Genomic DNA, 50,433 nt, shown 5'->3' with positions numbered 1-50,433 from the left:
TCCATCGACTACCTGCGTGCCGGCCATTATCGCGACACCCACGCCCAGTGCCAGCTGTGGCGCCAGGGCCGGCGGGTGACCAATGTGGCGATCACGGCCTGGCAAGGCAACCCGGATGAGCCGATTGCCACGGCGCGAGCACATTTCAAGATCGAAGAAATGACCTCGCCCTTGAAATAGCCCCAGCCACCCCCATCTGTTGTGCATCCCGCCGTGAAAGCAGGCCGCTGGCCTGCCCAACGACAACTGTCATCAGATCGGAGTGTTGAAGACCATGAGTGTGGAAACTCAAAAAGAAACCCTGGGCTTCCAGACCGAGGTGAAGCAACTGCTGCACCTCATGATCCATTCCCTGTATTCGAACAAGGAAATCTTCCTTCGCGAACTGATTTCCAACGCCTCCGACGCCGTCGATAAACTGCGCTTCGAAGCCCTGGCCAAGCCAGAGCTGCTCGAAGGCGGCGCCGAGCTGAAGATCCGCCTGAGCTTCGACAAGGACGCCAACACCGTCGCCCTCGAAGACAACGGCATCGGCATGAGTCGCGAGGACGTGATCGCGCACCTGGGCACCATCGCCAAGTCCGGCACCGCCGACTTCATGAAGAACCTCACCGGTGACCAGAAGAAGGACTCGCACCTGATCGGTCAGTTCGGCGTGGGCTTCTACTCGGCCTTCATCGTCGCCGACAAGGTCGATGTGTTCAGCCGCCGCGCCGGCCTGCCGGCCGCCGAGGGCGTGCACTGGTCGTCCAAGGGCGAGGGCGACTTCGAAGTCGCCACCATCGACAAGGCCGAGCGCGGTACCCGCATCGTCCTGCACCTGAAAAAGGGTGAAGAAGAGTTCGCCGACGGCTGGCGCCTGCGCAACATCGTCAAGAAATACTCCGATCACATCGCCTTGCCGATCGAGCTGCCAAAACAGGTCGAAGCCGCCGAGGGCGAAGACAAGCCGGCCGAAGAATGGGAAACCGTCAACCGCGCCAGCGCCCTGTGGACCCGTCCGCGTACCGAGATCAAGGACGAGGAGTACCAGGAGTTCTACAAGCACATCGGTCACGATTTCGAGAACCCGCTGGCCTGGAGCCACAACAAGGTCGAAGGCAAGCTCGAGTACAACTCGCTGCTCTACGTGCCGGCCCGTGCCCCGTTCGACCTGTACCAGCGTGAAGCGCCGCGCGGCCTGAAGCTGTACGTGCAGCGTGTGTTCATCATGGACCAGGCAGAATCCTTCCTGCCGCTGTACCTGCGCTTCATCAAGGGCGTGGTCGACTCCAACGACCTCTCGCTGAACGTCTCGCGTGAGATCCTGCAGAAAGACCCGATCATCGATTCGATGAAATCGGCACTGACCAAGCGCGTGCTGGACATGCTCGAGAAGCTGGCCAAGAACGAGCCTGAGCAGTACAAGGGCTTCTGGAAGAACTTCGGCCAGGTGATGAAAGAAGGCCCGGCCGAAGACTTCGCCAACAAGGAGAAGATCGCCGGTCTGCTGCGCTTCGCTTCCACACACGACGAAAGCGGTGAGCAGAGCGTTGCCCTGGCCGACTACCTGGCCCGCGCCAAGGAAGGTCAGGACAAGATCTACTTCCTCACCGGTGAGTCCTACGCTCAGGTGAAGAACAGCCCGCACCTGGAAGTCTTCCGCAAGAAAGGCATCGAAGTCCTGCTGCTGACCGACCGTATCGACGAGTGGCTGATGAGCTACCTGAGCGAGTTCGACGGCAAGAGCTTCGTCGACGTCGCCCGGGGCGACCTGGACCTGGGCAAGCTGGATTCCGAAGAGGACAAGAAAGCCCAGGAAGAAGTCGCCAAGGAGAAAGAAGGCCTGGTCGAGCGCCTGAAAGCGGCCCTGGGCGAAAGCGTCAGCGAAGTGCGCGTCTCGCACCGCCTGACCGACTCGCCGGCGATCCTGGCCATCGGTGAGCAGGACCTGGGCCTGCAGATGCGCCAGATCCTCGAGGCCAGCGGGCAGAAGGTGCCGGACTCCAAGCCGATCTTCGAATTCAACCCGGGCCACCCGCTGATCGAGAAGCTGGACAACGAGCAGAGCGAAGACCGTTTCGCCGACTTCTCGCACATCCTCTTCGATCAGGCCGCGCTGGCGGCGGGCGATAGCCTCAAGGACCCGGCGGCGTACGTTCGTCGCCTGAACAAGCTACTGGTCGAATTGTCGGCTTAAGTAGTTGCAGGAAAGCCCGCTTCGGCGGGCTTTTTTCATGGTGCAAGGAGGAGTGCATGAGCAAGGTTACCGTCGAATCGCTGGTCTATCATGTTGCCGGCAAAGCCTATGAGAGCCGCTTGTTCTATACCCAGGGCGCCCGCGAGCAGCCTGGGCTTTTGATGGCGCCAAACTGGATGGGGGTGGGCGAGGGCGCCGAACGTATCGCCCGCGAGGTTGCCGCCCAGGGTTATGTGGTGTTGCTGGCCGACATCTACGGCCAGACCCTGCGTCCGTCGGACATGGATGAAGCCGGTGCGGCGATGACGCCGCTGAAGAATGACCGCGTCGAGCTGCGCAAGCGCTTGAAGGCGGCGCTGGACCAGTTGCTGGGCCAATCCAGGGCGGTACTGGAGCCGGGCAAGCTGGCCACCTTCGGCTTCTGCTTCGGCGGCTGTTGTGCGCTGGAGCTGGCGCGTGAAGATGCGCGCCTGCTGGCCGCTGTATCGTTCCACGGCACCCTGGATACGCCGCTGCCGGCCGAGGAGGGCAAGGTCCGGGCCTCGATGCTGGTGTTGCATGGCGCCGCCGACCCGTTCGTGCCCAAGGAGCAGCTACCGGCTTTCGAAGCCGAGATGGACGCGGCCAAGGTTGATTGGCAACTGATCAGCTATGGCGGCGCGGTGCACTCGTTCACCGATACCGCAGCGAATATCCCCGGCAAGATGAAGTACGACGCACGCACGTCCAAGCGCGCGTTCCGCGCGATGTTCAATTTGCTCGATGAAGTGTTCCAGCGCTGAGTGGGGCGGGGCTGCTGTGCAGCCCATCGCCAGCAAGGCTGGCTCCCACACTGGACCTGCATGCATCCACCCTGTGGGAGCCGGCCTTGCCGGCGATCAATCTCAAGGCAACTCGATCCGTTCACTTTCCCCTGATACCGTCGGCCAGTCTCCGGCCGCCCAGCGTGCCCGCGCTTGTTCGATCAGCGCCGGATCACTGGCAACGAAATTCCAGTTCATTCGCCGCGGCCCGTCCAGTGGCGCCCCGCCAAACAGCACCAGCTGGCTCTGGCTGTCGGCATACAGGCTCATCTCTTCACCGGGCGGCAAGATCACCAGGCTGCACGGTTCGACCGCCTCGTTGTTCAGGCTGACTTCGCCATCCAGCACATACAGCGCACGCTCGACATGCTCGATGGGCACCGTCAGGGTGGTCGCCGCCTGCATCTGCACCAGCGCATACAGGGTCGGTGACAGCACCGGCACCGGCGATTGCAGGCAAAAACCGCTGCCGGCAATCATGCGAATGCTGACCCCCAGGGTGTCACTGACCGGCAAGCTCGCCGCCGGATGATGGCTGTAGTGCCCAGGGCCTTGCTCATGCTCCTTGGGTGACGCCAGCCATACTTGCAAACCGTGCAATCGCGAGTTGCCGGGCAGTAGCTCGGCAGGCGTGCGCTCGACATGGGCAATGGCGCTGCCAGCGGTCATCCAGCTGACTTCACCGGCCTTGACCCGTTGATCCGAGCCCAGGCTGTCCTTGTGCTGGATCTCGCCCTCGAACAGGTAGGTGAGAGTCGACAGGCCGATATGCGGATGCTGGCGGATGTTCATGCCGCGCCCGGCCGGGTACTCGGTTTCGAGCATGTGGTCGAAGAACACGAACGGCCCGACACTGCGGCACTGGGCCGAGGGCAGGGGGCGCAGGATAGGTTGCCCTTCGACCGATTCGGCGCGAGGGCGGATGACCAGGGGAAGGCTCACGGTGTGCTCCAGGCCAAGGGGGAAAGTTCTTGTAGCATAACCTGCTGAACTGGCGCGTGGTCGGCTCGGTCTACCCTGTCTGAATCGGCCAACAAGGAAAGCGTGATGATTGCCAGGTGTCTGGGCTGGGTGCTGTTGCTGGGGGTATCGCTGCAGGCGGCGCAGGCGCGCGAGTATCACTACAGTGATGCGCACCTGCATTACGTCGACTTCTTCCAGGAGACCGCCGGCATGGATGCCTTGCTCAAGGCCATGGATGAGGCCCGAATCGACCAGTCGATGATCTCGGGTATCCCGGTGGCCAAGAAGTGGCACGAGGATGAGCCCAAGCGCCCGCGTTATTACGCTGGCGACGATGCCGATGCCTACTGGTACAGCGCCACCGATATCTATGTAGCGGCAGCACTGGAGAAACTCAGCCCCGAACAACGCCAGCGCTTTCATCCGTTTCTCACCGGCTTCAACCCGGTGGACAAGAATGCCGTGGCCCACATCGAGCGCATGCTCGAGCTGCACCCGGGCCTGTGGCAGGGCATTGGCGAGGTGTTCACCCGCCATGATGACCTCACTGCGCTCACCAGCGGCGACACGCCCAGGGCCAATAACGAGGCCATGACCCGCATCTATCACCTGGCTGCCGAGCAGGACCTGCCGGTGCTGATCCACTCCAACATCACCTCCAAGCGTGAACGCAACCCGCTGTACCTGGCGGAAATCGAAGAGCCACTGCGCAATCACCCGCACACCCGCTTCATCTGGGCTCATGCTGGCACCAGCCTGGAGATTCATCGTCACCAGGCTCAGCTGGATTTTTTGCTGCCGACCCTGACGCGGATGCTCGAGGATTACCCGAACCTGTACATAGACCTCTCCTGGAGCGTGCTGCAGCCTTATCTGCTGGATGAGAAGGGCAACCCCAGGGTTGAGTGGCTGGCGCTGGTCAAGCGCTTCCCTGAGCGCTTCATGCTTGGTTCCGACGTGGTCGGGCGTTTCAACAGCCTGGGCGAGCAGTTGCATGGCTTCGATCCGTTCCTTGATGCCTTGCCTGCCGAGATTGCGCAAAAGGTCGCCCGCGACAACTTCCTTGCCGTACTGCCCAAGGCACGCAAGTGACAGCCCTGTCATCAGCCTGTCATGCCCGTGTCATAGCCTGCCGCCATCAACCTGATGGAGTGCACTATGTTCCCACGTCGTTTCAGCGCCCTGTGCGGGCTCATGCTGGTTAGTGGCCTGGCCGCTGCCGAGGTTCGCGTTGATGGCCCGGTCGAGTACGGCCTGTTCGAAACCCGCCACCAGAATTTCCAGCCGGGTGAGCGGGTGCTGACCCAGAGCAACCAGACCATCCAGCCAACCGATGAGATCCCGGCGCGCCTGGGCAGCAAGTTCGGTATGCGTTACCGGCTGGAGGGCAAGGTCGCCGAAGACACGCCGCTGACCCTGCTGTACCTCACCCCCGGTGTACGCACCCCGGACGGCAAGCGTCACGACAAGTTCGAAGTGGTGCAGAAGCTGGTGCCGGGGGCGGCCCAGGACGTCATGGCCTACGAGTTCACCGAGAACCACGAAGTGGTGCCGGGACAATGGCATTTCATGGTCTTCCAGGGTGATCGTCTGCTTGCCGAGCAGCGCTTTACCGTGCGCTGATCAAGGGTGACCGTGGTGTCGCGATCATAAGGCCTTTTGATATCACGTTTTCGTCTTACGCAAATTTTCCCCAGGCCGATACCGTCTAGAAGCAAGGACTGCTGCACTGTTTTGCAGCGCTTTTGGAGGGAGCCAGAAGATGAGCTTGAGAAGCATGAATATCGCGCCCAGGGCCGGCCTGGGTTTTGGTCTGGTGGCGGCGCTGGTGTTTGCCTTGGGCGCTTTTGCCCTGATGCAGATGACCAGCATGCGCCAGCAGTCCGCGCAGGTCGACAGCAATTGGTTGCCCAGCGTGATTTCGGTCGGGCAGATGACCCAGGATATGCTGCGCATCCGCGCCCTGACCCTGCGCCTGTTGGTCAATCGCGATGCTGCGGCGCTGGAACAGAACAAGTCGCGCATCGAAGAGATCAAGTCCGGCCTGGACAAAGCCCAGCAGAAGTACCAGGCGCTGATCGTGTTGCCCGAAGAACAAACCCTTTTCGATCGTTACCTGGGCCTGGAGCAGCGCTATCTCAAGCTGCAGAACCAGGTGGTGGCCTTGTCCACCGAGCATCGGCTTGAAGAGGCGGTAGCCATGGTCAACGGCGAGATGAACCAGTTGGCCGACCAGATGACCGCCAGTCTCAACGAGCTGATCGCGCTCAATAACCATCATGCCAACACTGCGACCGACCTTGCCGAGGTTGTCTACCAGGAGGCGCGGGTCTGGGTGATCGGCTTGCTGATCGCCGCCGTGGTGCTCACCGTGGTGCTGGCCCTGACCCTGACCCGCAGTATCGTCCGGCCGCTGGCGCAGTCACTGAAGGTTGCCGAGGTAGTGGCCACCGGTGATCTGACCCCGCAGATCTCGGTGCAGGGCAAGGACGAACCGGCGCGCTTGCTCACGGCGTTGAAGCAGATGCAGCAGAGCCTGCGCGATACCATCGGGCGCATCTCCGATTCGTCCAGCCAGTTGGCTTCAGCCTCCGAAGAGCTCAGCGCGGTGACCGAAGATGCCACCCGCGGGCTGCTGCAGCAGAGCCAGGAAATCGAACAGGCGGCGACTGCGGTCAATCAGATGACCACCGCGGTGGAGGAGGTGGCGAGCAATGCCGTGGCCACTTCCGAAGCATCGCGCGAATCGGATCGTATTGCCCGCCAGGGACGTGAGCAGGTGCGCCTGACCGTGACCTCGATCGAAGACCTGGCGGCCGGCGTCACCGCTAATGCCGAAGAGGTCGGGCAGCTGGCGCAACAGGTCCATGGCATTACCAAGGTGCTGGATGTGATCGGTGCGATTGCCGAGCAGACCAACCTGCTGGCGCTCAACGCCGCGATTGAAGCGGCCCGCGCCGGTGATGCCGGGCGCGGCTTTGCCGTGGTGGCGGACGAGGTGCGGGCACTGGCCCATCGCACTCAGCAGTCGACCCGTGAAATCGAGCAGATGATCGATGGCATCCAGCAAGGCACCAATCGTGCGGTCGAGGGTATGCAGCACACCAACGAGCGGGCGCGTGGCACCTTGGAAGGCGCCCATGCCGCAGGGGCGGCGCTGGAAGAGATTGCTGCGGCCATCAGCCTGATCAACGAGCGCAACCTGGTGATTGCCAGCGCCTCCGAGCAGCAGGCGCAGGTGGCGCGGGAGGTGGACCGCAACCTGACCAATATCCGCGACCTGGCCATGCAGACCTCGGCGGGGGCGAATCAGACCAACGCGGCGAGCCAGGCGTTGTCGCAGTTGGCGATTGAGCTGAATGGGTTGGTGGGACGGTTTTCGGTGTAAAGCATCGCGGGTCAAGTCGAGTTGTCGCACCGCCGCTCCCACAAGGTGGGAGTAGGACCCGCGATGGCACAAACAAAAACGCCCCGACGAGTCGGGGCGTTCGAGCATAAGGGGCTGGCCCTTACTTGCCTTCCCAGCGCTTGAGCACCAGGGTGGCGTTGGTGCCGCCGAAACCGAAGCTGTTGCTCATCACGGTATCGATCTTGGCGTTTTCCCGGGTCTTGGTCAGCACCGGCAGGTCGGCCACTTCCGGGTCCAGCTCGTCGATGTTGGCGGAACCGGCAATGAAGTTGCCTTCCATCATCAGCATGCAGTAGATCGCTTCGTGAACGCCGGCGGCGCCCAGGGAGTGACCGGACAGGCTCTTGGTCGAGCTGATGGCCGGAGCCTTGTCGCCGAACACTTCGCGAACGCCCTTCATTTCGGCAACGTCGCCAACCGGCGTCGAGGTGCCGTGGGTGTTCAGGTAGTCGATCGGGGTGTCGACGGTGGACATGGCCATCTGCATGCAGCGGATGGCGCCTTCGCCGCTTGGCGCGACCATGTCGTAGCCATCGGAAGTGGCGCCGTAGCCGACGATTTCCGCGTAGATCTTGGCACCACGGGCCAGAGCGTGTTCCAGCTCTTCAACCACGACCATGCCGCCACCGCCTGCGATGACGAAGCCGTCACGGTCAGCGTCGTAGGCACGGGAAGCTTTTTCCGGGGTGTCATTGCGCTTGCTGGACAGCGCGCCCATGGCGTCGAACAGGAACGACTGGCTCCAGTGCTCTTCTTCACCGCCACCGGCGAAGACTATGTCTTGCTTGCCCATCTGGATCTGTTCCATCGCAGTACCGATGCAGTGAGCACTGGTGGCGCAGGCCGAGGCGATGGAGTAGTTCAGGCCCTTGATCTTGAATGGGGTGGCCAGGCACGCCGAAACGGTGCTGCTCATGGTCCGGGTGACGCGGTACGGGCCAACGCGCTTGACGCCTTTTTCGCGCAGGATGTCCAGCGCTTCCATCTGGTTCAGGGTCGAAGCGCCGCCGCTGCCTGCGATCAGGCCGGTACGCGGGTTGGAGACTTGCTCTTCGGTCAGGCCCGAGTCCTTGATCGCGTCGGCCATTGCCAGATAGGCATAGGCAGCGGCGTGACCAACGAAACGGAAGATTTTACGGTCGATCAGTTCTTCGAGGTTGAGGTCAATGGAGCCGGAAACCTGGCTACGCAGACCCATTTCGGCATATTCCGGGTTGAATCGGATGCCAGGGCGGCTTGCACGCAGGTTGGCGGAGACGGTCTCTTTGTCATTGCCCAGGCACGAAACAATGCCCAGACCAGTGATAACGACGCGGCGCATGCGGATAACCCTTAGAAGTTGTCAGTGGAGGTGAATACGCCGACACGGAGGCCTTCGGCGGTGTAGATCTCGCGACCGTCGACGCTGACCGAACCATCGGCGATGGCCATGTTCAGCTTGCCTTTGAGGACGCGCTTGATATGAATGTTATAGGTGACTTTCTGGGCGGTCGGCAGAACCTGGCCGAAGAATTTCACTTCACCCGAACCCAGTGCCCGGCCACGGCCCGGCAGGCCTTGCCAGCCAAGGAAGAAGCCGACCAATTGCCACATGGCGTCCAGGCCCAGGCAGCCCGGCATCACCGGATCACCTTCGAAGTGGCAGGCGAAGAACCACAGGTCCGGGGTGATATCCAGCTCGGCGACCAATTCACCTTTGCCGTACTTGCCACCCTCCTGGCTGATATGGGTGATGCGATCAACCATCAGCATGTTCGGGGCGGGCAGTTGCGCGTTACCTGGGCCGAACAGCTCACCGCGACTGCAGCGCAGCAGGTCTTCCCGAGTAAAGGCGTTTTGTTTGGTCATGCGAGCTCCTCAATAGTCCCCGTGCGGCAGGGGGCAAATCTTCCCGGCCGTCCCAAAACGCGTACGTTTGAGTCGGCAGCCTACACATAGACTATTGCGTTGTAGTGAAAGTCACAGCGCACGGGGCAAAGAAGTACACTTGTGCACTGAAATTTTATTTTCAAGCCCTTCGCAGCGCTTGTCCAGTCTCTAAGACTGCCGCAATTTAGCATTTATCGCCAGTCGCAGCTGCCTGACCGGGCAACCAGCGTTGCAGAATTTGTTGCAGATCAGTGCGTTTGAACGGCTTGGCCAGGTAGTCGTTCATGCCCGCGTTCAGACAACGCTCGCGATCGCCCTGCAAGGCATTGGCGGTCAGGGCGATGATCGGCATAGCGGCCGCCTGCGGCAGCAGGCGAATGCGCCGGGTGGCCTCGTAGCCGTCGATAATCGGCAGGCGGCAATCCATCAGCGCTGCGGCAAAGCGCTGGCGCCCGGCCTGGGCCACGGCCTGGGCGCCATCGACAGCGATGCACACCTCAAAACCCAGGCTGCGCAGCATGGCTTCGATCACCGTCTGGTTCACCGGATTGTCCTCGACCAGCAGGATGCGCCGGCCCTGGCCGTCGTCTTCGGGGCGGGTCAGGCCGCTGGGCAGGCGCGGCGTTTGCGCCGTCGACAAGGCCAGGGGCATTTCCAGGGTGAAGGTCGAGCCGAGGCCTTCACGGCTTTCGCCGCGCAGGGTGCCGCCCATCCGTTCGGTCAGCGTGCGGGCGATCGACAGGCCCAGGCCGGTACCGCCATAACGGCGGGAGATCGAGCTGTCGGCTTGCTGGAAGGCGATGAACATCATTTCCAGGCGCGTGCTGTCGATGCCGATACCGGTGTCGCGTACCGCGCAGGTGAACCAGATCAGCTGGCGGTCGAGCACCTGCCAGCGCGGTTCGATCTGTACGCTGCCGTGCTCGGTGAACTTCAGCGCGTTGCCGATCAGGTTGAGCAACACCTGGCGGATGCGCGTCGGATCGCCTACCACCTGCAGTTGCTCCATGCCCGGTGGCAGACGCAGTTGCAGGTCCAGCTGGCGCTGCTGGGCCAGGTGCTGGAACGACTGCACGCTGCTGCCGATCAGCTCGCCGAGGTTGAAATCGATGTGCTCCAGCTCCAGGGTGGTGCGCTCGATGCGCGAGAAGTCGAGGATATCGTTGATGACTTTGAGCAGGTGCCCGGTCGACTCACTGGCCACGGCCGTGTACTCGGCCTGTTCTTCGCTGAGGGTGGTGGTTTCCAGCAATTGCAGCATGCCCAGAACACCGTTCATCGGCGTGCGCAGTTCATGGCTCATCATCGCCAGGAAATCAGACTTGGCCTTGTTCGCCTGCTCGGCCTCTTCACGGGCCTGGATCAATTGCGACATGGCCTGCTGCTGTTCGTGACTGGCCTTGCCCAGCGCACTGGCGAGGTTGTTGATGTGCCGGGCCAGGTGGCCCAGTTCACTGTCATCGACCACCGGCAGCGGCGCATTGAACTCACCTTGCTGGATGGCCTTGACCGCATGGCCCATGTCGCTGATCGGCTTGGCCAGGCTCAGGGCCAGGCGCCGGGCCAGGATGAAGGTAAAGAGCAGGGCGAACAGGGCAAGAATCCCGGCCTTGACCACGATTTCCTGTTGCCGTTCGTTGAAGGCGTCATCCGACATGCCGACGATCACCCGGCCCAGGTAGTCATCGCCGATGCTCTTGGTCGGTGCGTTGCTGTGCAGGAAGTCGTTGTCCAGGCGGATCTGTTGCAGGCGGATCGGTGCCTGGAACACTTCCACCTGCTGCGCGCGGTTGTGGCTTTCGTCAGGCTGCTCGACGTACACGAGGATGTGGTTGCTGCTGTCCTGCACCTCGAGAAAGCGCACGTGGGGGATGCTCAAGGTGGCGCGCATGAGGCTTTCGAGCACTTCGTTGTTGCCGGCGATCACGCCGTACTCGGAAGCTGGGGCCAACTGATTAGCGATCAACTGGCCGGTGTGGTTGAGCTCCTGGCGCAAGTCCTGAATGCGCACGAAGGTAAAGAAGCTGATCAGCAGCAGGGTCAGCAACAGGGCCGGACCGAGGCTGATGATCTGCGTGCGGGTGTGAATGTCCCAGCTCAGGCGCCGACTCATGGTGTGCTTTCTCCTTCGGCCAGGGCCAGGGCGGCGGCGGACGGGTCAATCGCTTCGATGCCCAGGGCGCGGGCAACCTGCTGGTTGCCGAGCACGCTGAAGTGATCCGGGTAGAGCGTGCGGGGCCAGCGGTTGGGCGCCTGGTCGAGCAGCCGTTCGAGCACCGCCAGCCAGTCGTCCTGGTCGCTCAGGGTGCTGGCCAGGGCGCCGGCCTTGACGAACCCGGCATTGGGCCCGATCAGCGCCATCTGCCGGCCATAGCTGCTGAGCAAAACGTTCTTGGCCGTCTTCGAGTTGTACAACTGTGGATCGTCGATGCCCAGCAGTACATCGCTGTTTTGCAGAAGACTTTGCAAAGGCCGGCTGTCGCGCAGGTCTGGCCAGGCTTCGGCGACGATTTCCAGGCCCAGCGGACGCGCCGCCTTGCGCAATTCATCGAGGAGGAACTGACTGTGTTCGGCATACAGCACGCCGACCCGCTTGGCCTGCGGCAACAGGTAGCGGGCCAGGCGCAACTGCCGGGCCAGGGGTGGGTCGCTCCACAGCAGGCTGAGGTAAGCCGGGCGCAGGCTGCCCAGCCGTTGCTGGGCCTGGACCCGGCTGACGCGCAAGGCCAGCGCCGGTGGCCCGGCGGTTTCGCTCAGGCGCCATTCGAGGCTGGCACTGTCGAGCAGGATCAGCCGGGTGGCGGCTTTGATCTGGCTGGGGCGGGGTAGCTTGGCGACTGGCACGAAACGCACCTGATCAGCCGGACGGCGCTCGCGCAACGCTTCAACGAAGCTGCGCACACCGGCGTTGTCCTGGCTGCCGGTCAGCAGGATCTCGTTAGCCGACAGGCCGCACAGGGGCCACAGGCAGGCCAGCAGCAGCCAGCGCCGCAGGCGGCGCATCAGAATTCCAGCTCCGCACTGAAAGACAGCACATGACGGCTGTCGTAGCGATTGTCGGCGATGGTCGTGGGCTCATCGTCCAGACGCTGCTGGAGCATGCCGGCCAGCTCCAGGCTGGTGCGGTTCCAGCGCAGGCGCTTGGCCACGCGCAGGTCGAGGCGTTCGAAGCGGTACTTGTTGAGGGCGTCGTCGCCGTAATAGAAGAGGGCGCTGGACCAGCCCGCGCCCCAGTCGCGCAGCCAGCCGGCCGAGCCGCTGTTGTGGGCGCTCAGGCGTCGGTCGGCGGGGTTGCTGGCCCAGGCGTCGACGTAGGCGTAGGTCAGGCGCAGGCGGTCGGCGGGGCTCAGGCGCCAGTCCAACTGCGCTTCGCTGCCGCTGAAACGGGCCTCGTTGCTGTTGCTGGCGATGTACTGGTTGTTGCGCAGCGGCTCGCTGATCATGCCGGTGATTTCGTCGTAGAACAGCTTGAGGTCGACGCTCAGGTCGGCATCGGCGAAGTAACCGTTGTAGCCCAGTTCCCGCGAGCGCATGCGCTCCTGTTCAAGATCGCCGGGGCCGCGGGTCTTGACGAAATATTCGGCGTTGCGCCGGCCGAAAGCGCCAGGCACCAGGTTATTGACCCGGTAGCTCCAGTTGACGTTGTTCTCGAACATGTCCGGCGAGCGCACCGCTTCGGAGTATACCGCGCGCAATCCATGGCGCGGGGTAATCAGGTAGTTGACCGCCACCCGCGGGGTCAAGGAGCTACCGGACAGGCGGGCATCTTCGTACATGGCCCCGCCCTGAAGGATCCAGTGCTCGTCGGCGCGCCATTCCAGGTGACCGAACAGGCGCCAGGTGCTGTCGTCCAGGCTGCCATTGAAATAGGTCTGCGAGTCGGCGCGGTCGTAGCGATAGTTGGCGCCGCTGACCAGGCGCAGGCTGTCGGACAGGCTCAGGGTGTCCTGCACTTCAAGGTCGTAGCGGGTTTCCCGGGTGCTCTGGTCGATATCACCGCAGACCTGCTGCGAACCGCCATTGCTCCACTGTTGCTGTACCTGCTCGGCCAGGGCGCGTTCCTCGCTGCTGCCGGCGGGCAAGGGCGAAGTAATGTTGCGCGCCACCTGCTCGGCGTAATTCGGGTTCAGGCGCCAGAGCTGGGTCAGTTGCGGGCTGAACGACAGCGCCGCATCGCAGGCGCGCCATACCTGCTCACGATCCCAGTGCTGGGCCGAGCCCTGTACATAGAGGCTGTGGTCGGGGTTGAAGTCGATGTTCCAGCGCAGCGAACCGGCGTAGTCCTTGGCGTTGAGGTCGGCGTTGTTGCCTGCGGCAGTAATGTAGGGGAACACCGGTTTATAGGTGTAGGGCCGCTGATCGCTGCCTTCCTTGGCCGAGAATTGCCATTCCAGGCTCTGATTGCTGGCCAGGGTGTGGCTGGCACTCAGGGCCAGGCGGTTGAGGCGGCGACTGTCGCGGTAGTCCTGGCCCCAGCGGTTTTCGTCGAAACCATCGTCCTGCATGCCCGACAACGACAGGCGCAGGTCGCCGCCGTCCCAGCCCAGGCCCTGGCTTGCGTACCAGTCATTGATACCGCGTTGGCCGCGGGTAACCTTCAGGCGCGTGCCATGGCTGTCGGCCGGGCTGCGGGTGAGGATATTGACCACTGCCATCAGCGCATTGGCGCCATAGCTGACGGTGTTGGGGCCGCGGAACACCTCGATGCGCTCGATATCTTCCATGGCCAGCGGAATGTCGCTCCAGTCCACGGTAGCCAGGCCGGCGCGGTACACCGAGCGACCGTCGATCAGCACCTGCATACGCCGGGCATCGTTGACGTTGCTGCCATGGTAGTTGACCGTCGGCTGGTTGCCGGCGCCGTAGCCGATCATCATCCCCGGCACCAGGCGCAGCAGTTCGGGTATGTCGCGGGCGCCGCTGGCACGAATCAGCTCGCTGTCGAGCACGGTCATGCTGCCCGGCACCGCCGCTGGCGATTGCTTGAGGCGGGTGGCGGTGAGCACCTGCGGCAGGGCCTGGCTGTCGACGAACAGGTCGTCAGCCATGCCGGGGCTGCTGAGCAGGGCTGTCAGCAATAATAAAGGGCGATTGGAGGTCGGGCCAAAAGACACAGTGCGGCCTTGGTAACTGGTTCAAGTCGGGCATGTTAACCGAGTGGCGGGCATTTTCCAGTCATGGCGCGACTGTTCCCAAGGCCTATTCGGTCATCTGCCACTGGCTCTGGCACTGGCGCTCCGTATAATGCGCAGGTCGCCACTTTAATTGGTTTTAACGGATTGGATATGACTGAACAGCAGCCTGTTGCAGTTCTGGGAGGCGGGAGTTTCGGCACCGCCGTGGCGAATCTGCTGGCGGAAAACGGCGTTCGGGTGCGGCAATGGATGCGCGACCCCGAGCAGGCCGAAGCCATGCGTACCAACCGCGAGAACCCGCGCTACCTCAAGGGCATCAAGTTGCATGCCGGGGTCGAGCCGGTCAACGATTTGCTGGCGACCCTCGAGGCCTGCGAGCTGATCTTCGTCGCCTTGCCCTCCAGCGCCCTGCGCAGCGTGCTGGCGCCGCACGCTCAGCTACTGGGCGGCAAGATGCTGGTCAGTCTGACCAAGGGCATCGAGGCGCAAAGCTTCAAGCTGATGAGCCAGATCCTCGAAGAAATCGCCCCTCAGGCGCGCATCGGCGTGCTGTCGGGGCCCAACCTGGCCCGCGAAGTGGCCGAACACGCGTTGACGGCCACCGTGGTCGCCAGTGAAGACGAAGCTCTCTGCCAGCAGGTTCAGGCCGTACTGCACGGGCGCACCTTTCGTGTTTATGCCAGCGGCGACCGTTTCGGTGTCGAGCTGGGCGGGGCGTTGAAGAACGTCTACGCGATCATCGCCGGCATGGCCGTGGCCTTGGGGATGGGCGAGAACACCAAGAGCATGCTGATCACCCGCGCCCTGGCCGAGATGACCCGCTTTGCCGTCAGCCAGGGTGCCAACCCGATGACCTTCCTGGGCCTGGCCGGGGTCGGTGACCTGATCGTCACCTGCTCCTCGCCCAAGAGCCGCAACTACCAGGTCGGTCACGCCCTGGGCCAGGGCCTGAGCCTGGACGAGGCGGTCAGCCGCCTGGGTGAAGTGGCAGAAGGGGTGAACACCCTCAAGGTGCTCAAGGTCAAAGCCCAGGAGGTCCAGGTGTACATGCCCCTGGTGGCCGGGCTGCACGCGATCCTGTTCGAAGGCCGGACCCTGACCCAGGTGATCGAGCTGCTGATGCGCGGCGAGCCGAAAACCGATGTCGACTTTATCTCCACCAGTGGTTTCAACTAAGCAGGAGCAGGACATGAACGAATCTTCGAACCAGACCCAGCGCGAATCGATCATCTTGCGCGTACTGTGGATGCTGGTATTCCTGGTGGTCTGGCAACTGGCCGAACTGCTGCTCGGTGGCCTGGTGCTGGTGCAACTGATCTACCGGCTGATTTACGGTGCACCGAGCGCCAGCCTGATGAATTTCGGCGACAGCCTCAGCCAGTTCCTGGCCCAGATCGGCCGCTTCGGCAGCTTCCACAGCGACCAGAAGCCCTGGCCATTCGCCGACTGGCCAACCCCGCGCGCGCCGGAAGGCGAAGCCGCGCACAGCGTACCGCCTGCGCCGCATCCGGTACGCGACGAAGAGCCGAAGCTGTGAAGCTCTGGGTTCTGCGTCACGGCGAGGCCGAGCAGCGGGCCAACACCGATGCCGAGCGCCGGCTCACCGCCCATGGCCGCGAGCAGGTGCTGCGCAGCGCTGCTGTGTTGCTTGGCCAACCACCGCAGGTGATCCTCGCCAGCCCCTATGTACGTGCCCAGCAGACCGCTGCCCTGGTCCATGAAGCGCTCGGGTTTGCCAAACCGGTGCAGACCGTGTCCTGGCTGACCCCCGACAGTGACCCGCAAGCGGTCATCGCCGAGCTGGACAAACTGGGCGTGGAGGAGGTGCTGCTGGTCAGTCACCAACCGCTGGTGGGCAACCTGGTCGGCTTGCTGGAACATGGTAACTACCGGCACCCGGCGCCAATGAGCACCGCCAGCCTGGCGCAGCTCGAAGGCGAATGGCCGCTGGCCGGGCTGATGACCCTGAGTAACCTGCATCACCCATGAATCACCCGCTACAACAATGACAAGAAGGATTGATCCCATGAGCCTGTGGCACACCCAGCCTGATATCGATCACCTCAACGCGTTGCTGAAAAACACCATAGGCGAAGTGCTGGACATCCGCTTTGAGGCCTTCAGCGAGGACTCACTCAGCGCCAGCATTGTCGTCGATCACCGCACCCACCAGCCTTACGGCCTGCTGCACGGCGGCGCCTCGGTGGTGCTGGCCGAAACCGTCGGCTCGATGGCCAGCTACCTGTGCATCGACCCGCAGAAGTTCTACTGCGTGGGCCTGGAAATCAACGCCAACCACCTGCGCGGGATCCGCAGCGGGCGGGTGACGGCGACGGCCAAGCCGGTGCACATCGGCCGCAGCACCCACGTCTGGGATATTCGCTTGAGCAGCGACGAGGGCAAGGCCAGCTGCATTTCGCGTCTGACTATTGCCGTGATTCCCCTGGGTCAGGACGCACCGAGCCGCTGATCGACCTGACATTTTTACCAGTTGTCGTGCTCCGTGCAGCTTGTTAGCGTGCGTTGAAGTTGCGGGGCAGGGTGTCCCAGGGAATTCGACTATGAGCAGTAGACATCTGGATCTGGTGTACTCGGCCGATGTGCAGCCGACGCTCGACAAGGTGCGCAAGCACCAGGCGCTGGATTTTGCCGAGTACCGCATGCTGCAGGACAGCGCCGACGCCAAGCTCGACTACCTGCTGCGCAAGTTCGAAGGCCAGTACGAGCTGGAGCAGCTGCGCCAGGCCAGCATCCGTATGTCACACCTGCTGCAGACCAGTTGCCTGGCCTTGCGTCGGCTCGAGCTCGATGCCGAAGACAAACGCCGTGCCCGCGAAGCCCTGGAGCAGCAACTGGCCTATATGCAGGCCTGCCTGCGCCGCTCCATGGCCAGTTTCGGCGAGTATTGACCTGATTGCCGTCGCCGATGGCCTTTCCGGACATTGCCGCAGCGGGTGCGGTTGCCGACAATGAGCCATCACTTCCCTCTGGATTGGCGGCCATGTCGCAGCAGATCTTCTTCGCCCATGCCAATGGCTTCCCCTCGGCCACTTACGGCAAGCTCTTTGCTGCGCTGGCCCCCGACTATCAGGTGACCCACCTGGCCCAGCACGCCCACGATCCGCGTTTTCCGGTCAATGACAACTGGCAGAACCTGGTCGACGAACTGATCCATCACCTGGAGCAACAACCCGGCCCGGTCTGGGGCGTCGGTCATTCCTTGGGTGGCGTGTTGCACCTGCATGCGGCCATGCGCTGCCCGCAGTACTACCGTGGTGTGGTGATGCTCGATTCGCCGGTATTGACCCGGGTCGATCAGTGGCTGATCCAGGCAGCCAAGCGCATGGGTTTCATCGATCGCATCACCCCGGCCGGGCGCACGATGGGCCGCCGCGAAGCCTTTGCCGATCGTGACAGCGCGCGGGCCTACTTTGCTGGCAAGACGTTGTTCCGGCATTTCGACCCGGAATGCCTGGACGCCTACCTGGAGCATGGACTGCAGCCTGACGAAGACGGCTTGCGCCTGCGCTTTGATCCGGCCACGGAGATCAGCATCTACCGCAGCCTGCCGCACACCAGCCCAAGCCCGGCCAAACAGTTGCAGTTGCCCCTGGCCATGGTCCGTGGCAGTCATAGCCGAGTGGTCAAGCGTCATCACGCCCTGGCCGTGCGTGGCATGCCGAAAGGCGAATACCACAGTCTGCCCGGCGGCCATATGTTTCCGCTGGAGCACCCCACCGATACCGCGAGCCTGATCAAGGACCTGTTCGACCGCTGGCAGGACACCCCGGCATGAGTAGCGAAATGGAAGAAGTTCGCCTGAACCTGGGTCATATCGAGCTGGCCGCGCACTTGTTCGGGCCCGCCGATGGCCTGCCGGTAATCGCCTTGCACGGCTGGCTCGACAACGCCAACAGCTTTTCCCGCCTGGCGCCCCGGCTCAAGGGCCTGCGCATCCTGGCCCTGGACCTGGCGGGCCATGGCCATTCCGACCATCGCCCGGCTGGCGCCGGCTATGCCCTGGCCGATTACGCCCACGATGTGCTGCGCGTCGCCGAGCAGATGGGGTGGGCGCATTTTGCCCTGCTCGGGCATTCGCTTGGGGCGATCATTTCGGTGCTGCTGGCCGGTTCGCTGCCCGAACGGGTCACTCGCCTGGCCTTGATCGACGGGGTGATCCCGCCCACCAGCGGCCCTCAGGATGCCGCCGAACGCATGGGCATTGCCCTGCAGGCGCAACTGCGCCTGGACAGTAAACGCAAGGCGGTGCACCCGACCCTCGACCAGGCAATCGAGGCGCGCATGAAGGGCCTGGTGGCGGTCAGCCGCGAAGCCGCCGAGCTGCTCGCTCAGCGTGGGCTGATGCCGGTACCCGGTGGTTTCAGCTGGCGCAGTGACAGCCGCCTGACCCTGCCATCGCCCACCCGGCTCAACGAAGCCCAGGCCATGAGCTTTGTGCAGCGCATCGCCTGCCCGGCGAAACTGGTGGTGGCAGCCGAGGGCATGCTGGCGCGCCACGGCGCGTTGCTTGAGCAGCTACCCTTTGAGCGAGAACAACTGCCGGGCGGCCATCACCTGCACCTGAATGACGAGGCCGGCGCAACCCTTGTTGCAGACTGTTTCAATCGCTTCTTTGGCATTCCTTGACTTGTGGCGGGCAACTGTCGAGGCTTGGCGGGTTGAACAGGGAGACAACCATGAACGAGCAAGACAACGCCACATCCGTTGACCACCTTGACGCCCCGCGCTCGGTGGCGTGCCTATGAGGCTCAAACCTTTTATCCAGGCGGTGATGGCCGGGCTAGGCGTTCTCGCCAGCGCGCCGTTGCTGGCCGAGGGGTTGCCGGTGCCGCTGGACGCCAAAGTGGTCGATCAGCGCCCTCCAGTGTTGCAGGAGCGCATCTACCCGCTGGGCGGCCTGCGCAAGATCAGCAACCAGCTGCGGGTCGACGGCAAGATCGAGAGCCGTGGCCAGGTCAGCTCGACCACCTACGAGCTGCCTCGCGAGCGCAGCGCCAACGAAGCCTTCACCGCAGCCCGCGAAGCCTTGCAGAAGGATGGCGGTTATCCGTTGTTCTGGTGCCAGGCCCGCGATTGTGGCGAGAACAGCCTGTGGGCCAACGAGGTGTTCAAGAACCGCACGCTGTCGGGCGCCGACGAGCAACAGGCGTTCATCCTGCTGCGCCGCTCCGCCGAGCAGAGCAATACCCTGATCGCGCTGTACAGCGTCACCCGTGGCAACAAGCGCGCCTACCTGCATGTCGAAGAGTTTGTCGCCGAGGCGCCCCTGGGCGAGTTGCTGCCAACTGCAGCGACCTTGATGCGCGAACTGCTCGACACCGGCAAGCTCGACTACCCTGACTTGAACGGCGAGCCAGCGCAGGCTTGGGTCAACCTGATCGGGCGCAGCCTTAACAACAACACCACCTTGCGCGTGAGCCTGAGCGGGGCCAAGGCCGAAGCCTGGCGCGAGCAGTTGGTAAAGGCCGGAGTACTTTCGGCGCGACTGGAAGTGGGTAGCGCAGAGACCGATGGTTTCCACGTCGAACTGATTCGTTGATCGAGAAGCATGATGCCAAATAATGACCGCCTGCTGGTGCAGATCATCCTGCTGGCGCTGCTTGGCGCCGGCCTGTGGGTGATGGCGCCGTTTATTTCGGCGCTACTTTGGGGCGCCATCCTGGCCTATGCCAGCTGGCCGCTGATGCGCCTGTTGACCCGCCTGCTCGGCGGTCGCGAAACCCTGGCCGCAGGCTTGCTGACCACCTTGTGGATCTTGCTGGTGGCACTGCCGCTGGTGTGGCTGGGCTTCAACCTGGCCGACCATATTCGTGATGCCACCGCCTTCGTACGCGACGTGCAGGTCGACGGCCTGCCCGATGCACCGAGCTGGCTAGGTGGCGTGCCGTTGGTGGGCGAACGTCTGGTGGGCATGTGGGACACCATCGACCAGCAGGGCGCGGCCTTGCTGACCACCATCAAGCCGTACCTGGGCCAGGTCGGCAATTGGCTGCTGGCGCGCAGCGCGCAGATCGGCAGCGGCATTCTCGAGCTGACCCTGAGCCTGGTCTTCGTGTTCTTCTTCTACCGTGACGGGCCACGGCTGGCGGCTTTCGTGCTGCGCCTGCTGGACCGGCTGATCGGCGAGCGTGCCGAGTACTACCTGGACCTGGTGGCCGGTACCGTGCAACGGGTGGTCAACGGCGTGATCGGCACGGCAGCGGCGCAAGCCGTACTGGCGCTGATCGGCTTTTTGATCGCCGGTGTACCGGGGGCGCTGGTGCTGGGGATCGTCACCTTCATGCTCAGCCTGATCCCCATGGGCCCGCCACTGGCCTGGGTCCCGGCCACCGCCTGGCTGGCCTGGCAGGGCGAATACGGCATGGCGGTGTTCCTCGGCCTCTGGGGTACCTTCATCATCAGCGGCGTCGACAACGTGCTCAAACCCTACCTGATCAGCCGTGGCGGCAACCTGCCGCTGGTGATTGTCCTGCTTGGGGTATTTGGCGGCCTGCTGGCCTTCGGCTTTATCGGCCTGTTCATCGGCCCGACCTTGCTGGCGGTGGCCTACAGCCTGTTGCTGGACTGGTCGCGCAGCGGGCCGGTGGCGCCGCCGCGTACCTGATTGCGGGGTTAGAGCTGGGGGGCGGTGTTCTTCACCACCGCCAGCTCCGGGTGGGCGACCAGCTTGTCGATATGCAGCTCGTCGTTGTTCATCCAGGTCTCGGTCAGCACCCGATAGTGCTCCATGTCACGGCAACGCATGCGCAGGCTGTAGTCGAAGTGACCACTGATCAGCTGGCAGTCGAACACCTGCGGGCAGGCGCGCACGCAGGCTTCAAACGCCTTTTGCGCCGCGCGCCCGCTCTGGTTGGAGAGGGCCACCAGCACCAGCAGCGACAAACCGGGCGAAACCATCTGCACATCGATGATCGCGCCATAGCCGCGAATCACCCCGCGCCGTTCCAGCTTGCGCACCCGCTCCAGGCACGGGCGTGGGGTGAGGTGCACCAGCGATGAGAGCTTTTCATAGGTGATGCGCCCGTTATGGCGCAGCACGTCGATGATCGCTTCGTCGATCCGGTCCAGGGGCGGCGTGGTCTGTGGGCTGTTGACCTTGGTATCCATGCAGGTTCGGCTTCACTTCAAACGGTTGGAAAGAAATTGCTGCAGGCGCTCGCTCTGCGGCTGGTCAAGTATCTCGGCGCTTCCCTGTTCCTCGACCCGGCCCTGATGCAGAAACAGCACCTGGCTCGACACCTGACGGGCAAAGCCCATCTCGTGGGTGACCATGAGCATGGTACGGCCTTCCTCGGCCAGCGTCTGTATGACTTTCAGCACTTCACCGACCAGCTCCGGGTCCAGGGCCGAGGTCGGTTCATCGAAGAGAATGATTTCCGGCTCCATGGCCAGGGCCCGGGCTATCGCCACCCGCTGTTGCTGGCCACCGGAGAGGAACGCCGGGTACTGGTCGGCGGCCCGCGGCGGCAGGCCGACCTTGTCCAGGTACTTGCGCGCCCGGGCTTCGGCTTCCTGGCTGCTGACCCCGAGCACCCGCCGCGGCGCCATGCAGATGTTCTCCAGCACGGTCATGTGGCTCCACAGGTTGAAGTGCTGGAACACCATGGCCAGGCGCGTGCGCAGGTTCTGCAGTTGCGCCGGATGCGGTGCGCGCGTGCCGGCGCGGCCCTGGCGCATTTCGATCGTCTGTTCATCGAGGGTGATGACCCCGGCATCGGGTTGCTCGAGGAAGTTGATGCAGCGCAGCATGGTGCTCTTGCCCGAGCCGCTGGCGCCGATCAGGCTGATCACGTCGCCTTTGCGCGCCTGCAGCGAGACGCCCTTGAGCACTTCATGTTCACCATAGCGTTTGTGCAGGTCGGCAACGCTCAGCTTGACCGTGGCATCGGCGGCAACGCTGGCGATGCGCGGGCTTGGGCGGCTGCGGGGAGTGGGCTCGGCGGTCGCCAGGGCGTGTGCGGTAGTGGTCATGAATTAGCCTCGGGCAGGAACAAGAAAACCCATCCAGCGCCGCTCGGCCAGGCGAAACAGCCCGACCAGCGCGAAGGACAGCAACATGTACAGAAGGGCCGCCGTTCCGAAGGCCTGAAAGGTCAGGAAGGTGGCGGCGTTGGCATCGCGGGCGACCTTGAGGATGTCGGCGATGGTGGCGGTGAAGGCCAGCGACGTGGCGTGCAGCATCAGGATCAGTTCGTTGCTGTAGGCCGGCAGCGAACGGCGCAGGGCTGCGGGCAAGACCACGAACAGGTTCAGCTTCCAGCCGTGCAGGCCATAGGCCTGGGCCGCTTCGATCTCGCCATGGGGAATGTTGCGAATTGCCCCGGCGAAGATCTCCACGGTGTAGGCACAGGTATTGAGCACGAAGGCCAGCAGGGTGCAGTTCAGCGCATTGCGAAAGAACTGGTCGAGCAGGGCGTGATCGCGTACCACCTCCAGCCCGTACAGGCCGGTGTAGCAGATCAGCAACTGGATGTAGAGCGGCGTGCCGCGAAACACGAAGGTGTAGAACTCCACCGGCCAGCGCAGCCACAGGTTGCGCGACACCCGCGCCAGGGCCAGCGGCAGCGACAGGAAAAAGCCCAGGACCATGGTGATGACGAACAGCCACAGGGTCATGGCCAGCCCGGAAAGCCCGGCGCCATCGCTGTAGAGGTAGGCCTGGCCGTACTGTTCAAAGAGTTCGATCATCGTGCCAGCCCCTTGATGCCGGTGTTGTAACGCCGCTCCAGGTGCTTGAACAGGCGGTTGGAGAGGGTGGTGATCAGCAGGTACACAAGCCCGGCGATGATCAGGAAGTACAGGGTGTTGTTGGTGGTCTTGCCGGCGTTCTGCGCGGCCTTGACCAGGTCGGCGAGGCCGATGATCGACACCAGCGCGGTGGACTTGAGCAGCACCAGCCAGTTGTTGCCCAGGCCCGGCAGGGCGAAACGCATCAGTTGCGGGAACAGCACCAGGCGAAAGCGTTGCGCCTTGCTCAGCCCATAGGCTGTGGCTGCCTCCAGCTGCCCGGCCGGGACGCTGAGGATCGCGCCGCGAAAGTTCTCGGTGAAGTAGGCGCCGTAGATGAAGCCCAGGGTGATGACCCCGGCAGTAAACGGGTCGATTTCGAAGTAGTCCCAGCCGAGCATTTCGGTCAGGTCGTTGAGCCACAGTTGCAGGGTGTAGAAGATCAGCAGGATCAGCACCAGGTCCGGCACGCTGCGAATCAGCGTGGTGTACAGGGTTGCCGGCACGCGCAGCAGTTTCAGCCGCGAGAGCTTGGCGCTGGCGCCGAACAGGCCCAGGGCCAGGCTCAGGCCAAGCGACAGCAGCGCCAGTTTCAGGGTCATCCAGGTCCCTTGCAGCAACAGCGGGCCGAAGCCCTGCAAGCTCAGGGCCTGCCAGCCATGGGAGTGAAGGAAGTCGTTCACGGGAAAAATCTCGGTAGGACGCAGGGCAAATGCGGCCGTGATCAGCTCAGGGCGAACCGATCACGACGACACGGCTTACTCGTTGTAGATATCCAGGTCGCCGACGTACTTCTTCTGGATGGCGGCGAAGGTGCCATCGGCATGCACCGCAGCAATGCCTTTGTCGAGCAGGGCCTTGAGCTCGCTGTCGTTCTTGCGCAGGCCCATGGCGATGTCCAGGGGCAGGGTAGGGTCCTTGATCGCCGGGCCGCTCTTGAAGTCGGCGCCTTCGGGCTTGGTGAGGAAGTTCAGCTGGGCTTCGAGCTTGTCGGTCAGGGTGGCGTCGAGGCGGCCGTTGATCAGGTCGGCGTAGTTCTGGTCCTGGGCCTGGTAGGCCTTGATCTGGGCCCCCAGCGGCGCCAGCTTGGCACGGGCATACGCTTCCTGCAGCGAGCCCTGCAATACGCCGACCTGCTTGCCCTTGAGCGATTCGGGGGTGTCGCCGAAGTCGGCGTTGTTGCGCACGATCACCGAAGTCGGGCTGAGGAACAGCCGGGCGCTGAAGTCGATCTGTTTCTGCCGCGCCGGGGTCACCGCCATCGACGACATGATTGCGTCGAACTTGCGTGCCCGCAGGGCCGGGATCATGCCGTCGAATTCGTTGTGCACCCAGGTGCATTTGACTTGCAGCTTGGCGCAGATGGCGTTGCCCAGCTCGATGTCGAAGCCTTGCAGGCTGCCATCGGCGGCAACGGATTCAAAAGGGGGGTATTCGGGGTAGACGCCGAAACGGATCTCGGTCCATTCCTTGGCCTGCACCGCACTTGCGCACAGTGGCAGGAGCAGCACGCTGAGGAGCTTTCGCAGCGAAGTCATATGAGTATCCCTGAGTTTTATAGTTGATGTAGGGCAGTGGTGCGCTTCTGGTCTTTTAGTGACTCTCTGGTCGGGCTCAGAATGCGCGATGACGACGTTTTTTTTGTGTCGTTTGCGCCGGCGTCGGCTGCCGGATTTTGCTGTTAACGCGTGTATGGCAGCCGAATCGGCTGAGGCACCTCCTGTTTAAGCTTCCCTTGCAGCAGTTTCCGATCTGCCGCGCGGTGGCACGGCAGAATCGGTCGGGTTCAGGCGCGTTTTTTCTGCAGGTTTTCAACCGGTGCACGCAGCAGCGCGAACAGGTCTTTCGGGTCCTTGAGTTCCGGCACCAGGGCGATCTCGCTGCCGATGTCCAGGGCCTTGGCCACGTCCAGCACATAACGCAGCGCCGAGTAATCTTCGAGGGCGAAGCCGACCGAGTCGAACAGCGTCACTTGCGCGGCGTTTTCGCGACCGGCCACCTGGCCGTTGATCACTTGCCAGAATTCGGTGGTCGGCGAGTCGGCGGGCATTTGCTGGATTTCGCCTTCGATGCGGCTTTGCGGTTCGTACTCGACGATCACCCGCGCGCGCTCGACGATCTCGCGGTGCAGTTCGGTCTTGCCCGGGCAGTCACCGCCGACGGCATTGAGGTGCATGCCCGGCTCGATCATCTCCGGCGTGAGGATGGTGGCGTAGGCCTTGTCGGCGGTCACCGTGGTGACGATGTCGGCGCCGCGCACCGCTTCGGCGACGGAACCGGCGACGGTTACCTTGATTGCAGGGAAGGCGCTGAGGTTGGCGACCAGTTTGGCGCTGGCGGCCGGGTCCAGGTCATACAGGCGAATGTCTTCGATGCCCAGCAGGGCGTGGAAGGCCAGGGCCTGGAACTCGCTTTGCGAGCCGTTGCCGATCAGCGCCATGCTGCGGCTGTCCTTGCGCGCCAGGTAGCGGGCGGCCAGGGCCGAAGTGGCGGCGGTACGGATAGCGGTGGTCAGGGTCATTTCGCTGAGCAGCACCGGCGCGCCGGTATCGACGTCGCCCAGGGCGCCGAAGGCCATTACCGTGAGCATGCCGCGATGGGTATTTTTCGGGTGGCCGTTGACGTACTTGAAGGCGTACAGGTTGGCGTCGGACACCGGCATCAGCTCGATCACGCCATCGGGCGAGTGGTTGGCCAGGCGTGCGCATTTTTCGAAGTCCTGCCAGCGCAGGTAGTCCTCACGGATGTACTCGGCCATTTCGCTGATGCAGGTGCTCAGGCCTTTGCGTGCCACCAGGCGGCTGAGGTCGGTAACGTCGATATAGCGGGTCATGATGAACTCCTTTGTTGTAATCAGTGACGGACGGGCAGGTGCACTTCGGCGAGCATGCAGCGCGCGCTGCCGCCGCCAATGCGCTCGATATGGTCGATGTTCACCACCACCGGGTGGCTGTGCTGTTCGACCTGCCGGCGCTGTTCGGGGCTGAGCGAGCGCCAGGCGCTGCGCGACATCACCAGCAGCGGCTGGCCTTGCTTGTCGTGGACTTCAAGCATGTTGCCGGCGAAACCTTCGAGCTGGTCGAAATCCAGGGTCAAAATGTCCTTGCCGGTGTCGCGCAGAGAATGCTCCAGGGCGCGGCGCTCGGCGGCCTCGGGCAGGGCCTGCAGGCAGACCACCGAGAGCCCGCGGCCAACGCTCATCATCACATTGCAGTGATAGATCGGCGCCTGGTGGCGGTCGATGGCGTGGAACAGGCACAGGCGATAGTCGAGCTGTTCGGCGAAAAGGCGCAGGGCCTGGGTGTGGGTGCGCCCGGAATGGCAGGCATAGCTGATCCGGTGCTCGCGATCCAGGACCATGCTGCCGGTCCCTTCCAGATACATACTCTGCTGTTCCAGGGGGCTCAGATCGATGGTCTGACGGACGGCAAAACGCTCTTCGAGCACCTTGAGCACGCCCTTGCTGCGCTCCAGGCGGCGGTTCTGGCCTTCCATCGGATAGAGCACCAGGCTGCCGTCGGCGTGGCTGCTCCACCAGTTGTTGGGGAAAATCGAGTCTGGGGTGTGCGGCGCCGGGGTGTCCTGCACCACCAGCACTTCGACGCCGTGCTGGCGCAGGGTGTCGACATAACCATCGAACTCTTCCAGCGCTTTCTGCTGTGCCTGCTCCGGCTCGAGCAGGGCTTGCTGGAAACGGTTGTTGAGGGCGGTATCCGGGTTGAAGGCGAACCGCGCCGGGCGGATCATCAAGACTGTATTTGTTGTTTGCATCGAGGCACGCATCCGGGGTTGGCTGTGTGCTTATTGTCGACGTGATCAATGATAAATCCCGGCTGAAGCGCGTTGGGCGCTCAGCCGGTAAAGCTGAAATAGTGGGTTTGACAGCGGAATCTGCTGTGATGACTCAAGGTGGGTCTTGCTTGAAGGCGCGCAGCTGCCGCGCCAGGCTCAGCGCGGTGCTGGCGCTGTGTTCGCCGGCAAGGATGTGGGTGAAGGGCAGGTCGATCAGGCGATTGTTGCGCACGGCTTGCAAGTGCGAGAGCGCCGGGTGCTTGCGCAGGTAAGCGCGCTTGCCGGCGGCGGGCGACCACACTGCATCGGCAAGGATGATGACGTCGGGGTCGGCGCGCAGCAGGCTTTCGGCATCGACCGTGACCCGGTTCAGCTCAACCTCGGCGTAAAGGTTGCGGCCGCCCGCCGCGTCGATCAGTTGGGTGATGAAGCCGCGCTTGCCTTCGCTGTGCAGGCCGTTGACCTCGCTGTCGAGGTAGAACACCGACAGCGGCTGCCCGTGCCCGGCGATGGCTTTAGCAGCGGCCAGATCCTGGCGCTGGCGGGTGATCAGGTGGCTGGCCTGGGCGTCGCGCTGCAACAGGCGGCCGAGGACACGCAGGTCTTGTTCAACGGCGGCAAAGCCGTTTTCGGTCGCTGGCGCGCAGGCGTTCTCCAGCAGGTAAGTGCCGATGCCGTTGGCCTTCAAGGTCGTGCGCAGGGCTACGCCGTCGCTGTCGCGAAAGGCACTGGCAAAACCGCCGACCAGCAGGTCGTAACCCTGGGCATAGACGACCTCGGTTGCCGGGTAGCGGCGTGACAGCAGGGGGACGCCGCGATAGCGTCCGCTGGCCAGGGCTTGCGGGTCGTCATCGATATAGCTGACCGCGGCCAGGGTTGGGCCGGCTTCAAGGGCCAGCAGCAGGTCGGCGGCGTGCTGGTTGAGGGCCAGGATGCGTTGTGGACGGTCATGTGGCAGTTGCCAGGTCTGCCCGCAGTTTTGATAGTCCAGGGCCAGGGCGCTGCTGCTCAGCACGGCCAGCAAGCTGGCGCCGAACCACCTCATGACACCTGGCCATTGAGCAGCAGATCGGGCACCGGCTGGCCCTCGATCAGGTGTTCGCGCACCAGCCGTTGCGCGTCTTCGGCGTTGGCTACCCGGTACCAGCAACGGTCCGGATACACCGTCAGCACTGGGCCGAGGTTACAGGGGAACTGGCAATGGCTGCGGGTCAGCAGCACGCCGTCAGTGGTTTCGATACGGTTGGCCACCAGCAGCTCGCGGCGCAGGACTTTCCACAGCGGCAGGGCACCGCGTTGCACGCAGCGAGGGCCGGTGCAGAGCATCACGTGGCGGGTATGCTCGGGGATCTGCGACCACTCGGGCTTGCTCTGGATTTCATCTTCGGCGACGCGGCCGCGGCGACGCTTGGGGGTTGTTGCTGTCATGGACTTCTCGAAAAACATTCGCGAAGCGCACAGGAGGGCCCCAGCCAACACGCGCCAGGCAGCCGGCTCGTGCCCGCCCTCCGCAGGTTTGCCTAAATGACTGCGTGCAGTCGTGGGGCTTCAGGCCGGTCTCCGGGCTTGCGAGGCTTGAAGCCATTCGCCTTCCCATGCCTGTGGGCACAGTGGCGGGTTGAATGCTTCACTCGCTTACCGTTGCGGGGGCAGCGCCGGACTGGTCGATAACGACGCACCGGCTTCCCGTTTCACCTGACGCACGGCGGCGGCAGGCACCTGAAACTGGCAGGCATCTGACCATCAGCCCAGGCGTTCGTCAACTGTACCGGCCTGGCCCTGGGCGTGCAGGCGCTTGTACAGGGTGGTGCGGCTGATGCCCAGGGCCCGGGCCAGGGCCGAGATATTGCCGTTGAGGCCTTGCAGGCGCTGGCCGAGGTCGTCGGCGCTAGCTGGTGGCGGCAACACGGGGGGCTGCGGCCTGGAGGCGGGCAGATCGGCAAAGAAACTGTCCGGCAGGTGCTCCACAGCAATCGGCCGCCCGCCCGCCAGCGCCAGTGCGACCTGGAGCACGCTGGCCAGCTGGCGCAGGTTGCCCGGCCAGGGGTGCTGGAGCAGCAGTTCCAGCACCTTGCCGGGCAGTTGCGTCGGCGCCCCGGGCTCGCGGTGCTGCTGGTGGAGCTGTTCGATCAGGGCCAGGCGGTCGCTGCGTTCGCGCAATGGCGGCAGCATCAGGCTGAGACCGGCGATGCGGTAGTACAGGTCCTGGCGAAAGTGGCCCAGACGTACTTGGTCGGCGAGGTTCTGGTTGGTCGCCGAGACCACGCGGATATCCACCGGGATCGGTTCACCACTGCCCAATGGCTGGATGTTGCGGGTCTGCAGAAAACGCAGCAGGCGTGCCTGGGTCGGCAGCGGCATGTCACCGATTTCATCGAGAAACAGGATGCCCCGGTCGGCCTTGCGGATCAGGCCGATGTTGCCCTTGTGATGGGCGCCGGTGAATGCGCCTTTCTCGTAGCCGAACAGCTCCGACTCGACCAGCTCGGCCGGAATCGCTGCGCAGTTCACCGCAATCAACGGCTGGCCGGCGCGGCTGCTGGCGCGGTGCAGGGCATTGACGAAGACTTCCTTGCCGGCTCCGGTTTCGCCCTCGATCAATAGTGGAATGTCCTTTTCCAGCAACAACCCGGCCTGGTGCAGGGCCTTGTCGATACGCGGGTCGCAGGTGGTTTGCGCATGGCTGACCGGTGTGGCCCGCGGGGCTTGGGTGGGGGCATGCAACAGGCAATGAAAACGGTTGCGCCCGGTCACCTGCACGGCGAACGGTTGCTCTGCGCTGTGGCCGAGCAGTTGCACCAGGGGCGTCCTGAACAACTGCTCCAGGTTCAGTTGCAACGGATTCTGGCCGAGCAAACTGTCGGCCCGGCGATTGGCCGCCAGCACCCGGCCCTGGTCATCGAACACCAGCAGCCCGGCCCATTGGCTGTCGAGGTTGTTGGCGCCGGTATTGAAGCTCAGTTGCCGGTAATCCCCGGCAAAGCGCGCCAGGATCAGGCGGTTCTCCAGGCTCTGGCTCATCATCCGCACCAGGCCCTGGGTTTGCGCCGCCGGCAGGTAGCTGTCGCTGGACACATCGAGTACGCCGATCAACTGGCGCTCGGCGTCGAACAAGGGGGCGGCGGCGCTGGCCATGAAGCGGTTGAGCTTGAGGAAGTGCTCATCCTGGCTGACATGCACCGCCTCGCCGGTAGCCAGGGCGGTGCCGATGGCATTGGTGCCCACCCCTTGTTCCCGCCAGCAGGCGCCGGCGACAAAGCCGTGGCGCTGGCGCGGGTCGATAAAGCGGCGGGTGCCCCAGGCATCGAGCAACTGGCCCTGATGGTCGCTGAGCATGATCAGGTAACTGGAGTTGCCGAGCAGGTGCGCGTATTGCGGCAGCACCTCGTCGCGGGTGGTGCCCAGCAGTGAATGCTCGCGTTCGAGCAGTTCGCTGACCTGGGCGGCGGATGCTTCGCCGAACTGCGGTTGTGACTGGTGATCCAGGCCGTAGGCGCGGCAGCGCTGCCAGGAGGCCTGGATCAGTTGCGCATGGGCGCTGGTGGATGCGGCCATGGGCCCGTCCTCTGCCGGCGGCAGTGTTGTTGTTTTTGTCTGATCCAGTGTTGTTCAGTCCTGTTCATTGTCAATGCCGCGGCTGTTCAACTGTGCAGCGAAGGCTGTTCATTTCTGTTCAGGTGTGAACCCCGGCCATTGGTAAATTCGTTGAAATGCTTTTGCCGGCAAAGGCTTGGCAACTGCTGGCACGAATCTGGCTCTGCCTTGTGCGCCTGCTCGATAACAACAAGAAGGCCGCGCCATGTCGCTCACGCTCGAACATGTCAGCCGTACCGTGGATAACCAGGTGTGCATCGACGATGCCTGCCTGAGCTTCGAGCCCGGCTCGTTCAATGTGCTGCTCGGCCGCACCCTGGCCGGCAAGACCAGCCTCATGCGCCTGATGGCCGGGCTTGATCGGCCGGACCGTGGCCGGGTGCTGATGAATGGCGAAGATGTCACCGGCCGCCCGGTGCGCCAGCGCAATGTGTCGATGGTCTATCAGCAGTTCATCAACTACCCGACCCTGAGCGTGTTCGAGAACATTGCCTCACCCTTGCGCCAGGCGCGCATGGCCGAAGCGCTGATCCGCGAGAAAGTCCAGCAGACCGCGCAGATGCTGCGTATCGAGCCGTTTCTGCAACGCTTGCCGCTGGAGCTGTCGGGCGGTCAGCAGCAACGCACGGCCATGGCTCGGGCACTGGTCAAGGACGCCGAACTGATCCTGTTCGATGAGCCGCTGGTGAACCTCGACTACAAGCTGCGTGAAGAGTTACGCCAGGAGATGCGCGAGCTGTTCGCCGCCCGCCATTGCATTGCCGTGTACGCCACCACCGAACCCAACGAAGCCCTGGCCCTGGGTGGCACCACCACCATCCTCCATGAAGGGCGCATCGTGCAGAGCGGGCCCACTGCCCAGGTCTATCACCAGCCGCGCACGGTGCTGGCCGCCGAGCTGTTTTCCGAGCCGCCGATCAATCTGATGCCCGGGCGTATCAGCGGCAATGAGGTGAGTTTTGCCGGTGCCGTGCATTTCGCCATGAACGCCGATCTGCGCCGCATTGGCGATGGGGATTACCGCTTTGGCGTGCGCCCGAGCCATATCAGCCTGGTGCCGTCCAACGACGATGACCTGGAGCTGGCAGTGCTGGTGGAACTGGCGGAAATCAGCGGCTCGGAAACCTTCCTGCATGTGCGCAACGAGCACTTTCGCCTGGTCCTGCACCTGCCTGGCGTGCACGAGTACCACGTCGATGCGCCGATCCGGGTGTTCATCCCCACCCACAAGCTGTTTGTCTTCGACACCGCCGGGCAGCTGGTGCAGGCGCCGGGCCTGCGTGAAGCGAGGGTCGCCTGATGGCCGAGATTCGCCTGCAACAGCTGGCGCACAGCTACAGCCGTGACCCGCAGGGCGCTGACGACTATGCCTTGCGCGAGCTCGAACATGTCTGGGAGCAGGGCGGTGCCTATGCCTTGCTCGGGCCTTCGGGGTGCGGCAAATCCACGTTGCTCAATATCATTTCCGGGCTGCTCAGCCCGTCCCAGGGCCAGGTATTGTTTGATGGCAAGGTGGTCAACGCGCTGTCGCCGCAGGCCCGCAACATCGCCCAGGTGTTCCAGTTCCCGGTGGTCTACGACACCATGACAGTGTTCGACAACCTGGCCTTTCCGCTGCGCAACCAGGGCCTGGATGAAGTGCGCATCGGCAAGAAGGTGGCAGAGATCGCCGAGGTGCTCGACCTGGGTAACCTGTTGAAGAAGAAAGCCCGCAACCTCAGCGCCGATGAGAAGCAGAAGGTCTCCATGGGCCGCGGCCTGGTGCGCGACGACGTCTCGGCGATCCTCTTCGACGAGCCGCTGACGGTGATCGACCCGCACCTTAAATGGAAGCTGCGGCGCAAGCTCAAGCAGATCCATGAGCAGTTCAACATCACCATGATCTACGTCACCCACGATCAGCTCGAAGCCTCGACCTTCGCTGACAAGATCGCGGTGATGTATGGCGGGCAGATCGTCCAGTTCGGCACCCCCCGCGAGTTGTTCGAACGGCCGCGCCACACCTTTGTCGGTTACTTCATCGGCAGCCCGGGGATGAACCTGATCCCGGTGCAGGTGCAGCCCGGCGGGGTCGGCTTTGCCGGCATCCACCTGCCATTGCCTGGGGATCTGCAGGAGCGCCTGGCGGCGAGCAACACCACGCACCTGCAGGTGGGCATCCGCCCGGAATTCGTCCAGGTCTGGGACGCGCCGTTCGACGAAGGCTTCAGCGCCCGGGTGGTGGATGTCGAAGACCTGGGGACCTACAAGATTCTCAGCCTCGACCTGCAAGGCGTGCCGCTCAAAGTGCGCCTGGGCGAGGACCGCACCTTGCCGGTGGGCCAGGCCTGGATCAGTTTTCCGGCGCAGTGGCTGATGCTCTATGCCGATGACGTGCTGCTGGAGGCCCGGCCATGAACAAGGTGCCCAACAACAAGGCCTGGTGGCTGGTGCTGCCGGTGTTTTTGCTGGTGGCCTTCAGCGCCGTGGTACCGATGATGACCGTGGTCAACTACTCGGTGCAGGACATTTTCGACCAGTCCAGCCGCTACTTCGTTGGCGCCGACTGGTACCGCCAGGTGCTGCAGGACCCGCGCCTGCACGACTCCCTGCTGCGCCAGTTCATCTACTCGGCCTGCGTGCTGCTGATCGAAATCCCCCTGGGGATCGCCGTCGCCCTGACCATGCCGACCAAGGGCCGCTGGTCGTCCCTGTGCCTGATCGTCATGGCCATTCCGCTGCTGATCCCGTGGAACGTGGTCGGCACCATCTGGCAGATTTTCGGCCGTGCCGATATTGGCCTGCTGGGTGCTTCACTCAAACAGTTGGGCATCAACTACAACTATGCCGCCAACACCATGGACGCCTGGGTCACGGTGCTGGTGATGGACGTCTGGCACTGGACCTCGCTGGTGGCGCTGCTGTGTTACTCCGGCCTGCGCGCAATTCCCGACGTGTATTACCAGGCGGCGCGCATCGACCGCGCTTCGGCCTGGGCGGTGTTCCGGCATATCCAGTTGCCGAAGATGAAGAACGTGCTGTTGATCGCGGTGATGCTGCGCTTCATGGACAGCTTCATGATCTACACCGAGCCGTTCGTGCTCACCGGTGGCGGGCCGGGCAATGCCACTACTTTCCTCAGCCAGACCCTGACGCAGATGGCGGTCGGGCAGTTCGACCTGGGACCTGCGGCGGCGTTCTCGCTGGTGTACTTTCTGATCATTCTGCTGGTGTCATGGCTGTTCTATACCGCCATGACCCATGCCGACAAACAGTAGGGGCCGCCCATGAACCTGCGCAAGACGCTGCCGCTGCTGCTGTACATCCTGTTCCTGCTGGTGCCGATCTACTGGCTGCTGAACATGTCGTTCAAGAGCAACACCGAGATCCTCGGCGGCCTGACCCTGTGGCCGCAGAACTTCACCTTCGACAACTACCGGGTGATCTTCACCGACCCCAGTTGGTACAGCGGCTACATCAACTCGCTGTACTACGTGTGCCTGAACACGGTGATCTCCCTGAGCGTGGCCTTGCCGGCAGCCTATGCCTTCTCGCGCTACCGCTTTCTTGGCGACAAGCACCTGTTCTTCTGGCTGCTTACCAACCGCATGGCGCCACCGGCAGTGTTTCTCCTGCCGTTCTTCCAGCTGTATTCGTCCATCGGCCTGTTCGATACGCACATTGCCGTGGCCCTGGCCCACTGCCTGTTCAACGTTCCGCTGGCGGTGTGGATTCTCGAAGGCTTCATGTCCGGAGTACCGAAGGAAATTGACGAAACCGCCTACATCGACGGCTACAGCTTCCCGCGGTTCTTCGTGAAGATCTTCGTGCCGCTGATTGGCTCCGGCATCGGCGTCACGGCGTTTTTCTGCTTCATGTTTTCCTGGGTCGAACTGCTGCTGGCACGCACCCTGACCTCGGTGAACGCCAAGCCGATTGCCGCGGTGATGACCCGAACGGTGTCGGCCTCGGGAATCGACTGGGGCGTGCTGGCCGCTGCCGGGGTACTGACCATTCTGCCGGGCATGCTGGTGATCTGGTTTGTCCGTAACCATGTCGCCAAGGGCTTTGCCCTGGGCCGGGTCTGAGGAGCGCGCTATGGACTGGATGGCCTGGACTTTGCCAACAACGATCTTCTTCGCCTCGATCGGCCTGTTGCTGCTGGGCATGACGCTGTATGAGCTGCGCCGGCCGTGCGTCGAGCGTCGTGGTTTTCTGCCGATCGCCACCAGCCGTGGCGACCGGTTGTTCATTGGTTTGCTGGTCAGCGCTTACCTGCACCTGCTGGTAATCGGGCTCAGCGACTGGAACCTGTGGGTAGCCTCGCTGCTGTCCCTGGCCTGGCTGTTGGTGGTGATGCGCTGGGGTTAGCCGAGGGCAATCGGCAGGGCTCCGGGAAAATACTCAATCGGGAGATCACAATGTTCGACAACAACAAGAACCGGCGACATTTGACCCTGGCAGCCCTGCTGGTGCTTGGCAGCTTTCACGCCAGTGCCTGGGCCGATGCCTATGAAGATGCCGCCAAGAAGTGGATCGGCAGCGAGTTCAAGCCTTCGACCCTGACTCCCGAGCAGCAGCTTGAAGAGTTGAAGTGGTTCATCAAGGCGTCCGAGCCGTTTCGCGGGATGAAGATCAACGTGGTGTCGGAAACCATCGCCACCCATGAGTACGAGGCCAAGGTGCTGGCCAAGGCATTCAGCGAGATCACCGGGATCAAGCTGACCCACGACTTGCTGCAGGAAGGCGACGTGGTGGAAAAACTGCAGACGCAGATGCAGTCGGACAAGAATATCTACGACGGTTGGGTCAATGATTCCGACCTGATCGGTACGCACCTTCGCTATGGTAAGACCGAATCCATCACCGACCTGATGGCCAACGAAGGCAAGGACTACACCTCGCCGACCCTGGACCTTAAGGACTTTATCGGCATCTCCTTCACCACCGCGCCGGACGGCAAGATCTATCAACTGCCTGACCAGCAGTTCGCCAACCTCTACTGGTTCCGCGCCGACTGGTTCGACCGCCCCGACCTCAAGGCCAAGTTCAAGGAAAAGTACGGCTACGAGCTGGGCGTGCCGGTGAACTGGTCGGCCTATGAAGACATCGCCAAGTTCTTCAGCGAGGACGTCAAGGAAATCGACGGCAAACGCGTTTACGGGCACATGGACTACGGCAAGAAAGACCCTTCGCTGGGCTGGCGCTTCACCGATGCCTGGTTCTCCATGGCCGGTGGTGGAGACAAGGGCCTGCCCAACGGCTTGCCGGTGGATGAATGGGGCATTCGCGTCGAAGACTGCCATCCGGTCGGCTCCAGCGTTACCCGTGGCGGCGACACCAATGGCCCGGCTGCGGTCTACGCCACGCAAAAATATGTCGACTGGATGCGCGCCTATGCGCCGCCAGAGGCCCAGGGCATGACTTTCTCCGAATCCGGGCCGGTGCCGTCCCAGGGCAACATCGCCCAGCAGATTTTCTGGTACACCGCCTTTACCGCCGACATGACCAAGCCAGGCCTGCCGGTGATGAACGCCGACGGCACGCCGAAGTGGCGCATGGCACCGTCGCCCAAGGGGCCGTACTGGGAGGAGGGCATGAAGCTTGGCTATCAGGATGCTGGCTCCTGGACCTTCCTCAAGTCGACGCCAGAGAAGCAGCGCCTGGCCGCCTGGCTATACGCCCAGTTCGTCACCTCCAAGACCGTCTCGCTGAAAAAGACCATTGTCGGGCTGACGCCGATCCGCGAGTCGGACATCAACTCCCAGGCCATGACCGATCTTGCGCCCAAGCTCGGTGGGCTGGTGGAGTTCTACCGCAGCCCGGCGCGGGTGCAATGGACTCCGACCGGCACCAACGTGCCGGACTACCCGCGGCTGGCGCAGCTGTGGTGGAGCCATATCGCCGAGGCGGCGAGTGGCGAGAAGACCCCGCAGGAGGCGCTGGATGGCCTGGCCAAGGATCAGGACCGCATCCTCGAGCGTCTGGAGCGCTCCAAGGCTCAGGCGACTTGCGCACCCAAGCTGAACAAGGAGCGTGATGCCCAGTACTGGTTCGACCAGCCGGGGGCACCGAAGCCGAAACTGGCCAACGAGAAACCCAAGGGCGAAACCGTGAGCTACAGCGAACTGCTCAAATCCTGGGAGGCTGCACGCAAGTAGCCACGCAGGTTGGGTGTAGGAGCGGGCTTGAGCCGCGATGAGGCCCTGACGCCAGGCACAAAAAAACGGCACCTTCACCGGTGCCGTTTCTTATTCCGCCATCAGCACTTACTTATGCAGTGCTTCGGCCGCATACAACGTGTTCTCCAGCAGGCACGCGCGGGTCATCGGCCCGACGCCACCCGGCACCGGAGTGATCCAGCCAGCGCGGGGCAGGGCAGTCTCGTAGACCACATCGCCAACCAGCTTGCCATCTTCCTGACGGTTGATGCCGACGTCGATGACGATCGCGCCTTCCTTGATCCACTCGCCCTTGACCAGGCCCGGCTTGCCGGCGGCGACTACCACCAGGTCGGCACGGCCAACGTGGCCGGCCAGGTCCTTGGTGAAGCGGTGGGTGACGGTCACAGTGCAACCGGCCAGCAGCAGTTCCATGGCCATCGGCCGGCCAACGATGTTGGAGGCGCCGACGACAACCGCGTTCATGCCGTACAGGTCCTGACCGGTGCTTTCCAGCAGGGTCATGATGCCTTTTGGCGTGCACGGGCGCAGCAGCGGGATTCGCTGGGCCAGGCGGCCGACGTTATAAGGATGGAAACCGTCGACGTCCTTGTCCGGGCGAATGCGCTCGAGCAGCAGCGAGGCGTCCAGGTGCGCCGGCAGCGGCAGCTGCAGGAGGATGCCGTCGATGTTCGGGTCATCGTTAAGGCGATCGATCAGCTCGGTCAGGGCTTGCTGCGTGGTATCGCTGGGCAGGTCGAAGGCCTGGGAGATAAAGCCGACCTCTTCGCAATCCTTGCGCTTGTGCGAGACATAGACTTGAGAAGCGGGGTCGGTGCCGACCAGGATCACCGCCAGGCCAGGCGTACGCAGGCCTTGCTGGCGACGCTCCACGACACGTTGGGCGATCTGCTGGCGCAGGCTGGCGGCGATCGCCTTGCCGTCGATAAGGTGTGCAGTCATGACGCGTGATTAACCATCGAGAGGGAATAAAAAGAGCGCGCATTCTCGCATGAAGGGGCCCGAGGGCAAAGGCGCTTGGTCCGGCAATTGCCCTAAGCCCTTCAATAAAATGAATTTTTTTCAAAAAATAGTTGACGACTTTGCCACTCGTCTATAACATTCGTCGCACTTGTCGGGCAGAGCCTAGCACTGGTTAGCAAGGTCAGGCAGAATGAGCGGATTTTTAGCTTGTTCGGTACGGCTAAAAGTTAATTTGTAATCGTAACAGAAAGCAGATTAAATACGCGCCCGTAGCTCAGCTGGATAGAGCATCCGCCTTCTAAGCGGATGGTCGCAGGTTCGAGTCCTGCCGGGTGCGCCAATCGGCAGCTTTGGCACAAGTAAAGCGGTAACTGCAATATGGTGGACGTAGCTCAGTTGGTAGAGCGCAGGATTGTGATTCCTGTGGTCGTGGGTTCGATTCCCATCGTCCACCCCATATTCCAAAAGGCGCCCGATGAAAATCTGGCGCCTTTGCTTTAAAAGCTTCATGCGGACGTGGTGAAATTGGTAGACACACTGGATTTAGGTTCCAGCGGCGCAAGCTGTAAGAGTTCGAGTCTCTTCGTCCGCACCATCCAAGCTTTCACCGCCCTTCGCTGAAGTGCGTGAATGTACCAACAGGCGGCTTTGACACAAGCAAAGCGGCCAATGCAATATGGTGGACGTAGCTCAGTTGGTAGAGCGCAGGATTGTGATTCCTGTGGTCGTGGGTTCGATTCCCATCGTCCACCCCATATTCCCAAAGGCGCCCGATGAAAATCCGGCGCCTTTGTTTTAAGTGCTTCATGCGGACGTGGTGAAATTGGTAGACACACTGGATTTAGGTTCCAGCGGCGCAAGCTGTAAGAGTTCGAGTCTCTTCGTCCGCACCATCCACGCTTTCACCGCTCTTCGCTGAAGTGCGTGAACGCCTCGAGAAAGCCGCCTTGTGCGGCTTTTTTCGTTTCTGGGGTTCATGCCTCGGTGCAATTAACGAAGGTCATTAGTGCTGCCGGGGCGATGGGCGCCATACGGTTCGGGCGGGTGTTGATCGTAATCTGGGGCGGGTGCTGCGTTACTGGGCTTCGGCAGCAGGTTCAGTGCGGGAGGTCACGGTGCTGCTCACGACAGTGTCTGGCCCGCTCGTTTCACCGCAGGCTTCCTCGCTGATGGTCCTGGCCAGCGATCCCTTGAAGAGGGGGGTGGATTCCTTGTCGGCGACTGCGCTTTTCAGGTCCTCCAGCGAAGTACCCGAACCCAGGAAGCGTACGGTGCGATTTGTGCAATCGATCTGGCGAGCGCTGTAGCTGGTGCCGCTCAGGCCGACGCGCTGGGTGATGACTGTGCGCTGAGCCGCATCACCGGTCATGCTCACGATCGAATAGCGCGCATCGGGGTCGAATGACGCCTCCAGCAGAGTGGCGTTGGCAGTTAGGCAGGTGAGCGCCAGGCAGCTGGCGGCGAGCAGTTTGTTCGGCACGGGGTCATCCTTGCATTGGTGCTGGTCATTCCATTGGGTCGCTAAGTGGGAATGAAAAGTATTACCGATATGGCGTATTGCTAGCTTATCGGGCTGTCGGCGCCTGGACAATTGCTCGAGGCGTTGGCCTCGGGTATTTCCGACAGCCGGAATGGATTATTCTGACATCTTTTTACGCTCTGGTGACAATCGACCAAAAGCTGATAGATTTCAGCCGGTTGAAACAGTGATCGGGCGTCCGGTCGCAGGAAGGAAGAGCAAGATGATTTCACTTGAACGCCAGGCCATCGCCCTGCAGCGCTATCTCGATGCCAATCCGCAGATGCGTGAGGAAATCGCCGGGCTTAGCGAGCACGAGCAGGCTCAGCAGGTCCTTTGGGCCTTCGAGGATGCCGCGCAGGAGCAGGGGGTTGAACCTTGGGAGTTGACCCTGCAACTGATCGCCGAATCCCCTGAAGAGCTTGAGGTCATGCGCCTTGAGGTGCACCGCGAAGCTGCCGAAGCCTTGGGGATGGACTGGGAAGGGTATTGCGTGATCAACGAAATCGAGCTGAAGCCATAACGCCGTCGCTCGGTTTTGTAGTGTTTTGACAAGAATTATCAGCGGGCCCGCAGGCGGGGCGGTCACGAATGCAAGTGTGCTGTCCAGGCCTTGGCCTGCTTGTGTTGAGGGGCTTCAGGCAGGGTTTTTGCCGAGGCCAGTAAATGAAATGGACCGGTGTGCTTTCCCGTCGTCCTGAACGGGGTGACTTCTGGCCTTTGAGCCACTAGAATGCTTGCCCTTGATTCTGGAGTCGGGTATCGCCGGCTAACGTCTGTGCAACGAGGAATATCCATGCAAGTTTCTGTTGAAAATACTTCTGCTCTCGAGCGCCGCATGACCATCGCCGTTCCGGCCGAGCGCGTCGAGACCGAAGTCAACAAGCGTCTGCAACAGACTGCCCGTCGTGCCAAGGTTCCAGGCTTCCGTCCTGGCAAAGTGCCGATGAGCGTGATCCGTCAGCGCTACGAAGACGCCGCCCGTCAGGAAGCCTTCGGCGACCTGGTACAGGCTTCCTTCTACGAAGCCGTGGTCGAGCAGAAGCTGAACCCGGCTGGCGCCCCTGCCGTCGAGCCAAAATCGTTCGAAAAAGGCAAGGACCTGGAATACGTCGCCATTTTCGAAGTGTTCCCTGAGTTCACCGTTGCCGGTTTCGAGTCGATCGCCGTCGAGCGCCTGAGCGCCGAAGTGGCTGACGCCGACCTGGACAACATGCTGGAAGTGCTGCGCAAGCAGAACGTTCGTTTCGAAGCCGCCGACCGCGCTGCCCAGAACGAAGACCAGCTGAACATCGATTTCGTCGGCAAGGTCGACGGTGAAGTGTTCGCCGGTGGTTCGGCCAAGGGCACCCAACTGGTGCTGGGTTCCGGCCGCATGATCCCGGGCTTCGAAGAAGGCCTGGTTGGCGCCAAGGCCGGTGAAGAGCGCGTTCTGAACCTGACCTTCCCAGAGGATTATCAGAACCTCGACCTGGCTGGCAAGACCGCCGAGTTCACCGTGACCGTCAATAGCGTTGCCGAGCCAAAGCTGCCTGAGCTGACCGAAGAGTTCTTCGCCCAGTTCGGCATCAAGGAAGCAACCCTGGAAGGTTTCCGCACCGAAGTTCGCAAGAACATGGAGCGTGAACTGCGTCAGGCGATCAAGACCAAGGTCAAGAACCAGGTAATGGACGGCCTGCTGGCTGCCAACCCGATCGAAGTGCCAAAAGCCCTGCTGGAAAACGAAGTGAACCGCCTGCGCGTTCAAGCCGTTCAGCAGTTCGGTGGCAACATCAAGCCTGAGCAACTGCCGGCTGAACTGTTCGAAGAGCAAGCCAAGCGCCGCGTCGTGCTGGGCCTGATCGTCGCCGAAGTGGTCAAGCAATTCGACCTCAAGCCAGACGACGCCCGCGTTCGCGAGATGATCCAGGAAATGGCCTCGGCCTACCAGGAGCCTGAGCAGGTCGTGGCTTGGTACTACAAGAACGACCAGCAACTGAACGAAGTCCGTTCGGTTGTGCTGGAAGAACAAGTTGTGGATACTGTTCTGCAGAAAGCGACTGTGACCGACAAATCGGTCTCGTACGAAGACGCCGTAAAACCAGCCCAGGCCCCTGCCGCCGCTGAGTAATACGCCAGCTTCGTAGGAAAACACCACAAGCCAGCCTTCGAGCTGGCTTGTGCGTATTCAAGACATGACTATTTGGGAGTGAGTGCAGGACATGTCCCGCAATTCTTATTATCAGCAGAGCTCTGACATCCAGGCCGCAGGCGGCCTGGTCCCGATGGTTATCGAGCAATCCGCTCGTGGCGAACGCGCCTATGACATCTACTCGCGCCTTCTTAAGGAGCGGGTGATCTTCCTGGTCGGCCCGGTAGAGGACTACATGGCCAACCTGGTTGCGGCGCAGATGCTGTTCCTTGAAGCGGAAAACCCGGACAAGGATATCCATCTCTACATCAACTCGCCGGGCGGTTCGGTGACTGCCGGTATGTCGATCTACGACACCATGCAGTTCATCAAGCCGGACGTCTCGACCATCTGCATCGGCCAGGCCTGCAGCATGGGCGCCTTCCTGCTGGCTGCGGGTGCCAAAGGCAAGCGTCATTGCCTGCCGAACTCGCGGGTGATGATTCACCAGCCACTGGGCGGTTTCCAGGGTCAGGCGACGGATATCGAGATCCACGCCAAGGAAATCCTTTCCATCAAGTCGCGTCTGAACGAATTGCTGGCCTACCACACAGGTCAAGACCTGGAGACCATCAAGCGTGACACCGAGCGCGACAATTTCATGAGCGCCGAGCGCGCAGCCGAATACGGCTTGATCGACTCGGTCTACGACAAGCGGCAACTGGCCTCCTGAATCCGGGTGCCAGAGCAGGCGGGCGCGCATTGCGCCTACCTGCGGACTTGAAAAAGCCCGCAATTGCCTTCATCTTGTGTTGCAAGCCTACCGGATTGGATCGATCGAATGACTGACACCCGTAACGGCGAGGACAACGGCAAATTGCTCTATTGCTCCTTCTGCGGCAAAAGCCAGCACGAAGTGCGCAAGTTGATTGCCGGCCCCTCGGTATTTATCTGCGACGAGTGCGTCGACCTGTGCAATGACATCATCCGTGAGGAGGTGCAGGAAGCCCAGGCCGAAAGCAGCGCGCATAAACTGCCTTCGCCGAAAGAAATCAGCACCATCCTGGACCAGTACGTCATTGGTCAGGAGCGTGCGAAAAAGGTACTGGCGGTAGCGGTATACAACCACTACAAGCGCCTGAATCAACGCGACAAGAAGAACGACGATGTCGAGCTCGGCAAGAGTAACATCCTGCTGATCGGTCCGACGGGCTCGGGTAAGACCCTGCTCGCCGAAACCCTCGCGCGTCTGTTGAATGTACCGTTCACCATCGCCGACGCCACCACCCTGACCGAAGCCGGTTACGTGGGTGAAGACGTCGAGAACATCATTCAGAAACTGCTGCAGAAGTGCGACTACGACGTGGAAAAGGCCCAGATGGGCATTGTCTACATCGACGAGATCGACAAGATCTCGCGCAAGTCGGACAACCCCTCGATCACCCGTGACGTTTCGGGCGAGGGCGTGCAGCAGGCGCTGCTCAAGCTGATCGAAGGCACGGTCGCTTCGGTTCCGCCGCAAGGTGGCCGCAAGCACCCGCAGCAGGAATTCCTGCAGGTCGATACGCGTAACATCCTGTTTATCTGTGGCGGTGCGTTCTCCGGCCTCGAAAAGGTCATCCAGGCACGCTCCACCCGCGGCGGCATCGGCTTTGGTGCCGAAGTGCGCAGCAAGCAGGAAGGCAAGAAGGTTGGCGAGTCGCTGCGTGAAGTCGAGCCTGACGATCTGGTCAAGTTCGGTCTGATTCCGGAATTCGTTGGTCGTCTGCCGGTTCTGGCTACACTCGACGAGCTGGACGAAGCGGCATTGATGCAGATTCTGACCGAGCCGAAGAACGCCCTGACCAAGCAGTACGCCAAGCTGTTCGAAATGGAAGGCGTGGACCTGGAGTTCCGCAGCGATGCGCTCAAATCAGTGGCCCGCAAGGCCCTGGAGCGCAAGACCGGGGCCCGTGGCCTGCGTTCGATCCTCGAAGGCATTCTGCTCGACACCATGTACGAGATTCCTTCGCAGAAGGATGTCAGCAAGGTGGTGATCGACGAGAGCGTCATTGATGGCTCTTCGCAGCCGCTGTTGATCTACGAGAACAGCGAGCCGCAAGCCAAGGCTGCACCCGACGTCTGAGTCGCCATGCGGCTCGATTCAAGCAAGGGGCCTTCGGGCCCCTTTGCTTTTCCTGTCGCAGAGCTTGTTTTTTTGCGGGCCTGCCCCCACATTAACTCCACGCTCAAATTCCATCGGTTTCCGGCCATAAGGCCGCTGTAGAGGCGAAATCATGAAGACCACCCTCGACTTGCCTCTCCTGCCATTGCGCGATGTCGTCGTCTATCCGCACATGGTCATCCCACTGTTCGTGGGGCGCGAGAAGTCCATCGAGGCCCTTGAGGCCGCGATGACGGGCGAGAAGCAGATCCTTCTGCTGGCCCAGAAGAACCCCGCTGACGACGATCCAGGCGAAGATGCCCTGTACCGCGTCGGTACCATCGCCACCGTCCTGCAACTGCTGAAACTGCCCGATGGCACCGTCAAGGTGCTGGTCGAAGGCGAACAGCGCGGTGCGGTCGAGCGTTTCAACGAAGTTGACGGGCACATTCGTGCCGAAGTCTCGCTGATCGACGAGTCCCAGGCTGCCGAGCGCGAGTCTGAAGTCTTCGTCCGTAGCTTGCTGTCACAATTTGAACAATATGTTCAGCTGGGCAAGAAAGTCCCGGCTGAAGTCCTTTCGTCGCTCAACAGCATCGACGAACCCGGTCGTCTGGTCGACACCATGGCAGCGCACATGGCGCTGAAGATCGAACAGAAGCAGGAAATCCTCGAAATCCTCGACCTGTCTGCCCGTGTCGAACACGTGCTGGCGCTGCTGGATGCCGAAATCGACCTGCTGCAGGTCGAGAAGCGTATCCGTGGCCGGGTCAAGAAACAGATGGAGCGCAGCCAGCGCGAGTACTACCTGAATGAGCAGATGAAGGCCATTCAGAAAGAGCTCGGCGACAGCGAAGAAGGTCACAACGAAGTCGAAGAGCTGAAAAAGCGCCTCGACGCCGCTGGCCTGCCAAAGGATGCCTATGCCAAGGCCCAGGCCGAGCTGAACAAGCTCAAGCAGATGTCGCCGATGTCGGCCGAAGCCACCGTGGTGCGTTCCTACCTCGACTGGCTGGTGCAGGTGCCGTGGAAGGCTCAGAGCAAGGTGCGCCTGGACCTGGCCAAGGCCGAGGAAATCCTCGACGCCGACCACTACGGGCTGGAAGAGGTCAAGGAGCGCATCCTTGAGTACCTCGCCGTGCAGAAGCGGGTGAAAAAGATCCGTGGCCCGGTACTGTGCCTGGTAGGGCCGCCTGGCGTGGGTAAAACCTCGCTGGCCGAGTCGATCGCCAGTGCCACCAACCGCAAGTTCGTGCGCATGGCCCTCGGTGGCGTGCGTGATGAAGCCGAGATTCGCGGCCACCGCCGTACCTACATCGGTTCGATGCCCGGTCGTCTGATTCAGAAAATGACCAAGGTTGGCGTGCGCAACCCGCTGTTCCTGCTCGACGAAATCGACAAGATGGGCAGCGACATGCGTGGCGATCCTGCCTCGGCGCTGCTGGAGGTACTCGACCCCGAGCAGAACCACAACTTCAACGATCACTACCTGGAAGTCGACTACGACCTCTCGGACGTGATGTTCCTCTGCACCTCCAACTCGATGAACATCCCGCCAGCGTTGCTGGACCGGATGGAGGTCATCCGTCTGCCGGGTTACACCGAGGACGAGAAGATCAACATCGCGGTCAAGTACCTGTCGCCCAAGCAGATCAAGGCCAACGGCCTGAAGAAGGGCGAGCTGGAGGTAGACGTCTCGGCAATCCGCGACATCATCCGCTATTACACCCGCGAAGCCGGTGTGCGGGGCCTGGAGCGCCAGATCGCGAAGATCTGCCGCAAGGTGGTCAAGGAGCACTCCGGGCTCAAGCAAGTGGCGGTGAAGGTCACGGGCGAGCAGCTCGAGCACTACCTTGGCGTGCGCAAATACCGTTACGGTCTGGCCGAGCAGCAGGATCAGGTCGGTCAGGTCACTGGTCTTGCCTGGACCCAGGTGGGCGGTGAGCTGTTGACCATCGAGGCCGCGGTCATTCCGGGCAAGGGCCAGCTGATCAAGACCGGTTCGCTCGGTGATGTGATGGTCGAGTCCATCACTGCCGCGCAAACCGTCGTGCGCAGCCGGGCCAGGAGCCTGGGGATTCCTGCTGACTTCCACGAGAAGCGCGACACCCACATCCACATGCCCGAAGGTGCCACGCCCAAGGATGGTCCAAGTGCCGGTATCGGCATGTGCACCGCTCTGGTCTCGGCCCTGACCCAGATCCCGGTGCGTGCCGATGTGGCGATGACTGGCGAGATTACCCTGCGTGGTCAAGTGCTGGCGATTGGCGGTTTGAAGGAAAAACTGCTGGCCGCGCACCGTGGTGGAATCAAGACGGTGATCATTCCGGAAGAGAATGTGCGTGATCTGAAGGAAATTCCTGAGAATATTAAGCAGGATCTGCAGATTAAACCGGTCAAATGGATTGACGAAGTCCTCCAAATTGCGCTGCAATACGCCCCGGAGCCCTTGCCCGATGTGGCTCCGGAGATTGTCGCCAAGGATGAAAAGCGCGACAGCGATTCCAAGGAAAGAATCAGCACACATTAGTACGTATTTGGCTGGGGGGCTTTCTTGACAGTATTTTCAGGCCCTTGTTATAAAGCGGCACTTAAGTGTCAACAGGCCACCCAGCGCTCGTTTAGCTTTTCATTACATACTTAGAAACAAACTCAATAGAGATATAAGGGGACTTAGAGTGAACAAGTCGGAACTGATTGACGCTATCGCCGCATCTGCTGATATTTCGAAAGCTGCCGCTGGCAAAGCGCTGGACGCAGTAATTGATTCCGTCACCGGCGCCCTGAAGGCAGGTGACTCCGTGGTACTGGTAGGTTTCGGTACCTTCTCCGTCACCGACCGTCCAGCTCGCACCGGCCGCAACCCGCAAACCGGCAAGACCCTGGAAATCCCTGCCGCCAAGAAGCCTGGCTTCAAGGCTGGCAAGGCACTGAAAGAAGCCGTCAACTAAGTCGCTTCCTTCAGGCTCACGCCTAACCGAGCCAGGCTCACGCCTGGGCCGGCTGCCGAGCGCCGGGAGGCCTGATATCAGGTTCCCGGCGCTCGGCCAGTTACGAGAAGGCGCATCCTCGGATGCGCCTTTCTTCTATCAGGACTCTACCCACGCTCCACGGTTGGTTCATTCAGTACAACCGTTTCTGGGGGACGCATGCTGCAGAATATCAGGGACAATTCACAAGGTTGGATTGCCAAGACCATCATCGGTGTCATCGTAGCCTTGATGGCACTGACCGGCTTCGATGCCATCTTCCAGGCCACCACCAACAGCCAGGACGCTGCCAAGGTCAATGGCGACACGATCAGCCAGAACGAGCTGAGCCAGGCCGTCGACATGCAACGTCGGCAGCTGATGCAACAGCTGGGCAAGGATTTCGATCCGGCCATGCTCAACGAGCAAATGCTGCGTGAAGCCGCGCTCAAGGGGCTGATCGATCGCAAGTTGCTGCTCCAGGGCGCCGAAGACGCCAAGTTCGCTTTCTCCGAGGCGGCCCTCGACCAACTGATCCTGCAAACGCCTGAATTCCAGGAAGATGGCAAGTTCAGCGCCGAGCGTTTCGACCAGGTCATTCGCCAGATGGGCTACGGCCGTCTGCAATTCCGCGAAATGCTGGCCCAGGAAATGCTCATCGGCCAACTGCGCACCGGCCTTGCCGGCAGCGGTTTTGTCACCGATGACCAGGTCGACGCCTTTGCCCGCCTGGAAAAGCAGACCCGTGATTTCGCCTCGCTGACGTTCAAGGCCGACCCGGCCGCGGTCAAGGTCACCGACGAGCAGATCAAGGCTCACTACGACGAGCACGCCAAGGAATTCATGAGCCCCGATCAGGTCGTCATCGACTACATCGAGCTGAAGAAATCCGCGTTCTTCGACCAGGTTGAAGTCAACCAGGACGAGCTCAAGGCACTGTATGAGAAAGAAATCGCCAACCTCGCCGAGCAACGTCATGCCGCGCATATCCTTGTCGAAATCAACGACAAGGTGAACGAGGGCCAGGCCAAGGCCAAGATCGAAGAGATCCAGGCGCGTCTGGCCAAGGGCGAAAGCTTTGCCACCCTGGCCAAGGAATTCTCCCAGGACCCAGGCTCGGCCAGCAACGGCGGTGACCTCGGCTATGCCGGGCAGGGCGTCTATGATCCGGCCTTCGAAGATGCGCTGTATGCGCTGAACAAGGACCAGGTCTCGGGGCCGGTGCGTACCGAGTACGGTTTCCACCTGATCAAGCTGCTCGATGTGCAGGCGCCTGAAGTGCCAAGCTTCGACAGCCTGAAAGACAAGCTGACCCGTGAGCTCAAGACCCAGCAGGTCGAACAGCGCTTCGTCGAAGTGACCAAGCAACTGGAAGACTCGGCATTCGAAGCCTCCGACCTGGCCCAGCCGGCTCAGGAACTGGGCCTCAACGTGCACACCTCGCCAGCGTTCGGTCGCGAAGGCGGCGAAGGCATCACTGCCAACCGTGCCGTGATCCAGGCCGCGTTCAGCACCGAAGTGCTGGAAGAGGGTTCCAACAGCACGGCGATCGAGCTGGATCCGGAAACCATCGTGGTGCTGCGCGTCAAGGAACACCGCAAGCCTGAGCAACTGGGCCTTGAAGTCGTCTCCGAGAGCATCCGCAAGCACCTGGCCAAAGAGCAGGCGACTGCCGCTCTGAAGACCAAGGCCGATGCCCTGATCGCCGGTCTGCGCGATGGCAAGATTGCCCTGGCGGCCAGCCAGGATGGTCAAGCCTGGAAGGTCCAGGAAGCGGTGTCGCGCAGCCAGGAAGGTATCGACCCGGTCGAGCTGCAGGCGGTGTTCCGCATGAGCAAGCCAGAAGCCAAGGACAAGCCGGTGTACACCAGCGTCACCCTGGCGGACGGTAGCCTGGTGGTACTGCGCCTGAACGGCGTCAACGAAGGCGCTGCGGCCACTGAAGAAGAGAAGGCGACCTACCGCCGCTTCCTCGCTTCGCGTGCTGGCCAGCAGGACTTCGCGGCGTACCGCAAGCAGTTGGAAGCCAAGGCGGATATCACTCGCTACTGAGTGCTTGATGCTTGAAACAGAAAAGGCCGCTGATGCGGCCTTTTCTGTTTTCATCGCGGGGCAAGCCCGCTCCCACCGGTTTGTAGGAGCGGGCTTGCCCCGCGAAGAGGCTACTGAACGGCAGCTGGCGCCAGAAACGCCGCCTCCAGCAACTGCCGTGTGTACACATGCTGTGGGTCGGCAAAGATGTCTGCTGCCACCCCTTGCTCCACCACCTGACCTTGCTTGACCACCATCAGCTGATGACTGAGCGCCTTGACCACCGCGAGGTCGTGGCTGATGAACAGGTAGGTGAGGTTGTATTTGCTCTGCAATGAGCGCAGCAGTTCCACCACCTGGCGCTGCACGGTACGGTCCAATGCCGAGGTGGGCTCATCAAGCAGGATCAGCGCAGGCTTGAGCACCAATGCCCGGGCGATGGCAATCCGCTGACGTTGACCGCCGGAGAACTCGTGCGGATAACGATGCCGCGCCTGCGGGTCGAGCCCTACTTCCTGCAAGGCGGCAATGATCGCCTGTTCCTGCTCGGCGGCGCTGCCCATGCGGTGGATGCGCAGGCCTTCGCCGACAATATCGCTGACGCACATGCGCGGGCTGAGGCTGCCGAACGGGTCCTGGAAAACCACCTGCATCTGCCGGCGCAGGGGGCGTATCTGTTGCTGGGTCAGGTTTTCCAGGGCCGTACCCTGGAAGCGGATGCTGCCCTGGCTGCCGAGCAGGCGCAGGATCGCCAGGCCCAGGGTCGACTTGCCCGAGCCGCTCTCGCCAACGATGCCCAGGGTCTGGCCCTGGGGCAGATCGAAGTTGATGCCGTCGACCGCCTTGACGTAATCGACGGTGCGCCGCAGCAGGCCCTTCTTGATCGGGAACCAGACGCGCAGGTCCTCGACCTGCAGCATCGGTGCGCCAGGCGGGTTGCCGGCCGGGCCGCCGCTGGGCTCGGCTCCGAGAAGCATCTGCGTGTAGGGGTGTTTGGGGTTGCGGAACAGTTCTTCGCAATCGGCCTGTTCGACGATCTGGCCCTTTTGCATCACGCAGACCCGGTGGGCGATGCGCTTGACCAGGTTGAGGTCGTGGCTGATCAGCAGCAGGGCCATGCCCAGGCGGGCCTGCAGCGATTTGAGCAGTTCGAGGATCTTCAACTGCACGGTAACGTCCAGCGCCGTGGTCGGTTCGTCGGCGATCAGCAGGTCCGGCTCGTTGGCCAGGGCCATGGCGATCATCACACGCTGCCTCTGACCGCCTGAGAGCTCGTGTGGCAGCGCTTTGAGGCGTTTGTGGGGCTCCGGTATGCCGACCATCGCCAGCAGCTCCAGGGTGCGCTCAGTGGCCGCCTTGCCGCGCAGGCCCTTGTGCAGCAGGAGGATCTCGTTGATCTGCTTTTCGATGTTGTGCAGCGGGTTGAGCGAAGTCATCGGCTCCTGGAAGATCATCGCCACGCGGTTGCCGCGAATGCGCCGCATCTTTTTCTCGTCGAGGGTCAGCAGGTCGTTACCCTCGAACAGGATGTTGCCGCTCGGGTGCCGGGCCAGGGGGTAGGGCAGCAGGCGCAGGATCGAGTGCGCTGTCACCGACTTGCCCGAACCGCTTTCGCCGACCAGGGCCAGGGTTTCGCCGCGGCGGATGTCGAAGCTGACGCCTTCGACCACCCGCTGGCATTGATCGCCGGTGACGAACTCGACGGCCAGGTCGCGGACTTCGATCAAGGTTTCCTTGCTCATCTCATTTCCTCGGGTCGAAGGCATCGCGGGCGGACTCGCCGATGAACACCAGCAGGCTGAGCATCAGCGCCAGCACGGCAAATGCGCTCATGCCCAGCCAGGGCGCTTGCAGGTTGGACTTGCCCTGGGCTACCAGCTCACCCAGCGATGGCGCACCGGGCGGCAGGCCGAAGCCGAGGAAGTCCAGGGCGGTCAGGGTGCCGATGGCGCCAGTGAGAATGAACGGCATGAAGGTCATGGTCGAGATCATTGCGTTGGGCAGGATATGCCGGTACATGATCGCGCCGTTCTGCATGCCCAGTG

At 62.3% G+C, this 50,433-nt stretch carries 48 protein-coding genes, 5 tRNA genes and 1 riboswitch (1 of these 54 only partly in view); of the genes, 33 read left to right on the top strand and 20 right to left on the bottom strand.

Annotated features, from left to right (window positions below; translation table 11 throughout):
• The 3 genes from JV241A_RS16105 to JV241A_RS16095 form a co-directional block, all read left to right on the top strand.
• Positions 1–180: acyl-CoA thioesterase domain-containing protein (locus JV241A_RS16105; RefSeq protein WP_275670886.1), on the top strand; the 180-nt coding region annotated here is incomplete at its 5' end.
• Between the two features lie 94 nt (positions 181–274).
• On the top strand, positions 275–2,179 hold the full coding sequence (htpG, locus tag JV241A_RS16100; RefSeq protein WP_134063493.1) for a molecular chaperone HtpG: 1,905 nt from the start codon (positions 275–277) through the stop codon (positions 2,177–2,179).
• Between the two features lie 56 nt (positions 2,180–2,235).
• Positions 2,236–2,961, top strand: a complete 726-nt coding sequence (locus JV241A_RS16095; RefSeq protein ID WP_115087933.1) for a dienelactone hydrolase family protein — start codon at positions 2,236–2,238, stop codon at positions 2,959–2,961.
• Positions 2,962–3,063: 102 nt separating this feature from the next.
• Here the strand turns inward: JV241A_RS16095 and JV241A_RS16090 are convergent, their stop codons facing one another.
• Positions 3,064–3,924 carry a pirin family protein gene (locus JV241A_RS16090; protein WP_134063491.1) on the bottom strand — a complete coding sequence of 287 codons (861 nt, stop codon included), beginning with the start codon at positions 3,922–3,924 and terminating at the stop codon, positions 3,064–3,066.
• Between the two features lie 105 nt (positions 3,925–4,029).
• Between JV241A_RS16090 and JV241A_RS16085 the strand changes: the two genes are divergently transcribed.
• The 3 genes from JV241A_RS16085 to JV241A_RS16075 all read left to right on the top strand — a co-directional run bounded on the left by JV241A_RS16085 (position 4,030) and on the right by JV241A_RS16075 (position 7,333).
• Complete coding sequence (locus JV241A_RS16085; RefSeq protein ID WP_115087931.1) at positions 4,030–5,037, top strand: amidohydrolase family protein; 1,008 nt, start codon at positions 4,030–4,032, stop codon at positions 5,035–5,037.
• A 66-nt stretch (positions 5,038–5,103) separates the two neighbouring features.
• Entirely contained in the window at positions 5,104–5,568 is a 465-nt protein-coding gene (locus tag JV241A_RS16080) for a DUF3859 domain-containing protein (protein WP_115087930.1), read from the top strand.
• 139 nt (positions 5,569–5,707) lie between these two features.
• Positions 5,708–7,333, top strand: a complete 1,626-nt coding sequence (locus tag JV241A_RS16075) for a methyl-accepting chemotaxis protein (protein WP_115087929.1) — start codon at positions 5,708–5,710, stop codon at positions 7,331–7,333.
• A 121-nt stretch (positions 7,334–7,454) separates the two neighbouring features.
• On the opposite strand, the gene fabB is transcribed toward JV241A_RS16075, so the two are convergent.
• The 5 genes from fabB to JV241A_RS16050 form a co-directional block, all read right to left on the bottom strand.
• Complete coding sequence (gene fabB, locus JV241A_RS16070; RefSeq protein WP_115087928.1) at positions 7,455–8,675, bottom strand: beta-ketoacyl-ACP synthase I; 1,221 nt, start codon at positions 8,673–8,675, stop codon at positions 7,455–7,457.
• An 11-nt stretch (positions 8,676–8,686) separates the two neighbouring features.
• The gene (fabA, locus tag JV241A_RS16065) at positions 8,687–9,202 is read right to left on the bottom strand and encodes a 3-hydroxyacyl-[acyl-carrier-protein] dehydratase FabA (protein ID WP_115087927.1); all 516 of its coding nucleotides are present in this window, start codon (positions 9,200–9,202) and stop codon (positions 8,687–8,689) included.
• A gap of 205 nt (positions 9,203–9,407) precedes the next feature.
• Positions 9,408–11,336 (bottom strand): ATP-binding protein, encoded by a 1,929-nt coding sequence (locus tag JV241A_RS16060; RefSeq protein WP_115087926.1) that lies wholly within the window; start codon positions 11,334–11,336, stop codon positions 9,408–9,410.
• Positions 11,333–12,226 (bottom strand): ABC transporter substrate-binding protein, encoded by an 894-nt coding sequence (locus JV241A_RS16055; protein ID WP_115087925.1) that lies wholly within the window; start codon positions 12,224–12,226, stop codon positions 11,333–11,335. Before JV241A_RS16055 ends, JV241A_RS16060 begins: the two co-directional genes overlap by 4 nt.
• Positions 12,226–14,271 carry a TonB-dependent receptor gene (locus JV241A_RS16050; RefSeq protein WP_240047878.1) on the bottom strand — a complete coding sequence of 682 codons (2,046 nt, stop codon included), beginning with the start codon at positions 14,269–14,271 and terminating at the stop codon, positions 12,226–12,228. The genes JV241A_RS16055 and JV241A_RS16050 overlap by 1 nt, the downstream gene beginning before the upstream one ends.
• A 237-nt stretch (positions 14,272–14,508) precedes the next feature.
• Between JV241A_RS16050 and JV241A_RS16045 the strand changes: the two genes are divergently transcribed.
• From JV241A_RS16045 to JV241A_RS16005, 9 genes are all read left to right on the top strand, one after another.
• Positions 14,509–15,534, top strand: coding sequence for an NAD(P)H-dependent glycerol-3-phosphate dehydrogenase (locus JV241A_RS16045; RefSeq protein ID WP_115087923.1), 1,026 nt, complete (start codon positions 14,509–14,511; stop codon positions 15,532–15,534).
• A 13-nt stretch (positions 15,535–15,547) separates the two neighbouring features.
• Complete coding sequence (locus JV241A_RS16040; RefSeq protein WP_010224647.1) at positions 15,548–15,895, top strand: DUF4389 domain-containing protein; 348 nt, start codon at positions 15,548–15,550, stop codon at positions 15,893–15,895.
• Positions 15,892–16,347 (top strand): phosphohistidine phosphatase SixA, encoded by a 456-nt coding sequence (gene sixA / locus JV241A_RS16035; protein ID WP_134063487.1) that lies wholly within the window; start codon positions 15,892–15,894, stop codon positions 16,345–16,347. Before JV241A_RS16040 ends, sixA begins: the two co-directional genes overlap by 4 nt.
• 37 nt (positions 16,348–16,384) lie before the next feature.
• On the top strand, positions 16,385–16,828 hold the full coding sequence (locus JV241A_RS16030; protein WP_115087921.1) for a hotdog fold thioesterase: 444 nt from the start codon (positions 16,385–16,387) through the stop codon (positions 16,826–16,828).
• A gap of 91 nt (positions 16,829–16,919) precedes the next feature.
• Positions 16,920–17,267 carry a hypothetical protein gene (locus JV241A_RS16025; protein ID WP_115087920.1) on the top strand — a complete coding sequence of 116 codons (348 nt, stop codon included), beginning with the start codon at positions 16,920–16,922 and terminating at the stop codon, positions 17,265–17,267.
• Between the two features lie 92 nt (positions 17,268–17,359).
• Positions 17,360–18,154, top strand: a complete 795-nt coding sequence (locus tag JV241A_RS16020; RefSeq protein ID WP_115087919.1) for an alpha/beta hydrolase — start codon at positions 17,360–17,362, stop codon at positions 18,152–18,154.
• Positions 18,151–19,005: an alpha/beta hydrolase gene (locus JV241A_RS16015; protein WP_134063485.1), complete on the top strand. Its 855-nt coding sequence runs from the start codon at positions 18,151–18,153 to the stop codon at positions 19,003–19,005. The genes JV241A_RS16020 and JV241A_RS16015 overlap by 4 nt, the downstream gene beginning before the upstream one ends.
• A gap of 145 nt (positions 19,006–19,150) precedes the next feature.
• Entirely contained in the window at positions 19,151–19,918 is a 768-nt protein-coding gene (locus JV241A_RS16010) for a DUF4892 domain-containing protein (protein ID WP_115087917.1), read from the top strand.
• Between the two features lie 12 nt (positions 19,919–19,930).
• A complete protein-coding gene (locus tag JV241A_RS16005; protein WP_115088498.1) occupies positions 19,931–20,983 on the top strand; it encodes an AI-2E family transporter in 1,053 nt (350 codons plus the stop codon).
• Between the two features lie 8 nt (positions 20,984–20,991).
• Here the strand turns inward: JV241A_RS16005 and JV241A_RS16000 are convergent, their stop codons facing one another.
• From JV241A_RS16000 to JV241A_RS15955, 10 genes are all read right to left on the bottom strand, one after another.
• Positions 20,992–21,486, bottom strand: coding sequence for an Lrp/AsnC family transcriptional regulator (locus JV241A_RS16000; protein WP_010224632.1), 495 nt, complete (start codon positions 21,484–21,486; stop codon positions 20,992–20,994).
• 12 nt (positions 21,487–21,498) lie between these two features.
• The gene (locus JV241A_RS15995) at positions 21,499–22,350 is read right to left on the bottom strand and encodes an ATP-binding cassette domain-containing protein (RefSeq protein ID WP_233674513.1); all 852 of its coding nucleotides are present in this window, start codon (positions 22,348–22,350) and stop codon (positions 21,499–21,501) included.
• A 3-nt stretch (positions 22,351–22,353) separates the two neighbouring features.
• The gene (locus JV241A_RS15990; protein ID WP_134063483.1) at positions 22,354–23,067 is read right to left on the bottom strand and encodes an ABC transporter permease; all 714 of its coding nucleotides are present in this window, start codon (positions 23,065–23,067) and stop codon (positions 22,354–22,356) included.
• Entirely contained in the window at positions 23,064–23,789 is a 726-nt protein-coding gene (locus JV241A_RS15985) for an ABC transporter permease (RefSeq protein ID WP_115087915.1), read from the bottom strand. The genes JV241A_RS15990 and JV241A_RS15985 overlap by 4 nt, the downstream gene beginning before the upstream one ends.
• Before the next feature lie 75 nt (positions 23,790–23,864).
• The gene (locus tag JV241A_RS15980; RefSeq protein ID WP_134063481.1) at positions 23,865–24,644 is read right to left on the bottom strand and encodes an ABC transporter substrate-binding protein; all 780 of its coding nucleotides are present in this window, start codon (positions 24,642–24,644) and stop codon (positions 23,865–23,867) included.
• 248 nt (positions 24,645–24,892) lie between these two features.
• A complete protein-coding gene (locus JV241A_RS15975; RefSeq protein ID WP_115087913.1) occupies positions 24,893–25,939 on the bottom strand; it encodes an ornithine cyclodeaminase in 1,047 nt (348 codons plus the stop codon).
• Positions 25,940–25,959: 20 nt separating this feature from the next.
• Complete coding sequence (locus JV241A_RS15970; protein ID WP_134063479.1) at positions 25,960–26,877, bottom strand: arginine deiminase-related protein; 918 nt, start codon at positions 26,875–26,877, stop codon at positions 25,960–25,962.
• Positions 26,878–27,010: 133 nt separating this feature from the next.
• A complete protein-coding gene (locus JV241A_RS15965; protein WP_134063477.1) occupies positions 27,011–27,943 on the bottom strand; it encodes an ABC transporter substrate-binding protein in 933 nt (310 codons plus the stop codon).
• Entirely contained in the window at positions 27,940–28,326 is a 387-nt protein-coding gene (locus JV241A_RS15960) for a (2Fe-2S) ferredoxin domain-containing protein (RefSeq protein ID WP_051636725.1), read from the bottom strand. The genes JV241A_RS15965 and JV241A_RS15960 overlap by 4 nt, the downstream gene beginning before the upstream one ends.
• 105 nt (positions 28,327–28,431) lie before the next feature.
• Positions 28,432–28,636: riboswitch (cobalamin riboswitch) on the bottom strand.
• A 5-nt stretch (positions 28,637–28,641) separates the two neighbouring features.
• Entirely contained in the window at positions 28,642–30,453 is a 1,812-nt protein-coding gene (locus JV241A_RS15955) for a sigma-54-dependent Fis family transcriptional regulator (protein WP_115087911.1), read from the bottom strand.
• Between the two features lie 244 nt (positions 30,454–30,697).
• Here JV241A_RS15955 and JV241A_RS15950 point away from each other — a divergent pair, with 244 nt between their 5' ends.
• The 6 genes from JV241A_RS15950 to JV241A_RS15925 are packed head-to-tail and all read left to right on the top strand — an operon-like array spanning position 30,698 to position 36,632.
• Positions 30,698–31,792: an ABC transporter ATP-binding protein gene (locus tag JV241A_RS15950; protein WP_010224620.1), complete on the top strand. Its 1,095-nt coding sequence runs from the start codon at positions 30,698–30,700 to the stop codon at positions 31,790–31,792.
• The gene (locus JV241A_RS15945; RefSeq protein ID WP_134063475.1) at positions 31,792–32,889 is read left to right on the top strand and encodes an ABC transporter ATP-binding protein; all 1,098 of its coding nucleotides are present in this window, start codon (positions 31,792–31,794) and stop codon (positions 32,887–32,889) included. The genes JV241A_RS15950 and JV241A_RS15945 overlap by 1 nt, the downstream gene beginning before the upstream one ends.
• Positions 32,886–33,749, top strand: a complete 864-nt coding sequence (locus JV241A_RS15940; RefSeq protein ID WP_134063473.1) for a sugar ABC transporter permease — start codon at positions 32,886–32,888, stop codon at positions 33,747–33,749. The genes JV241A_RS15945 and JV241A_RS15940 overlap by 4 nt, the downstream gene beginning before the upstream one ends.
• Positions 33,750–33,758: 9 nt before the next feature.
• Complete coding sequence (locus tag JV241A_RS15935) at positions 33,759–34,559, top strand: carbohydrate ABC transporter permease (protein WP_010224614.1); 801 nt, start codon at positions 33,759–33,761, stop codon at positions 34,557–34,559.
• A 10-nt stretch (positions 34,560–34,569) separates the two neighbouring features.
• Positions 34,570–34,842 carry a DUF2160 domain-containing protein gene (locus JV241A_RS15930; RefSeq protein WP_115087908.1) on the top strand — a complete coding sequence of 91 codons (273 nt, stop codon included), beginning with the start codon at positions 34,570–34,572 and terminating at the stop codon, positions 34,840–34,842.
• Positions 34,843–34,892: 50 nt separating this feature from the next.
• Positions 34,893–36,632 (top strand): ABC transporter substrate-binding protein, encoded by a 1,740-nt coding sequence (locus JV241A_RS15925; RefSeq protein ID WP_036994421.1) that lies wholly within the window; start codon positions 34,893–34,895, stop codon positions 36,630–36,632.
• A gap of 108 nt (positions 36,633–36,740) precedes the next feature.
• On the opposite strand, the gene folD is transcribed toward JV241A_RS15925, so the two are convergent.
• Complete coding sequence (gene folD, locus JV241A_RS15920) at positions 36,741–37,595, bottom strand: bifunctional methylenetetrahydrofolate dehydrogenase/methenyltetrahydrofolate cyclohydrolase FolD (protein WP_115087907.1); 855 nt, start codon at positions 37,593–37,595, stop codon at positions 36,741–36,743.
• A 284-nt stretch (positions 37,596–37,879) separates the two neighbouring features.
• Between folD and JV241A_RS15915 the strand changes: the two genes are divergently transcribed.
• The 5 genes from JV241A_RS15915 to JV241A_RS15895 all read left to right on the top strand — a co-directional run bounded on the left by JV241A_RS15915 (position 37,880) and on the right by JV241A_RS15895 (position 38,509).
• Positions 37,880–37,956 (top strand) — tRNA-Arg (locus JV241A_RS15915).
• 41 nt (positions 37,957–37,997) lie between these two features.
• Positions 37,998–38,073 (top strand) — tRNA-His (locus tag JV241A_RS15910).
• A gap of 53 nt (positions 38,074–38,126) precedes the next feature.
• Positions 38,127–38,211: transfer RNA gene (locus JV241A_RS15905), tRNA-Leu, on the top strand.
• Between the two features lie 84 nt (positions 38,212–38,295).
• Positions 38,296–38,371 (top strand) — tRNA-His (locus JV241A_RS15900).
• A gap of 53 nt (positions 38,372–38,424) precedes the next feature.
• Positions 38,425–38,509: transfer RNA gene (locus JV241A_RS15895), tRNA-Leu, on the top strand.
• A 182-nt stretch (positions 38,510–38,691) separates the two neighbouring features.
• Here the strand turns inward: JV241A_RS15895 and JV241A_RS15890 are convergent.
• A complete protein-coding gene (locus tag JV241A_RS15890; RefSeq protein ID WP_134063471.1) occupies positions 38,692–39,096 on the bottom strand; it encodes a hypothetical protein in 405 nt (134 codons plus the stop codon).
• Between the two features lie 262 nt (positions 39,097–39,358).
• On the opposite strand from JV241A_RS15890, the gene JV241A_RS15885 reads away from it, so the two are divergent.
• From JV241A_RS15885 to JV241A_RS15855, 7 genes are all read left to right on the top strand, one after another.
• Positions 39,359–39,658: a DUF6388 family protein gene (locus JV241A_RS15885; RefSeq protein ID WP_115087905.1), complete on the top strand. Its 300-nt coding sequence runs from the start codon at positions 39,359–39,361 to the stop codon at positions 39,656–39,658.
• Between the two features lie 273 nt (positions 39,659–39,931).
• Positions 39,932–41,245: a trigger factor gene (gene tig / locus JV241A_RS15880; RefSeq protein ID WP_134063468.1), complete on the top strand. Its 1,314-nt coding sequence runs from the start codon at positions 39,932–39,934 to the stop codon at positions 41,243–41,245.
• Positions 41,246–41,336: 91 nt separating this feature from the next.
• Positions 41,337–41,978, top strand: a complete 642-nt coding sequence (clpP, locus tag JV241A_RS15875) for an ATP-dependent Clp endopeptidase proteolytic subunit ClpP (protein ID WP_010224369.1) — start codon at positions 41,337–41,339, stop codon at positions 41,976–41,978.
• A 108-nt stretch (positions 41,979–42,086) separates the two neighbouring features.
• Entirely contained in the window at positions 42,087–43,370 is a 1,284-nt protein-coding gene (gene clpX, locus JV241A_RS15870; protein ID WP_010224368.1) for an ATP-dependent Clp protease ATP-binding subunit ClpX, read from the top strand.
• A 151-nt stretch (positions 43,371–43,521) separates the two neighbouring features.
• Positions 43,522–45,918: an endopeptidase La gene (gene lon / locus JV241A_RS15865; protein WP_115087903.1), complete on the top strand. Its 2,397-nt coding sequence runs from the start codon at positions 43,522–43,524 to the stop codon at positions 45,916–45,918.
• A gap of 148 nt (positions 45,919–46,066) precedes the next feature.
• Positions 46,067–46,339, top strand: a complete 273-nt coding sequence (locus JV241A_RS15860) for an HU family DNA-binding protein (protein WP_115087902.1) — start codon at positions 46,067–46,069, stop codon at positions 46,337–46,339.
• Positions 46,340–46,537: 198 nt separating this feature from the next.
• The gene (locus JV241A_RS15855) at positions 46,538–48,409 is read left to right on the top strand and encodes a SurA N-terminal domain-containing protein (protein ID WP_115087901.1); all 1,872 of its coding nucleotides are present in this window, start codon (positions 46,538–46,540) and stop codon (positions 48,407–48,409) included.
• Between the two features lie 110 nt (positions 48,410–48,519).
• Here JV241A_RS15855 and JV241A_RS15850 read toward each other — a convergent pair whose 3' ends face one another.
• Both JV241A_RS15850 and JV241A_RS15845 read right to left on the bottom strand, forming a co-directional pair.
• Positions 48,520–50,130, bottom strand: coding sequence for an ABC transporter ATP-binding protein (locus tag JV241A_RS15850; protein ID WP_134063466.1), 1,611 nt, complete (start codon positions 50,128–50,130; stop codon positions 48,520–48,522).
• Position 50,131: 1 nt separating this feature from the next.
• Positions 50,132–50,433: the 3' portion of an ABC transporter permease gene (locus JV241A_RS15845; RefSeq protein WP_115087899.1), read on the bottom strand. It continues 718 nt past the right edge of the window; 302 of the gene's 1,020 nt are visible here — the last part of the coding sequence; the start codon falls outside the window, past its right edge; it ends in the stop codon at positions 50,132–50,134.

Origin of the sequence: Pseudomonas sp. JV241A (assembly GCF_900275665.1) — a bacterium.
Lineage (GTDB): Bacteria > Pseudomonadota > Gammaproteobacteria > Pseudomonadales > Pseudomonadaceae > Aquipseudomonas > Aquipseudomonas wadenswilerensis.
This window is presented reverse-complemented; position numbering and strand designations above follow the sequence as displayed.

Bases quoted from the DNA above. Each gene is read 5' to 3' on its own strand.
- JV241A_RS15980 (WP_134063481.1), bottom strand. From the start codon at position 24,644: ATGACTTCGCTGCGAAAGCTCCTCAGCGTGCTGCTCCTGCCACTGTGC.
- JV241A_RS16095 (WP_115087933.1), top strand. From the start codon at position 2,236: ATGAGCAAGGTTACCGTCGAATCGCTGGTCTATCATGTTGCCGGCAAA.
- JV241A_RS16075 (WP_115087929.1), top strand. From the start codon at position 5,708: ATGAGCTTGAGAAGCATGAATATCGCGCCCAGGGCCGGCCTGGGTTTT.
- JV241A_RS16060 (WP_115087926.1), bottom strand. From the start codon at position 11,336: ATGAGTCGGCGCCTGAGCTGGGACATTCACACCCGCACGCAGATCATC.
- JV241A_RS15960 (WP_051636725.1), bottom strand. From the start codon at position 28,326: ATGACAGCAACAACCCCCAAGCGTCGCCGCGGCCGCGTCGCCGAAGAT.
- JV241A_RS16080 (WP_115087930.1), top strand. From the start codon at position 5,104: ATGTTCCCACGTCGTTTCAGCGCCCTGTGCGGGCTCATGCTGGTTAGT.
- JV241A_RS15925 (WP_036994421.1), top strand. From the start codon at position 34,893: ATGTTCGACAACAACAAGAACCGGCGACATTTGACCCTGGCAGCCCTG.
- JV241A_RS16025 (WP_115087920.1), top strand. From the start codon at position 16,920: ATGAGCAGTAGACATCTGGATCTGGTGTACTCGGCCGATGTGCAGCCG.
- clpX (WP_010224368.1), top strand. From the start codon at position 42,087: ATGACTGACACCCGTAACGGCGAGGACAACGGCAAATTGCTCTATTGC.
- JV241A_RS15930 (WP_115087908.1), top strand. From the start codon at position 34,570: ATGGACTGGATGGCCTGGACTTTGCCAACAACGATCTTCTTCGCCTCG.
- htpG (WP_134063493.1), top strand. From the start codon at position 275: ATGAGTGTGGAAACTCAAAAAGAAACCCTGGGCTTCCAGACCGAGGTG.
- JV241A_RS15955 (WP_115087911.1), bottom strand. From the start codon at position 30,453: ATGGCCGCATCCACCAGCGCCCATGCGCAACTGATCCAGGCCTCCTGG.
- fabB (WP_115087928.1), bottom strand. From the start codon at position 8,675: ATGCGCCGCGTCGTTATCACTGGTCTGGGCATTGTTTCGTGCCTGGGC.
- lon (WP_115087903.1), top strand. From the start codon at position 43,522: ATGAAGACCACCCTCGACTTGCCTCTCCTGCCATTGCGCGATGTCGTC.
- JV241A_RS16050 (WP_240047878.1), bottom strand. From the start codon at position 14,271: ATGGCTGACGACCTGTTCGTCGACAGCCAGGCCCTGCCGCAGGTGCTC.
- JV241A_RS15950 (WP_010224620.1), top strand. From the start codon at position 30,698: ATGTCGCTCACGCTCGAACATGTCAGCCGTACCGTGGATAACCAGGTG.
- JV241A_RS16020 (WP_115087919.1), top strand. From the start codon at position 17,360: ATGTCGCAGCAGATCTTCTTCGCCCATGCCAATGGCTTCCCCTCGGCC.
- JV241A_RS16055 (WP_115087925.1), bottom strand. From the start codon at position 12,226: ATGCGCCGCCTGCGGCGCTGGCTGCTGCTGGCCTGCCTGTGGCCCCTG.
- JV241A_RS16015 (WP_134063485.1), top strand. From the start codon at position 18,151: ATGAGTAGCGAAATGGAAGAAGTTCGCCTGAACCTGGGTCATATCGAG.
- JV241A_RS16045 (WP_115087923.1), top strand. From the start codon at position 14,509: ATGACTGAACAGCAGCCTGTTGCAGTTCTGGGAGGCGGGAGTTTCGGC.
- JV241A_RS15940 (WP_134063473.1), top strand. From the start codon at position 32,886: ATGAACAAGGTGCCCAACAACAAGGCCTGGTGGCTGGTGCTGCCGGTG.
- JV241A_RS15990 (WP_134063483.1), bottom strand. From the start codon at position 23,067: ATGATCGAACTCTTTGAACAGTACGGCCAGGCCTACCTCTACAGCGAT.
- JV241A_RS15850 (WP_134063466.1), bottom strand. From the start codon at position 50,130: ATGAGCAAGGAAACCTTGATCGAAGTCCGCGACCTGGCCGTCGAGTTC.
- JV241A_RS15965 (WP_134063477.1), bottom strand. From the start codon at position 27,943: ATGAGGTGGTTCGGCGCCAGCTTGCTGGCCGTGCTGAGCAGCAGCGCC.
- folD (WP_115087907.1), bottom strand. From the start codon at position 37,595: ATGACTGCACACCTTATCGACGGCAAGGCGATCGCCGCCAGCCTGCGC.
- fabA (WP_115087927.1), bottom strand. From the start codon at position 9,202: ATGACCAAACAAAACGCCTTTACTCGGGAAGACCTGCTGCGCTGCAGT.
- JV241A_RS16010 (WP_115087917.1), top strand. From the start codon at position 19,151: ATGGCCGGGCTAGGCGTTCTCGCCAGCGCGCCGTTGCTGGCCGAGGGG.
- JV241A_RS15885 (WP_115087905.1), top strand. From the start codon at position 39,359: ATGATTTCACTTGAACGCCAGGCCATCGCCCTGCAGCGCTATCTCGAT.
- JV241A_RS15945 (WP_134063475.1), top strand. From the start codon at position 31,792: ATGGCCGAGATTCGCCTGCAACAGCTGGCGCACAGCTACAGCCGTGAC.
- JV241A_RS15935 (WP_010224614.1), top strand. From the start codon at position 33,759: ATGAACCTGCGCAAGACGCTGCCGCTGCTGCTGTACATCCTGTTCCTG.
- JV241A_RS16005 (WP_115088498.1), top strand. From the start codon at position 19,931: ATGCCAAATAATGACCGCCTGCTGGTGCAGATCATCCTGCTGGCGCTG.
- JV241A_RS15970 (WP_134063479.1), bottom strand. From the start codon at position 26,877: ATGCAAACAACAAATACAGTCTTGATGATCCGCCCGGCGCGGTTCGCC.
- JV241A_RS16030 (WP_115087921.1), top strand. From the start codon at position 16,385: ATGAGCCTGTGGCACACCCAGCCTGATATCGATCACCTCAACGCGTTG.
- JV241A_RS16000 (WP_010224632.1), bottom strand. From the start codon at position 21,486: ATGGATACCAAGGTCAACAGCCCACAGACCACGCCGCCCCTGGACCGG.
- tig (WP_134063468.1), top strand. From the start codon at position 39,932: ATGCAAGTTTCTGTTGAAAATACTTCTGCTCTCGAGCGCCGCATGACC.
- JV241A_RS16085 (WP_115087931.1), top strand. From the start codon at position 4,030: ATGATTGCCAGGTGTCTGGGCTGGGTGCTGTTGCTGGGGGTATCGCTG.
- JV241A_RS15995 (WP_233674513.1), bottom strand. From the start codon at position 22,350: ATGACCACTACCGCACACGCCCTGGCGACCGCCGAGCCCACTCCCCGC.
- JV241A_RS16040 (WP_010224647.1), top strand. From the start codon at position 15,548: ATGAACGAATCTTCGAACCAGACCCAGCGCGAATCGATCATCTTGCGC.
- JV241A_RS15855 (WP_115087901.1), top strand. From the start codon at position 46,538: ATGCTGCAGAATATCAGGGACAATTCACAAGGTTGGATTGCCAAGACC.
- clpP (WP_010224369.1), top strand. From the start codon at position 41,337: ATGTCCCGCAATTCTTATTATCAGCAGAGCTCTGACATCCAGGCCGCA.
- JV241A_RS15975 (WP_115087913.1), bottom strand. From the start codon at position 25,939: ATGACCCGCTATATCGACGTTACCGACCTCAGCCGCCTGGTGGCACGC.